The sequence below is a fragment of the Pantanalinema rosaneae CENA516 genome (genome assembly GCF_050753385.1).
Lineage (GTDB): Bacteria > Cyanobacteriota > Cyanobacteriia > Leptolyngbyales > Leptolyngbyaceae > Pantanalinema > Pantanalinema rosaneae.
The window spans coordinates 1-56,581 of sequence record NZ_JBLZFZ010000020.1; the positions used below are offsets into that span (position 1 = coordinate 1).

Consider the following 56,581-nt stretch of genomic DNA (forward strand, 5'->3'; position numbering starts at 1 on the left):
AGATGTGTATAAGAGACAGGGTAGGTAGGGGGGTGACGGGAGCAATGGTGGTGGGTGACGCAACGGGGGACTGTGGGGCAACGGGTTGAGGTGACGGAGATTGCGTCGGATCGGGGGGAGCGGTGGAGTCGGGAGCGATCGTGGCAGAGGGACTGGGGGTTGGGGTTGCCTGACGGACTTTAGTGGGGCGGTTTAAGGTTGCCAAACTAAAGACGATCGCCATGCCCAAACAAAACAACACTACTTGTAGGATGATTCTGGCGGAGGGGCTGGGGGTGTCGAAGGGGTGGACGGGAGGCAGTTCCAGATGGGATAGTTCTGCATTGCCGGAGGCTGGAGGGGCGACCGCTCGAGGGGGTGGGGATTTCGGAACGGCGATCGCGGTGGTTTTGGGGACGATCGTTGTTTTGGGGGCGATCGTGACGGTGGGGGTAGCCGTGGTACAGGCAGTCAGCGCTTGTAGTGCCGCATTGGCGGATGGATAGCGTTGCCGGAAATCATACCGCACCATTCTTTCCAGAATTTCCGCGAACTGGGAACTGACCTGAGCCATATCCCGCCATAATAGTTCCCCGGTTTGGGCATCTTCCTTCAGTTGACTGATGCTTAAGCCCGTCAAAGCCTGAATGCCGATGATGCCGACGGCATAGATATCACTACTCAGTCGCGGTTTACCTGCCAGTTGTTCATTGGGCATGTAGCCCTGTGAGCCAATCATCACGGTGTAGCTGGTGTGTCCCTGGGCATCAACGGTTTGTACCCGTAACTGCTTTACAGCACCAAAATCGATCAGGAAAAGTTTTTGATCGGCTTTACGTCGGATTAGATTTTCGGGTTTGATGTCGCGGTGGATAACATTATGTTGATGGACAAACACCAGGATTTCCAGGAGCTCTCGCAATAGATCGATCACCTGTGGCTCGCTCCAGCGTTTGCCCGACGTAATCTCATGGCTAAGATCATCGCCATCAATATAGTCCTGAACTAAATAAAATTCTTGATTTTCCTCAAAGTGTGCCAGCAGTTCAGGAATTTGGTCGTGAGTGCCTAGTTTATAGAGAACTTCAGCTTCCTGGTCAAAGAACCGCCGCGCCATCTCTAAACTGACTCGATCGCTTTCCTTCGGTTTAAGCTGCTTGACGACACAGAGCGGCTTACCGGGTAAATGTAAATCTTCTGCAACATACGTCTGCCCAAATCCCCCACGACTCAGGTGACGCAAGATGTGATAGCGATCGATTAGAGTTGCACCCAGCATCAGATTGTTTTTGTTTGGTGGGAGCGATGATTTGCCCTCAATTCTGACATAGCCCGATCGCGGCTTGCTAGTGTATGTCATACCACTTTGCGAAATGTTGGTTTCAGATACTTCTGAGATACATTCGGGCACATTGAGGGTACTCACGATCGTACTGTTGCCATGAAAGTATTGCTGGGTTGGGAACTGGGAGCCGGACAGGGGCATATTCAACGATTAACCGCGATCGCCCAGTCCCTTCAGAGTTATGGGTGTGTACCGATCTTTGCCCTCAAGTCCTATGCCCTGAAAGGAATGGAATTTTCCTGGCAACGGTTACTAGCGCCCCGACTGCCCTTTTCCGGTCGGACGGAGTCTTACACCTTTGCGGATATTCTGGCAACCTTCGGGTTTGACCAGCTCACCTTACTCCGTCAGCATTTAGCGGCATGGCAGGAGATTCTGACTACCGTACAACCCGATTTGATTATTACGGATCATGCACCGGGGTTAGTGTTGGCGGCTAGAGGTCGAGTTCAGACGATCGTCATCGGGAGTCACTTTGCCGTACCACCGCCTGTGGAAGAGTTTCCCCAGTTTCGGTTTCCAGCCCCATTGGAGTCGGCACAACGACAGGCACAGGTGAGTGAAACAGTGCGAGCGGTGACAGGGTTGGATGTGCCGTTAGGACAAGCATTGAATGGCGATCGCAGTTTTATCTTTAGTCTGCCGCAATTGGATTGTTACTATGCTTGGCGCACCAATCCCCAGTATGTCAGTGTGCATATTGCCCCGTTGCCACCTGGAAATACAGCGGCTAAGTCTGGAACATGGGCGTATTTAGAACAAAAATACTCTGCCTATACTTTGATTCGCGAAACGTTGCACCCCCGATGTGAGTTCAAGCCCCTGGAGGAGATGTTGCCGCAAACGAACTGGGCAATTCATCATGGGGGATTAACGACGACGATCGCCTGTTTACTGTCAGGCGTACCGCAATTGATTTTGCCGCGCCATGTGGAACAACAGTTGACTGGATATGCGTTGGCATCGTTGGGAGTGGCGCACATCATGACTAAGCCAACCTGGGAAAATCTGCTGCTGGCACAAGCGCAACAACCCCATCTGGCACACGCAGCGACTCAATTAGCTCAAGATCTATCACCCTGGAATCAGAATTTCATTGAAAAATTGGTCAAATCTCTGATTGATTGAAGAGATTTTGCTGAGCGGCTACTTTAAACTGCCAATTTTATTGGGATTCGGGCAACTTCATCTAAAGGTAAAGAATATTACATGGCTATTCTTAAACCTGAGGGTAGGAGTGCTATAAAGGATGATGCTAGATCGTCGTTTCATTCACCTTGTGATTCATTGAGAACAAAGAAAATTGCTGCCGAATAAAAATATTCGTACACCGAACTCGATTTAGCCTCAATTAGGAACTGCCCTATGCGACGGGATGTTTATATTGTTAATGATGCTGGAAGTTGGAGTGTGGTGGCGGCTGAGGCTGTAGACCAGATTATTCAGGACGATCGCACCCAAGACGACCAATTTGTTCAAAACTTTTCCGTTTGCTTAATTGGCATAGAAGGTGATGACTATAGTGTGATCCGGATTGTTGCGAATGAATCCTTAACGGAGACTGAAGCGGCTGAATGGGTGGGTAGAATTCAGTGGCGGATTAACACCACGGATGGCAGAATTCTGATTAGTGGTGGCTTTGATCCAGACTGTTTAGCGGCATGGCAGGATCAGGGGGAAACGGAATATGTTAAGGAAATTACTGTACCTCCCGGTAGTTATCAGGTAAGTTTCTACACCTATTTGCATAGTATGAATGGGGCAGTCTGGCTGAGCGATTTCTGTAAAGATCTGTCCGTCCCCAAACTGTTGTCCTGGTTCCAGCAAGATCACCCTGGGGAACCACTACCCACATGGATAGTCACGAGGCTAGAGGATGAAGATGTTCCTGATGCGCCTTCGATCGCGGCGGCAATCAAGTCTGGGCAACTCTCGATTCACCATCAGCCTGTGCATTGGATTGGTTACTTAATTCATCTAGTGCCCTTTGAACCCGGCATGACATTAGATACTCCAGAGTCGGGTTGGTTTGAGTCAAGGAGGGGAGTGAGAGTTCCAGGTCAGTGTCCTCGCGGGATTGTGACTGATTGTACTGACGATCGCCAAGTGCAACGCGATTTAGAATTTCTACTTCAATCAGCGATCGATTAAATTCAATATCTAAAAAGGGGATGGTAGTGTGCTGCAAAAATTGAAACTCGGAGTTAAATTTACATTAATCATCAGTGTCATTTTTATTGCTGGCATGTTAGCAAGTGGCTTTGTTTTATCTCATACCGCGCAGCAACAAGCAGAGAAATTGGTTGCCGACCAGGCAAAACTGATGCTGGAAACCATGAATGCCGTCCGTTTTTACACCAGCAATAATGTGCAACCTCAACTGGACACTCTCCAAGAGTCACAGCCAGAGTTTATTGCAGAGACAGTGCCAGCGTATTCGGCGCGGGTAGTGTTCGAGGATATGCGGAAGCGCGGTAACTATGAGGATTTTCTGTATAAAGAAGCAACCCTAAACCCAACTAATCCGCTCGATCGGGCAGATGAATTTGAGACTAAGGTAGTAAGAAAGTTTCGCCTGGATGCTAAGTTAACGGAGGTTCAGGGATTTCGGGAACGAACCACTGGCGGCGATTTATTTTACTTGGCGCGTCCGTTAGCCGTGACGAATCAAAGCTGTTTAGTCTGTCACAGTGTGCCCAGCGCGGCTCCCCCAAGTCTGATTAAAACCTACGGGGCTGAAAATGGCTTTGGTTGGAAACTGGGTGAAGTGATTGCCGCCCAGATGATTTATGTCCCTGCCGACATGGTGATGGCAATCTACAGGAGACAACTACTCCTGGGACTGGGAATTTTTAGCGGTATCTTTGCGTTAGTGTTGGTGATCCTCAATCGCTTACTCCAAAAAACGGTCGTCCAGCCAATTTATCCAATGGCACAGTTAGCCCAGCGCATTATCCAGCAAGATATTACGCCGGAAGAAGCAGAGCGGGAAGCGGGAAGACGTTTGGATAAAGTGGCGAAGGGAGAGAACGAGTTGAGTCAATTAGCTCGGGTATTTCAAATGATGGTGCGGGCAGTTGTTACCCGTGAACAAGCCTTAACCCAACAAATCGAATCATTAACTAATTTGTTAGATCGATCGCGGCGACTCCGCCAAGATGATTAGACGGTACGATCGCATGAAAAAACCTGGCATGGCTACCAGGTATGCTGGGATTAAGTTGGGAGACTGATGATTACGATCGCACTTGCAGGGTTAGAATCACTTGACCGGAAAGCGATCGCGGTACTACCCAGGTCAGCAACGATCGCTTGATCGCCTGAATCACATCAACATCCTGTAGTGTAGAGGCTTGCTCATCTACAACTAACTTCAGTACCCGTCCTTGTTTGACCGTGAATTCAAACACGATTAAGCCACTGAAACCAGGCTCAAATCGCAGGCTTTGGAGATGTTGAGTGAGATTTGCGATCTCGGCTTCATCTAGACCCTCAGCCCTGATTACCTGGATGATTAACGAATCGGGGCTACTCATACAGTCTGTATCCATTGCCAGCATCAACTCTGCTAAATCTGCTGCATCGGGAGCCGAGGCAGGGAAATAGGGAGAATAGACTGCCTGCCGATGACTGGCTGCGGGAGGAGATGCGGGAGCTTGGGATCGTTTGCGAGCCGGGGACATAGATATTTGCCTGACTGCCTTTGGTGCTGCCCCGGCGATCGCTCCAGATCCAAATACTCCTTCGTAACTCACGCCTTCTGGCATTTCTACGGGTACGGATACCGTGATCGATGGTGCATTCGGATCAACGCGCACATCATCACTCACCGCAACAAATGCCGTATATTGCGAGAGCAATTGATAAGTTAATGCCGTTTCTGTAACCTCTGTCACTCCTTGTTTGGTTTCCATTTGAAACATTTGATTCATCAATTCTTTAATCCGCGATCGCCCCCAGAGTTGCGCCACTGCTGGATGACCTGCCGTGTCAAAGGTGAGATCAAATTGTTGTTGATAAATGTCTCCTCCTGCGGTTGTCCCGGTAATTTGTAGGGTTCCCGGTTGGCGATCGAGCTTTCGTCCAAACAAAACTAGGGGTTGGGCGGCAAACAAATCTGGTGGATTGGCTGGATAAATTACCGGAGCATCACCATTGCCTATCCAGGTGGCTTGAATATTAGTTAGTACAGGATTGTTGATCTGTTGGAAGAATTTCTCTGCAACGGCTTTAGTGGGTTCATCCTGACGCACAACTCGACAGATGCCACGACCAACTTCCGCTAACCGTTCCAGTAAAAAGCGATTGACCGAACTACCCACACCAAAGCTATAGAAGCGGTTCCCAGTTGGTAAATCCTGCTGCACTTTTGCCAAAATTTCTGTCTCATTGCCAATGTAACCATCGGTCAGAATCACCAAGCTGCGAATTCGTCCGGCAGGAGCGGCAGGGACATTCATCACCGCTTGAATCCCATCCAGCATTTCAGTGCAACCGCAGGCTTGTAGTTGTTCAATGTAACGCAATGCCTTGGATCGGTTAGTGGCGGTATTGGTTAAGGGTATGTGCGATAGATATTCAACCGAATCGGCAAAGTTGATGATAGTAAAAGTGTCATCGGGATTTAAGCCGTTGATGAATCGCCGCATCAGTTCTTTGGATTTCGCGATCGGATCACCTGCTTGGGAACCCGATGAGTCCATCAGAAACACTAAGTCTTTCGCCACAATCTGATTTGGTTGATAGTCTACGGCGGGAATCAGGTACAGGGCAAAATGTCCACCCCGATCGTCGGTCTGCTGTAATACCGTCGCCTGGGTATGCTCACCTGCGACTTGATAGCGTAGGATCAGATCTTTATTAGGGATTGTATCTCCACCCGCTAATTGTATTTTTACGACTGAATCACCATATTCAATCTTCAGTTTATGGGAAGTGGATTCTACTGAAGTAATGGGTACTCCGGCATTAATTTCAACCGTAACGCCAATATCATGTCCAGAACGAGTCTCAGGCAGTAATACGGGGGGTGAAATTCGAGAGGCATCTGGGACGCGATCGGTATCCTGGGTGTCTGCGATCGCTGTGCCTGGAATATAACGAGGGCCAACAACCATCGGAAACACAAACTCGTAATTCCCGGCTTCAAACTTGAGGGAGTCGGTGTACCGAATCGTGACATCAATCTGCTCACCTGGACAGATATTGGCTAAAGATTGGGTAAATATATTGTCCCGTTCTTGCTCTAATAATCCCGCCGTCCGTCCTTCCCGTTTGGCTTGTTCGTAAATCTGTTGGGCTTCCTCGCGTTTCTTGATATTGCCTTTAATGGTGCGATCGCCAATTCGGATCTCCATATCATCCACAGCCGCCTGATCCGGTAAGGGAAACACATATACGGCTTCCAATGGTTTGGTAAAGGGATTGGTAAAGGTTTGGGTAACTTCGACCCGCGACAGGTTCCCGGCGATGTTAGCAGCAACTTCGGTATGGGTGAGTGGAAAGGCTTGCGGTTCACCATCGACCTGAACATACAAGCCGCCAACTTGACGGGTCGGTTGTGGGGGTGGCATGGCAGAAGTGCGTGGCATAAGCTGTTCCCAAAGGTGTGTAAGGAATTTCATTGATGAATTACTCGATTCCTGATGCACCTACCCTAACCGGATCACTGATTGGCTATCACCTAACCACGATTAGGAGTTTTGTTAGGATATTGGCTAACCTGACGGACTGAAGCCATGCCACAGACAACTGCCTCCTTTCCCCAAGCCGCCGCCGAATGGCATCTTGATACGCTATATCGGGATCTGGCGATCGCCAAGCACCAACTGACGGGCAAAGCGAAACCCTTAACGCCGCTCGAAATCTCGTGTTTGCAGGGGCTACTGTGTGGTTATGGCCCGAATGAACTGGCGGTTGAGTTGAAGCGAGAACCTCGGGGATTACGAGTCGATTTGTCCCGTGGACTATATCGGTATGTGGAGGTGTTGACTGAGCGATCGCTGAACACTCTGAAGGATTGGCGGGAAGTGGCAGAATGGCTAACTAAAGCGGGCTATCGCATCATGCAACCGACGACGACAGCGATGCCCAACCATTCCCAAATCCGGATTGTGGATGTGGCATTGGAGGGGACCGCCGCCAAACCTATCATCGATCTAAAAGTTCGCAATATCGGCAATCAAGTGGCATTTCTCAAAGCCGCTAACTTCCAGTTTCACCACGTCTGGACATTGAACAGTTGGATTATTCCGGTTTTAGAAGATAGCATGTTCGATGTGGCATTGGCGGCTCCCTGTGCGGCACCAGAAATGGTACGGAGTCGCAGTCGGCAGGTCAACCCCAGTTATAACTATAATGTCTCGTTGCCTTCAGAGGCGCGGTTAAAACCAGGGCTAACCCATACCCCTCAGCACTCCGAAGGGGGACAACCGATCCAGACAGAAACGGTCAAAGTGTCTCAATGTGTGGACTGCAACGATGTCGATCGCTTCACCTTCACCCTGGCAGCACCGTCCGGTCAGCTTTTTGTCAACCACCGCGCTCCGGAACTTATCCTCTATACCGCGTTGGTCTATCACTTTCACCTGGAACTGGTTTACAACGAAGATAACCAACAGATCTGTAGTGATGACATTGTGCTGTTATTAGACCCCAACTGGGCGGAGTCCGATCGCCAATATGTAGCTAATGCCTGGGATGCTGCTGAGTTGCAATCTTTCAGTCGATCGAACGAACAAGCGATCGCGGCAATTAACCAAATTAACGGTATTAAAAGCCCCAATTTACCCTGTCCGGAATCCCTGAAGTAACCTTGTAGTCTCACCAATCATCGTTGTTGTGTTCCAGAGCCGTAAGTATGAACAAGATCATCAAACGCATCGGGTGGATGCTAGCACTGGCTGTCATCGGCACGATCGGGATTCCCTACTACTTCTGGCGGCAAGCAACGGCACTGCCAGACTGGTATCAGCAAGACATGATTAACCCTCTTGTCATTGATCTCCATGATCCGGATGCGATCGCCCAAGCCAGACGCACTGTGGCGGATAAGATGGCGGCGGTTCAGTCCTATGCAGATGGTACGCAGGAGATTTACTTGACCGAACAGGATGTGAATGCTCTAGCGGCGGTAGAAGTCGATCGCTTGGCTAACTATACTCGTCTGACTGAAGCGATTCGTTCAGTTAACACTACCATTCGCAATGGACAGATTAAGAGTGGTGCAGTGATTAACCTGGCAAACATTCCCACGGAAGCCTTAGATTCTAACGAACAGAATCTCGTTGCTACCCTGCTCAAAACCTTTCCTGTGTTGGCTCAACGACAAGTATATGTGGGGATTGAAGGAACGCCTGCCGTAGTAGATGGACAACTGCAATTTGATCATAGTTTGCGAATCCAGGTGGGCAACTTGAGCTTGAGCGTCGCCGATATCGCTCAACAACTTGGCATTTCCGAGGCAACCCTGTGGCAGGAAATCAACCGAGAACTGGAGACATTACAGTTGAGGGAAGCGGAAATCTCCGGGAATCAAGTGCGCCTGCGTGGGGTGATCTAAAGACCGCGATCGCTGCTTCTCTGCGGTAACTCCAGATCCCTTTTCCCAACTTGGGGCTACTGTGTACACACATCTCCTCAACGACCTTAAGCTTCTGCATTCTGCCCCCCTAGCCCCCCAATTCTGGGGGGAACTCGGTGTTCAAAGTCCCCCAGAATTGGGGGATTTAGGGGGCGTAGAGAATTTAAACGAAGTCAGACTCGACTTGTGTGTACACAGTAACAGCTTGGGGAGAGGGATTTTGCTATTGCGCCATTCTTCAGAGTTGGAAATCAGGTATACAAAGGCTGAGCGATCGCCTGAAATTACGGATGAAATTGCAATCGAGCGATATTTACTACTCGTATCTACACCACTACAAGCGAATAATTCCATTAAAAAGGAATATTTGGGTATCGATCTTTACCTCAGACCGATTGTGAATTCAGCCTGCAAGCGATAGCATAGTCCTAGCGGTATTGCCAGCCGATACCGATGTTGAATTCTGCAAATTTCATGGACACCAGTCCATTACCCCACAGTACCATCCTCCCCTAGCTTGGTGAGCCTTAACCTCCCAGCGCGGGGGAGATTGAGGAGAAACAAGATGCTAACCCAGGAAGGACGTACTTCACTGTCGGCGATCGCTGACTTGAATCGGCTGAAGTTTGAACTGAGCCATTTACCGGCGGTAGACGTAGGTGACTATATTGTAGATTTGCCACCGGAACGGCGGGCGATCGCGTTTCGGCTATTAAATAAAGATCATGCGACAGATGTGTTTGAGTACCTGCCACCGGAGGTGCGGGAAGAACTGATTGGGGCTCTACACGATAGTCAGATCTGTCAGATTATTGAGTCGATGCGACCGGACGATCGCGCCGAGTTGTTTGATGAACTCCCAGCCGGAGTCGTGCGGCGATTAATTCAGGGATTAAGTCCGGTAGAACGGCAGGCAACTTCCACCATCCTGGGATATGCCGAAGGTACGGCTGGTCGGGTGATGACCACCGAGTATGTGCGGCTGCAACAGGGTTTAACGGTGGCCGAAGCCCTGAGCAAAATTCGGTTAAATGACGAAGACAAGGAAACGATTTACTACGCCTATGTCACTGACAATAATCGCAAGCTGAAGCAGGTTGTATCCTTGCGGCAATTGCTGTTTTCGTTGCCAGAAGCTTTGATTGGCGATATTGCCAGCGATCGCGTCCTCAAGGTGTACACCGAAACCCCCCAGGAAGAAGTGGCGCAATTAATGAAGCGCTATGACTTGTTGGCAGTGCCCGTGGTCGATCGTGAAGATCGGCTGGTGGGCATTGTCACGATTGATGATGTGGTGGACATTTTGGAAGAAGAAGCCACCGAGGATATCCAAAGAATTGCCGGGGTATCGGGTGGCGATGAGTCGTCGTTGTCGCATCCACTCACCAAGCTGCGGAATCGGTTGCCCTGGTTACTGGGGATTATGGCGTTGTATATTGGCGCTTCCAGTGCGATCGCGCCGTTCCAAAAAACGATCGCGATGGTGCCCGTATTAGCGGTGATCATGCCGTTGTTTTCTAACACGGGGGGAACCGTTGGGATTCAATCGCTCACGGTGACTATCCGATCTCTAGGCGTTGGTGAAGTGACTTCCCAAGATACCTTAAAGATCTTGAAAAAAGAGGTGCTGGCAGGAATGGGAACGGCACTGGCATTAGGTACGACAATGGTCGTCTTGTCCTTAATTTGGACTAAGCCGGAAGAACGTTGGGTATCTTTGATCGCTGGCGCTGTCATGGCAACCAATACCTTAGTCGCGGTGACACTGGGAACCCTGTTACCCATGGGGTTAAAGCGGCTGAAACTCGATCCAGCTTTAGTCAGTGGGCCCTTAGTGACTACAATGCTAGATACGATCGGTTTTATTCTGTTCCTGTCTCTGATTACGCTCAGCTTAAATCTGCTGAACCTACCGACCTGATCTACTTAGGAATTGTACGGGCGCGGCATTCGGCAGAGGTTTCTGGGTTAATAGTAAGGACTTGTGACCGAATGCCACGCCCCTACGCAAAATTACACCTGAATAAATCTGCAATCCTTACTGTATGACCTTTACCTGGACACGCCGCCATATTCTGTCTCTGGCTGATTTCGTTCCTGCCGAGTACGATGCGATTCTGCAAACTGCTAATAGTTTTCGGGAAGTGTTGTCTCGGCGGACGAAGAAAGTGCCTACGTTACAGGGTCAGGTGGTGACCAATCTGTTTTTTGAATCATCCACCCGCACCCGCAGTAGCTTTGAACTGGCGGCAAAACGTCTATCTGCCGATATTCTTAACTTTGCGCCAGGAACCTCTTCCCTCACCAAGGGAGAAACGATTCTGGACACCGCTAAAACCTACCTGGCTATGGGCACAGACATGATGGTGATCCGGCATCGGGAGGCGGGTGTGCCCCAAGCGATCGCGGAAGAAATGGATCGCCTGGGGGTGAAGGTCGGCGTTCTGAATGCCGGAGATGGACAACATGAACATCCCTCGCAAGCGCTGCTGGATTTATTTACGATCTGCACTCTGATTGATCCCGAACAACCCCGGTTGTCGCTACTGCAAGGGAAGAAGATCGCGATCGTTGGGGATATTCTGCATTCGCGGGTGGCGCGTTCTAATATCTGGAGTTTGACCACCAGTGGCGCTGAAGTGCATCTAGCCGCACCGCCGACGTTGTTGCCGAAGTTGTTTGAGGCGTATGTAAAGGCGGGTGAAGGAGATGGGGGAGGTCAGGCAGATGGGGAGGTTAGGAAATTAACCCGCAAGTTGTTTTTGCATTGGCAATTAGAGCCTGCCTTGCAGGATGCGGATTTTGTCATGACGTTGCGGCTACAGCGAGAACGGATGACGAACCATCTGTTGCCAAGTTTGCGGGAATATCATCAACAATTTGGTATTACTCGCGATCGCTTGAAGTTATGCAAACCGGATGTGAAGGTATTACATCCGGGTCCCGTCAATCGCGGTGTCGAAATTAGTTCGGATTTAATGGACGATCCGCAGTTCAGCTTGATTTCACAACAAGTGACAAGCGGGGTAGCGGTACGAATGGCGCTGTTGTTTCTGATGGGTGGCGGCAAGAGTTAACTCGCGATCGTCCTGATCTGGCTCTATCACTGATTCAGACGGCTTGATTACCCGCAATTCGTAGGGATAGCGAGGACGCGGATCATGGGTTAACCAGATCGGCGGCACCATCATCGGATCGTAGGCGGCGATCGTGTCACACTCCCCCGGTTGCGAGTTGAGTTCGACGATCGTTCCGGGTCGATAAGTGTAGGCTTCTTCCCAATCTAGATCAGTATCAATCGGCATGAGCAAAACCGTAGCTCTTGATACCAATTGTAGATAACCCTGCGGAAAGGAAATAGAATTTGTAACTTTAGATACATTTTTTAACTTCTCTAGAGCGCGATCGCCCCTAGACTCACCATAAATACCATCGCTGGCAGGTAATTACCCCATTATATTCTGATGGATAACACCCCGAAAGCCTGGACTTAACCGACAAAGTTTCTCTAAGGTGATCAGTCAATTAATCGAGGTAGTCATTAGAAATTTTTTCACTAAGAATCTCTAGAATGTAGTTAGGTTGTGAGTTACAAGAGTATGATAATGAAAAGTATAGTTGCAGTTCTCATTACCTTCTTAATGTTAGGTTGCAGACCGTTATATGAAACTAACAACAAATCGGACAATCTAGATGGATCATTCTTGGGACTAGAAATCAAATTGGAAAAAATAGTTTATAGAAGGGGCGAATCTGTTAGAGGATACTACGTAAACAATTCAGGAAACCCCTTATATACGACCGCTAATTGTGTTGGCAACTTTGAAGTGAAGCGTGGTGGTGAGTGGCAACCAACTAGATATTTAACATTTATCACAAAGCGTAAGGTATTTGTTACACCTTCAAAGGAAAAGGTGAATTGTACGCCCTGCAAAAATGATGGTGGATTTGCTCCTATAGAAGCAGGTGAATTTAAGCCCCTCCGTCTGTCAGATTCAGAAATAACAGGTGGTGTAGATGATGGTGACATAACAAAGCAGACATATAGAATTGTTGCATTTGTTGCACCTCGAGAAAGTTGTGATGCTGTTACAAAAGTAGTTTCTAATGAAATTCGTTTCACTCCGTAGTGTTGGTCAAGGAGAAATATCGTTCCTCTTAAGCGGGAAATGGTTTTGTCCTAGAATCTTATGAAGATGGATAAATCAGAAATGGAAGATGATTTACGGACAGAGTATGACTTGACAAGCCTCCGAGTCAGAAGGTTAGGTCCTGGAAGGAAAAGTTTTGGTGGAGCCACAGTACGGTTAGAACCTGATGTCGCAGAGATATTTCCTAGTGCTGATGCTGTTAATGAGGCACTACGATTCTTGATTAGAGTGATGCGAAATAATCAGGAAATCGTTCCAACGGCACAGGCTAACAATTCAAATGTAGCGGACGATTGATAGCCATTGATCGGGGCTAAGCTCAAAGTTGTCTGCCACTGCTGATTTGAATCGTATATAGCTTTGGCTATTAGTGGGATGTAAACTAAAGTTCCTTTGGGCTGGTCAATGAAACTATCCTAAAGTGAAGATTCCCGATCGATGGTCGAACCAATTAATTTTTCGATCGCGGTATTGCATGGTCAATCAAGCACACAGACAAGACATCTTGATTCATGTTGCTAACAGAGCCAACGAATACAGTGTTAGGTTAATTCTCAAAGTTGACAAGCCATAACTCGGTATCGTTGCTGCGAAAATGCCTGGTGGCGGCATCACGTATCCGTAGATCCTGAAAATTAATTGAATCAATGCAGTGGCGAATGGCATCGTTTCTATTTTTGACTGCGTCGTTTCTATCTTTAAATGCATCGACTCTATGGTTGACTGCATTGATAGTATCGAAAACCGAATCGGTGGGATGGTTTAAAGCATCCTTTTAACTAGAATCCTGATGGATTGCCGACTCAATCAAGCTTTGCGGGTAAATAAATAGACTTCATCCTGCTGATAGGTTGCTTGGAAGGTAGAATCTTGGGTTAACCGATCGACAATTTGTGTGATTGTGGCACGATCGCTTGCCCAACCGGGATGTCGAGCATTCAGTAATACATAATCGAATTCGGCTAAATCACGGGATTGTGACCCGGTAACGGCTAGTTTGACGATCGGGCGATGGGTTAGATGGGGAGCAATTTGGGAGACAGTGAGCACCCTGCCCTGGGCGGGAATTTGGCTTAACGCGGTGCGGGTCGCTTGCCAGGTATCTAAGCCTCTTAAGTAAAGGGTGCCAAAGTAACTATATTTCGCTAACGCCAAAAATCCTACCAGGGCACAGAGGATAATGCCCCGTCGTTGTTGCACCCAGCCTTGCTGATGGGCTAGAGCTGCCACGATCGCTATAAACAAAAACGGCAGGATTGGTAAGGAATATTGTGTGGTCAGGTTTTTAGCCGCAAACATTGTACTGAGGAGGTTCAATGCTAGAGCAGGGAGAGCGGCAATCAGAGGAGTCAGATATCGAAACGATAAGCCCCACAGCACCGGGATAAACAGTAATGCCAGGTATTCTAAATTCGCCAGGGTAAACAAGTGACTCAGCACTAAGCCCGGTTGCAGCACCAGATTTTTGGCAATTTCTGTCACCGAACTGCCCAGGTATTGATAATGCGCGATCGCGGAAACCTGGGAACCCTTATCTGCCCGAAAGTAGGGAATGATTACCTGGGTTGCCAACAGAAACCAACTGATGCCAGTTACCAGGGCGATCGCTCCCATGATCCGCGTCCGCGATCGAATGGGAGCCTCAGCCGATCTGGTTTCAAATAGCCATAGCCAAATACCTAACCCCACGATCGTTAGTGACAATACGGCTTTGCATCCTAGAACGACTCCGATCGCCGCACAAAACCAGCCGATTTTGCCCGATCGAGCGGCTAAAACAGCACTGAATAAAGCGGGGACTGCCAACACTTCGGGGTGGAAGTCGAATGAGTTGATATTGAAAACTAAGGGATACAGGAGATAGGCGGTCGTGATCGCGGTGGCAACAGTCGGTTTCAGTCCGGCTTGTCGTGCCAGATGCCAGAGGGGAATTGCGGCGAGGGATAAGGCGATCGCTTGGACAGCGAGTAACCAATGCACCGCCGGATAAATTTTATACAGTAGCGCCAGAGGATAGAGCATCCAGGCGGCATGGTCGCCCAAAACATGAAAGCCACCGAAGGAGACGATCGGGACTTGTCCCTGGCTGATCAGATACACCGCTTGATCAAACCAGCCCAGATCTAAGGCATTGGATTGAAATAGGGCATGTTTGAGGCTGCTACAGACAAATAGGATCAGGGTGTAGACCGCGATCGTCCAGCCTAATGTGCCGAGCCGCAAAGATTTGGGGATTAAGTGATTCACTCCAAGCCTGCCAAAGATTCGTACAGGGTGACTAGCGAAATATAGTCTAATTCGCCGTTGCCCTGAGCTAACAACGCATCCATTAACGCCGGAACCTGGCTAGTCCCAAATAACGGTAATTGCAGCTCTCGCAGGGTTTGCAGCACAATATTGATGTCTTTGCGGAATAGATTTAACTTAAATCCGGGCTGGAAATTCCCATCCAACATCCGTTGTCCATGCACATCCAGCACCCGACTTTGGGCAAATCCTCCCAGTAATGCTTCCCGTACCTTGGCGGGATCAACGCCAGATTTCTTGGCTAAGGTCAGGGCTTCAGCCACCGCCTGAACAGTTAACGCCACCACAATTTGGTTACAGGCTTTCGTCACCTGTCCGGCTCCCGCCTCACCCACATGCACAATATTTTTGCCCATCGTTTGCAGAATCGGGAGCGCTCGTTGAAAGGCTGAGGCATCCCCTCCGACCATAATCGACAAGGTTCCCTGTTGGGCACCGATATCCCCCCCAGAGACGGGAGCATCGAGGGCAGCGACTCCTTTAGCTTGTAAGGCGGTATAGACCTGACGCGAGGTAGCCGGGGCGATCGTGGACATGTCGATATACAACATGCCCGATCGCACTCCTTCGATCAAGCCATTGCTTCCCAGCACCACGGCTTCCACATCCGGAGAATCAGAAACACAGGTGATTACCACATCGGTCTGTTCAGCAACAGCTTTGGGGGACTCTGCCAACGTGGCTCCGGCGGCTCCTAACGCCTCCATTGCCGGACGACTGCGGTTATATACCACCAGGGGATAGCCTGCCTGCATGATGTTCCGCGCCATCGGCTGTCCCATGATCCCCAGTCCAATAAATCCAATCCGTTCCATACCCGATCGCCTGCCTGCCTTAAAGGAGTTGGTTGTTGGTGATCTTACCTTCAGAACTGGGGTGAAGAATGTTTAAGTCTGCGGCATGATGAGAGGGGACACGGAGCCAGTATTCTGGAGAAATGTCCGTGAACCTTTGGCAGTAAATATTTCTGTTCTATGGCTGCAACCTATTCCTTTGATATTGTCAGCGACTTCGATCGCCAGGAACTTGTGAACGCGATCGATCAAACCAAGCGGGAGATCCAGGCACGCTATGACCTCAAGGACACTAAAACCGAGGTTGATCTGGGTGATGAAGTAATTACGATTAGTACCGATAGCGAGTTCACCCTGGATGCCATTCATGGAGTGTTACAAACCAAAGCGGTCAAACGTAATTTATCGCTGAAGATCTTTGATTACGGCAAAATTGAGTCCGCCAGTGGCAATCGGGTGCGGCAGGAAATTACTCTGCGAAAAGGAATTAGTCAGGAGATCGCCAAGCAGATTTCCAAGCTGATTCGGGATGAATTTAAAAAAATTCAAGCGTCGATTCAAGGCGATGCGGTGCGGGTGAGTGCCAAGTCGAAAGACGAGCTACAGACTGTGATCCAACGCCTGAAGCAGGAAGATTACCCCGTGCCACTGCAATTTACCAATTATCGTTGATCTGTTACAAAACTTTTGACTTTGGGGTACAGAGGACAAGGTAGGCTCTTGATTGTACGGCGAAGGCTGCTGTTGAACGATGCATGCTTTTCTTTGCGTCCCCAGAGTCGTTAAACTATCACTGATACCCTGAGATACCGCATTAAATATGAGCGTAGTTAGCCAAGTCATTCTTCAAGCCGACGATGAGCTTCGCTATCCCAGTATTGGCGAACTGAAGTCGATGGCAGACTTCTTTAAGACCGGTGAACAGCGGACTCGCATCGCTGCCACACTTTCAGAAAATGAGAAAAAGATCGTTCAGGAAGCCAGCAAGCAACTGTGGCGCAAGCGTCCCGACTTTATCTCTCCGGGTGGTAATGCCTACGGAGACAAGCAACGGGCGCTGTGTCTGCGGGACTACGGCTGGTATTTACGCCTGGTGACCTATGGCATTCTGGCGGGTGATAAGGAGCCGATCGAAAGCATCGGTGTTATTGGTGCCCGGGAAATGTACAACGCTCTGGGGGTTCCGGTTCCAGGGATGGCAGAAGCCATCCGGTGCTTGAAGGCAGCTTCCTTGGAACTGCTGAGCGAATCGGATGCGGCGGAAGCCTCTCCTTACTTTGACTACATCATCCAAGCGATGTCCTAGTCAGCCTCAGTGGTCAAGCTGTCAGGGTTCTGGAGGTACGCCCCCGATCGCTGACACTGCATCACTCACTTTCCCCATCGTCGGTTGGGATACCTGGTAGGATACAGCCAGCGTTTCAGCCAGCAGTGGGGAAATTTTTATGTCGCAAGTGGAAGAAATTCTCAAGTTTTGGTTTGATGATCCTGATGAGATCGCCACTGGAGGCTATCGTAAGGTCTGGTTTAGCAAAGATCCGGACTTCGATCGCACCATCCAAACCCAATTTCTCACCGATTACCAGCAAGCGGCAAGTGGGCAACTGGATCACTGGCAATCTACGCCGGAAGGTTGTTTAGCCTTGATTCTGTTGCTGGATCAGTTCCCCCGGAATCTGTTTCGCGGACAACCGCAATCCTTCGCCACCGATACCACAGCTTTAACGATCGCTGACCAGGCGATCGCCCAGGGATTTGATCAGGCTTTACCGTTGATTCAACGCTGGTTTGTCTATCTGCCCTTCATGCACAGTGAAGAGTTAGCAATGCAGCAGCGATCGGTGCAACTGTTTATCCCATTTCAAGACAACCCCGTGACTCAAAGTGCTTATACCTATGCCCTTAAGCATTTAGAGGTGATTGAGCGCTTCGGACGCTTTCCCCATCGCAATGTGATTCTGGGACGAGAGACAACTCCTGAGGAAGCCGAATTTTTGACCCAACCTGGCTCATCCTTTTAACGGTGATGGGTCGATCGCGGCGGTGGTGGGCAAGTCCCTGGCAAAGAAGCGTCCCCGTAAGCCGTAGGCAACAATGCCAAAATACTCCCGAAACACCAGGGATGCCCGTTGGGGAGATTCTAATGGGGGGAGAGGGCTGGCATGGGGAATCACTTTAAAGCCCAAGCTCCGGAAGGTCAGGGTCGATCGCAGCAGATGGGGCGGATCGGTCACTAAAACAATTTGGTGAACTTGCCGTGGCTTTAAAGCTGCCGCTGTCAATAACGCATTCTCTTCGGTAGTCGCGGAACATGATTCTCCGGTGATCGCCGTAGTTGGGACTCCTTGCTTTGCCACCATCTGTGCGATCGGTGGGGCATCATACCGACCACTGATAAAGACTAACGGGGCGCGATGATCCTGCCAGAGTTGCGCGGCGACATTAGCGCGGGATTGTCGGAGTCCACCTCCCCGACCTAACACGACAATGGCATCGGTGGGTTGCCCAGAATCGGCGGGTACAAAGCTCAAGAGCAGACGATTACTGATCGCTACGGCAGGGGGAGATAGGATCAGCAGGTAAACCAGCACTAGCCCTGTGGCAATGCGAGTTAACCAGCGGCGGTGACGCGGGATCAGGAGCCAGAGTGTGCCAAACAGCACCAGTATCGAAAGAACCACCGCAACAGGATTGAATAACCAACTTGCAAGCCAGATCACACTTGTGATCCACTGCTCAACTGGGGCTTGACTAGGGCACAAGGTTTCCTCAAGCATGGCGGCTGATAAATATGAGATCGGCAGGCAATTTAAGTTGTAGCAGGAGAGAATGTCACCCCAATGACAGCCACACTACAGTTGAGTGACTGACACTATTTCAGAATGCACAATTTTCGATTAGAATCCTACACTCCGATCGCAGCCCACTCCTGGCAGCCGCTCGATCGGGCACAATAGAGAGGCATCCCTTACTGGCATCACCTGACTATGACGGTTGGCATCAACGCCCCAATCTTAACGACCAGTCAACCCCATCCAGAGGATCATTTCGCGATTACGTTTGCTCCCTTGTCCCTGGCAGAGGTCTACACCTTAGCCGATGACCCTGCCAATGGTGCCGTAGTCGTGATGAGTGGCATGGTACGGAACAATACCGAAGGGCGATCGGTGGTGGCATTGGAGTATCAAGCCTATGAACCGATGGCGATCCGCGTCTTTCAACAGATTGCCAGGGAAATTCGCCAGACCTGGACTGATGTTACCCATGTGGTGATTCATCATCGGACGGGCAAGTTACAAATTGGCGAAATTAGTGTCTTAGTCGCTGTTGGCTGTCCCCATCGCACCGAAGCGTTTGCAGCTTGTAAGTATGCGATCGATACTCTGAAACACCAAGCCCCAATCTGGAAAAAAGAGATCTGGCAGGATGGCTCTACCAGTTGGGTCAGTATTGGTGCGTGTGAGCAACTAGGGGAGAATTGTTAGGAGGCGATCGCTGCTAAGGGATAAAATCCACGACTGTCAATTCCTGAATCGTCTTTAACTGTTTATCAGCAGTTATCAATCTGGCATTGACCTGAATCGCTGTAGCGGCAATGACAACATCGGGCAAGGGCAGCCGATATGTTTGTCGTAGTTGAATGATTAGATCGATCAGATCAGTTTGCTCAGACTGCAATCCAACTACCTCTACTTGCTGAAGAAACTGGTTAAATAGCTGGCGATCGCTTTCGGTTAAGCCTGTAAATGCCATGAACTCAAGCTGACTGATGATCGAAATCCCAATCCAATCAGGATTTTGGAGCAGTTGCAATACTTGCTGATTGCCCTGAAGTAAGGCGATTACAGCATTGGTATCGAGGAGATAACGATTACCACTCATTCCTTAATGCCCGCTGGGTGTCAACTGCATCTCCTTGCCATTGCAGCTTACCAACCAAGTTAGAGAAGTCGTATTTGGCAGATGAGGTAGTTTGGGGTGCAGCTGGATTAATCACCAAAACTAACTCAACTTCACCTGGAGGTAACGCCGTGGGTACATCTAGCCGCAGATGACCATTGGTGTCGATCTGTCCGATCAGGGTTAGGGTTTGCATCATGATGTCTGGGGTGAGTGTGACGGGCGATCGTGCTTCAGTTGTCCTTATTCTATGCGTTGTCCCGATTGACTGAGTAAGAGGCGATAGCAGAAGCAAAGAAACCTGGGTAAGCGACGATCGCTATACTTAAAACAGGCTGCCTTACTACTTCCCACTATGAGTCTGCGGATCTCCGATGAATTAGTTCAAGCTTCACTGGTGTTGCGATCGTCGGCAATTTGCAGACCGCGATCGATCACCCCTTGTAAATCAATGCCTGGGAAATAGCGGCTTTGAGTTTGCAGGCTGTAGGTCGATGCCTATTTAGGTGATAAATCTGAGTCAGAGGGGAATTGGGTCATTGCCCCCGAATATCCGCCAGATTACAGTTTGGTCACAGGCAACTTCAGCCACTGGCTTAATTCCTGCCCTAACCATTCCAGTTCCCTCACACTACTGGTGGGAATGATAAATTTTTGTTGATGAGCAACCAGGATGACTTGTTGGGGAAGGGTTTGGCAGGCTAACTGCTTGATCTCTTTGCGATCGGCTGTCATCGTGCTACCCAGAAATAGAAATTTACGGGTTAGGGATAATTTTGAAGCATTAATATATAGACGGCGCTGTCTGGGTAGACACAACAGTAAGGGAACCATAAACATGCCTCCGATGAATAGGGGAATCAACGAAAATAGGCAGATGATGACGATTCCACTGATGATGCTTTCCAGATTGAGGCTCAGTAGACCGAAGAACAGAGTAAAGAGACCGGTCAGAAGCGTCAGCACTCCTATGAGGAGTGGGATTGCGCCTATCAGGCAACCAACAGTGGCAACCAGGGGCATGAAGCTGAGCGAATCCGAGAGTGAGTAGGTCGCAATGATTTCCAGGGCGGTTGGATGGCTTCGCAGGACTACTTTGCTGTCTTTGGGTTTGGCGATCGCATCTCCCATTTTTCTTCCTGGGATCGGAAGGTCGGGTTGATTGAAAGCCTGAAGTGCTTGTTCTGCGGAATGTGGGCGTTTTTTTAAGTCTGGGTCAGTCAGCCATTTCAACCAGTCGATCAGTTGAGGATTGAGGTTAACGAACGGCTCAAACTGAATCTGGAAATTCTCCTGGGGCAGGTCTGCCGGATGTTTGCCAGTGGCGATGTAAATCAGGGTTGCGCCCAAACTATACAAGTCAGAGGCGGGAGATGCCTGTCCACCAAACTGCTCGGGGGGCATATAGCCATAGGTGCCGACCACCGTCATCGTACTGCCGACTTTGGCTTCGGTATGCACCTGCACAGAGTCGAAATCCACCAAATAAACGTTGCCAACACAGTTACCAGAGCGATCGCCCAACAGAATATTGCTGGGCTTGATATCGCGGTGAATAATGGCAGGCTGGCGGCTGTGCAGATAAATCAGGATGCTTAACAACTCTCTCGCAATTTGCTGAATGTCCGATTCGCTGAAGCTGCGTCCATCCTTCAGATGTTCTTCTAGAGATTTGGCAGGAATGTAGCTCTGCACCTGGGCAAACCCCTGAGCCTTCTGCAACGTCACATCAAAATAGTCCAGGTACTTGGGAAGGCTAGGGTGGGAGAGGGATTTTAAGGTTCCTGCGCCCCGTTCAAACAGCTTGTGGTCTTCCCACTGAAACGCCGCGTCAAACATCAGCAGTTTAATGACAACGGCATCACCCGTCGTCAGATCCTGTGCGAGTAGTGTCTGTCGTGCCCCTTTTTTGCTCAGTCTTCTCTGAAGTTTGTAGCGATCGTTTAGGATGCGGGCTTCCATGCAAAGTCTCCCAGCAGGCTTTAAGCGGTAATACCCATTCTGACAGGACGATTCCGGAGCATACCCATTTCAAGGGATGTTTTTTAGATGTTTTTTAGAAGGAGCGATCGCTGGTTGCACCACGAGTGACTCGATTATTTTGCCGCTCAGAACCGGACAATTTGACCTCTAAGGGCGATCGTTGCAGTTCAGAACATGAATCATGCCGTTCGGAACACGACCATTTGACCTTTGAGGGCGATCATTTGAGTTCGGAACCCCACTCTTCCAGTTCAGAACTCAAATCATGTCGTTCGGAACACGACAATTGGACTTCTGAGGTTGACCCGTTGAGTTCACCACTCAAATCATGCTGTTCAGAACATGACCGTTGCAAATCTAGGGTGAAAGGTTGCCGATCCTGAGAGCAGGTTTTGTATGCTCATTTTTTTATGCACCATCGTTGTTGCGTAACTGCTGCCTCAAGTCACGTATAGCCGCACTGGTGTTGCGATCGTAGGCAATTTGCAGACCGCGATCGATCACCCCTTGGAGATCAATGTCTGGAAAGTATCGACTTTGAGTATAAAGGTTGTAGGTATTTCCTTGAAGCTGATAGACGCGAAGCTGCTCTCGCTTAAATAGCCAAATCTCTGGCACTCGATAGGGTAGATAATCATTGACATCCGAATAGCTGGTAACGTCAATTTCTAATGCTAGATCAGGTGGCAGATCGGTACGCCAATTGATCCGCCTTTTACCTAATACCGCTTCCCAATTGTCGATATAGAAACAATAGTCTGGTTCGATACCACCTTCCTCCGGTAGCTCCATCGTAATCGGGGTAAAGGAGTCATACTCCCGATCGGCATGATCAAGTAAGGTTTTGATCACATCAGCAATTAGGCTGGCATCTTTGCCATGTTGCGGCAATGGAGACATTAACAGTAGCTCTCCGTGGCGATATTTGAGGCGCGGAATAGAACTGTCGCCGCGTTGCTGGTTCACAGCCTGGTACTCTTCCCAGGTGGCAGGTAAACGTACCACTGAGCCAGGTGGAAGATGGGTTTTTTCAGCAGAGACGAGGGCAAACATGGCACTGAGATGGCTACAGCAAGTTCCTAAGCTCATCATACGTCAGCAGCCATAGGATGTTGTTCATTCAGATTTTGTAGACGAGGACTAAGCTAAGAATAACCAGGTAGTAGCATAGAAGTAGTTCCTGGAGGCGCAGCAGATGAGCCAGAGTGCGATCGATAGAGTTCGGTGGACAGCGGCAGATCTGGAATTGTTTCCCGATAATGGCAACCGCTACGAAATCGTTAACGGAGAGTTGCTTGTGACCAGAGCACCCGACTGGCGACACCAAAGAGCCAGCACCCGCATTTGTACTGCCCTGGATACCTGGTCTTTTTCAACGGGGTTGGGTGAAGCGGTACAGGCTCCCGGTGTGATCTTTACGGATGCCGACAATGTGATTCCTGATGTGGTTTGGGTCAGCCAAGAGCGGTTAGCTGTGCTACTCGATGCTGCCGGACATTTGACGGGCGCTCCAGAACTGATAGTGGAAGTGCTTTCTTTAGGAGACGAAAATCAGCGACGCGATCGAGAACTGAAACTAAAGCTTTATTCGGAACGGGGAGTGCAGGAATATTGGATGATTGACTGGCAAAAACAACAGATGGAAGTGTATCGCCGAGCGCAAGCGTTGTTACGGTTAGTCAATACTCTGTTTCCTCCTGATCAAGTGACCAGTCCCCTGTTACCTGGCTTCTCATACCCAATCTCTCAACTGTTTCAGTAAACCTGAGTTTGATCACTATCGTTGAGATTCCTACGATCGCCGCACATACTGTCCCTGGGGTGAGCCGATGATTTGTCCGCGATCGTAAATCAAATTGCCCCGGAGGAAGGTGTGCTTGACCCGTCCGGTTAATTCCATGCCTTCAAAGGGGGTGTAGCCTTGTTGCGAAAGGGATGCGGCGGCACGAACGACGAAGGTTTCATTGGGATCGAGGAGTACCAGATCCGCATCATAGCCCACAGCAATGTCACCTTTTTGCCATAGACCGAACCGTTGAGCCGGATTCCAAGATAGTAGCCTTGCCATCTGGTTGTAGGACATACCCCGTTTGCTGCCTTCGCTGACTACGCCTGAGAGCAAATATTCCGTACCGCCAAAGCCTGATTTAGCTAACCAAATATTGTCTGGATCGCTGCGGCTGGCTTTTTGCTCGGCAGCACAACAGGCGTGATCACTGACAATCCAATCAATCTGGTTTTGCAATACGGCATTCCATAAATACTCCACATCGGCGCGGGGTCGAATGGGGGGATTGACTTTTGCCCATTTGCCCGTAGGAGCTTCCACATCCAGCAGCAGATGACCGACAGTAACTTCCCGCTTGAAGTTGATGTGAGGAAAGGTGGCTTGCATCATCAACGCCGCTTCGACCGCTTTGCGGGAACTGAGATGGAGCAAATTAATATTGCCACAGTTCGTCTCATGCGCCAGGTAGGAGGCAATACAAATCGCTAAGCCTTCGGAGTGGGGTGGACGAGCGGCACTGTAGGCATTCAAACCTGTAAGACTCGTGTCTTGCTGCACGATTTTGGTGTAGGCATTGAGAATATCAGCGATTTCACAGTGCAGACTGAGGCTAATTGAGTCTTGGGCGGCGGGATACCGTTCTCTCAACTGCGACAGACTCCGCATGATGAATTCAAAATGGGCAAAATCATAGCGATCGTCCGGGTTGATCATCAGAAAGAGATTCTGTTGATTAGACAACCCATGCAGCCCATATCCCCCGTAGAACATAAAGATTTTGAACGAAGCGACTCCATGTTCCTCATACAACCATTGCATTTCATCGATGTGTTGAGGGGCGATCGGGGCAATGTGATAGCCATAATCCACATAAAAGTTGCCGTTGGATAATGCCAACACCTCTGGGAAGAACTCTCGGTAAGAGCCGCCTTTATTCAGGTAATACTGCCCGGTGCGGATATAGTTCAGACTGGTAGTGACTCCTCCCATTGCCGCCGCTTGACTTTCCGCGATCGCGTCCTGGGCTAACGGTTGATAAATGCCAATGTGCATGTGGGCATCCACAATCCCCGGAAACCCCAGGAGATTCTCAGCATCAATCACCTCTTTTGCCTGATCAGGACTGATTTCGGGGGCAATTTGGCTGAATTTACCATCCTTAATCCCAATATCCAGGCGATCGACGGAGGCTTGGTGAGGGCGCACCACCCGCACATTTTTGATTAATCTATCCAGAGTCGGGGTTTCAGACACAGTACCTCTTGCCAGAATGAGTTAGAGTTTTTTTACTAAGCTGTCTAAAATAAAACTTTTAGAATGAATTATAGCCGTTGGCATCCCAGCCGATTCAGGAGAACAGGACATGGAAACCTTTAATGAGTACCACTTAGATCCCCAGCAATTTCCGTTCTTGCATATTCTGCAACAGAACTGGCAAGCCATTCGAGATGAATTTACCACGTTTAAAAATAACGCCTCTGAGGCAGAGTTGCAGTTTGCCGATGCTGTGATGGGACCTAAAAGTAAAACCGTGAAGACAAAAGGCAATGCTAAATACAGTGCTTTTGGTGTGCTATTTCAAGGACTGCTGATTGAAAACTATATTCAAACGCATCACATTCAGTATCCCCAATATGCAGAGCAAAATGTTCCAGAACAAGCCCTGAGATTAAGAGTAAAATACTTTCCCACGTTATCTGAAGCGATCGAGTCCACCAATTTAAGAAACAAACATATCCTCAGAAATGTCTACTTTGGTACATTTCATCCCGGATTAGATATCAAACTTCATGTCAATTACAATCCCCACATGAATCGGGGTTATTTAGGACTCATTGTGCCGCCGGGAGATGTGGCAATGAAAATTTGCCATGACAGACTCTATTGGCATGAAGGGAAATTTTTAGTGTTAGATCACAGCTATCCTCATTGCCCCCATAATTACACAGAGTACGAACGCACTGTGCTAGTAGTCGATTTCTTCAAACCAGATCAACCCAGATCTGAAATGCTGCGAATGGAGCAAGCGTTCGTCGAGGAGCGAATGCGAGAAAATCCTTATAGTTTGGGTGTGTTTGGGAAGAGTGACAAAGCCCAAGTCGAAGATTTTATTAAGTATGGTCTAAGTCACCAATTGGAATGGGATAAAGCGTTAGACGCATAACGTTATTCCAAACAACTTAACCAAAGCGTCATCAACTCCAAATATGTGACCTGCTGGTCAATAATGTTTTGTTTTTTGTTCTATAGGATGTTGTACTGGCTCAAACAGGAAAAACCAGACCTCAAGATGTTGAAGTGTCAGGTGTTTGGACGGGCTGGATTGGATCTTTTGGCAGAACGGTTGATTTTAACCAGTTAAGTCGAAAGACTTGGAAGGTCGCCAAGGGCTATTTTTCGCATCATCTTGAGTGTTGTTCAGAGCTTAATTCCCTATCCAATTGCTTGGGAAGACCTTAGATTGAGTAGCGGCAAATTAACCATAGCTCTTCGAGGTCAGTAGCATTCGGCTTTGACAAAGTGAATTCATCTCCCAAAGTGATTAGAGTAGAAACTCCTTTGTGTAGATCGTTAAGGCTGGGATCGCGGTTAAGACTAAAGGTGACACTGTTCAGGTTCATTGAGAAGCTTGGGGAGTTACCTTTTATGCGAGCCACCCAGATTGTTTCGGTAATTGTAGGGTTATAACCTTGAACATAGAAAGGTAGACGTTCCTTAGTAAGGTTGATCAGAACGCTATTAGACTGTTTCAATTTATGCCATTCACTAGGCAGATCGTGCTTGAGGTTAAGGGCAACATATAGCCCTGTTCTACTAGCTGTCAGGAGCATTTCCTGTAGTAGAGCAGTTAGGGTACTTTCCACCAAAGCTCTAAAGCTACTCCCACCATCACGGGCAGTATATTTCAGATGGAAAATAACATCTGAAATTGTATTAAAATCAAATTGCTTGAATGCAGTAGGTATTTCTAATTGCCAGGTACTGATAGCACCTGTTCCTTCAAAAGGTAAGTATCGCTCGTCACGGAAGTTGAGTTCAAACACACCGCTGTCATTTTGTGCTGTGCTTGTGGCAATGGATTGAATGCTGCCAATGTTGTAAACGAAACGATCGGCTAACAGGGCAATCGGGCGATGGCATTCGATATCGACCAGAATGGTGCCGTATTGCTGACCTTTGCGCCAGGCAAAGTCATCTACTCCCAGGAGTTTAGGTACCTCAAATTCAGGTAGAGGGATTTTTTCAAGCACATTCAACAGTGTGCTGCCACAGACAGCTGTACTGACGTGACGAGACAACCGCGCACCCGCCGCCCCTCCTAACGCTAGACCAATCGCTTCGAGTTGCTGCACCAATCGAACGGTTTTCCTCGCCCAGGGTGCTGCAATTGCAGGAATTCGCTCTGTAAAAATACGCCGAATACAACCTGGAGTATCACAGAAAAATTTACTGACTTGCAACATTAGAGTCAACTTGAAATTGACACAAGGCAAATCAGCCAGGGTGCGCTGATAATGGCTGTGAGTCCGGGCAGACGGGGTGCCACACACTGGACATTTTGCTGAATGTTGGGTTGAAAGCACACTCAAGGTAAGCTGCTGCTGCTCAGTATCGAGTTCACAGTGCTCCAGGTAAAGTTGGCTGGAATTAGGCAGTAACTGCTGAAAAAACTGTCGGGTCTGAGTCGTGATTAAGTTGAAGATAGGCAGATCCTCCGGACTTCCCTTCCATTGTATCTTTTCACCAAAAGCTCGGAGGAACCCAGGTTAATTGTCGCTCAATAATTCCAATACATCCCAAGCATTACCAGAGACTTGTAGATATTGTTGTCGCAATGTCACAACAAACTGTAAAACCTGTTGTTGTAAATCATTTGGTAAATGATTCATCTCTTCAATAACTTTGGTAATAGTTGGGCTATTCATGGGTGTTTCTCGTTAGTTTTATGTTTTGGGGGGAACAACTTTCTCAAGTTCTTCGATTAATGTAGGTAAACTGTTGATTACTGTATTCCAAACAACATCAAGTCAACTTCATCATATTCATGAACAAGGCGGTTTCTCATACCATTGATTGCAGCCCAGGGTATTGTTGGTAAAGTCTGGCGTGTTGTTTCTGAGACTCGCCTTGAGGCTTCACCAATAATCAGAAGTCTGCGAACGATGGCATCTTGAAGTTGCAAATCAGTTTCTAAGTCATTTCGCGATCGTCCTGCTAGATAGTTAGTTGCGATTTGAGCGGATTGGAGAATATCAAGGAGAGATTGGAGATCGCGTTCCATAGATGACCTAAGTGGCTGAAAGGATAGCTTGACGACGGAGATAGTTGCGACTAGATTCAATGCCTTTACGAGTCACCAGATCAACCTCTCGCTGAAAAATCGTTTTTAGCTCATCCTCCATGTTCGATAAATCAAAAAAGGTTGGATGAGCATTGGCATCAAATTGCACCATCACATCAATGTCACTATCAGGGCGAAAATCATCTCGCAGAACAGAGCCAAATAAGGCGAACTCGATGATCTGCCAGCGATCGCAAAATTGTTGAATCTGTTCGATCGGTAAATCAATCGTTTTAAGGTTCATGCTGATCCCTCTGCATCATAGTAAACCTCTGCCTCTGCCAGGATGCGATCGCGAATGCAATGATTGAGTGATTTCGGTGCCACCAGACCGATTTTTCAAAAAGCTTGAAAGTTCTTCTTGAATCTGGTGCAGTTTGAGGAATTCGGGAATATGTCGAGGGTGAAACTTGACTAAGACATTAACATCACTTTCTGAACAAAAGTCATCCCGCAGAACGGAACCAAACAGGAAAAGTTTATTAACATGCCAGTGCTGGCAGAAGCAAGCTATTTCCTCTTTAGGAACATCAATATTTTGGATTCTCATGACCTGCTCTCTCAATTATTCATAGATAAGCCAGTCTTGTCAGAGATATAGCTATGCCATGTGTGATAAAAGTCTGGATAACTCATAGAATCTGCATAGTGCCATAATTCATGGGCTCGATATATAGACTCTTCATAGATTTCTACCGCATCTGGACAATAATCTTCTATTATCTCCCACTTACGCGGCGTATTTAGATATTCACTTAAATCTTCCCCATTAGAATTTTCATCACTCTTCTCAAAATAAGATTTTTCATACTCACAAACTGTATCAAGCAAAGAGCTTTCGCCCTTAATTAGCGAAATTGTATAGTGTACATAATCTTCTGAGATATTTTCTTCTTGTTGCATGGAAATAAAATCATTTAACTTTTTATCAACTAAATCTCGATTTAACCCCTGAATAACTTGAATAGATCTAAAACGTTCACAATTATTACCAATTATGCCTGTAATACCAATATCAAAACCTTTAAATACCAATTCGATAAGCCTTTCATAAATATTATTGGAAATCTTGACTGAGCAGTTTGAAAATTCCGAGAGACATTTACCTGCTACAAATAAAGCTCGATATTCATACCAATGGCTTAAAGGTAGACCATCTTTAAATTGAAGCAATTTTAATAAGAATTGTTCAGCTTGTTCCAAAGTATCTTTACTAGTTGAGTTTTTAATACCGACCCAAAATACAACTACCTCAATCCATACTGGATTAAATACAAAATACTTTACTCCCTTAATGGGCTGGGGAGCACTATTATTATGTTTATAAGGTAAAAAATAATCCCAATTCTCGATCGCTAATGCCGCAAAGTATTCCTGAAACGAAGCATGAAAGAAAGCATATACCGATTCATATGGCTTCTCTGCTGTAGTACCAATATAATTAAGCCAGCCTAACTGAACAGCTTTATCAAATAAAGAACCTTTCGCATTTTTTTTGCCCATGATTGATATAGACTCAATCAAGCTTTTTCTTAATCTGAATCGTGAATCATTGCTATCAAGGGCATTTTTAGCAACTTCTCCCAGCGCCAGGTTTAAAGCATCGCGTTCAGTCCGATCAATGCTTATCTCTGGGTATTTCAATTCTTGTAGATCGTAATAATAATCAACAAAGAGTCGATAAAGTTCTGCCCTTGTATCAGGTAATTCTCCAATACCTGACTCCCATATATAGCACAGTAAGGATAACCGCAAAGGATTTTTTACCGAATCTCGAATTCTCTCCTTACCTGGTGTGTGAAGTTGCTGAATCAGACCAGTCGCTAACTGCGGGTCAATTTCCTCTTTTTCAAAAAATTGATGAATATAAGCTTCAATCTGGTTTCGATACCCTTTAGCAGGGGTTCGATAGTCAAACTCAAGTATGCGAAAAACCGTAAATTTAGGTAGTGCATGGGTATCCCAGGCATTCAGACGACAGGTTAAAATAACCCTGACTTGCTGTGACCATGCTTCTTGCAGTTGCGATCCAATTACCTGTAGCGGATTGCCATTTGTTGTCAGTTCATCTGCTCCATCTAATAAAAGCCAGACTTTTCCAGTTTGCAGTAAGGCTCTGATGCTTGCCTCCCAATCTGCTGAGCCATAATCTTTAAATCGGGCATCTTCTTTAAGAACATTACTCAGAAATTCATAGGTCGGCGGAACCCCACGTTTCCCCAACGAAATCCAAACTGGGAACATTCCTGCTTCATAAAGGCGATCGCCGATTTTCTGCAACAGTGTGGTCTTGCCTGCTCCTGGCTCCCCAGTAATGACGAAACGAGCATTGTTAGAGATATTTGGATTACAAATGACTTGATTAAAGAAATCCTCTTCTTGATCGAATCGCCGAACAATCTCTTCCTCAGTGGGTTGCAATAGCTGTGAAGCCTGCTCAGCAGAACCAACATCCGATCGCCGATACTGTTTTTGCTTACGCTCTATCAAGCCAATCGGGACAAACAACTTAGCCAGATCGATGCGAACTCCGTCCTTTGCCATCAAATCGTTAAGCGTCGGGAATTGAATCTGGCGATCGAGCATTGCTCGACAAACTTGCTGCCATTTATCGTTTTGTTTTTGCTTTTGGGGATGACCTTCACTTAGATCAATCCCAACTACCTGATTGAAATCCACTCCTAAAGCTTGACAAATTGCTCGTGCAGTCGCTTCATCTGTCCGCTGTTTACGGTTCAAAAAACGACTAACTGTTTTAGCATCTACGCCTGCTTCATTAGCAATTTCTTGCAATGTCCAAGCTCTACCCTCATAGTTCCGCTTGGCAGCTTTAGCATTTTTCAGAATTTGAATGCCTTCCTCGGTTGCCAAAACACTGCCACGATCGCGAATTTCAGCCATTGCCCACATAGACAGTAGAAGTTACTGCTAGCCTAGCTCAACTTTTCGTTCTTCTCAGCAGAAGCAGGACAGTTAAGGGAACTTTTTATCTACCCCAAAATTTCCTTAACTGTCTTAGACGGTTGATTTAGCTTGGTTTCATCAGCAATCCACCCTTAATCAAGGAGCCTACTGATGAATAGCTCTCTCTCAACTTCCAATTCCCCCGTACCCAAAGCTCAACCTGTGCAATATGTAGTTACGCATCCCGGATCAATTGAATCTCCTTCTACCTGGATGCAGTATGGCACCAGTCCAACCGAAATTATTTTGGCAACAGCAGTGGTAATTGGAGCGATCGCTGGTGTCATTGGTTCATTAGCATTACTGTTACAGGTTCTCGTACCTGTCATGCAAGGGAACTCAACACCAAAAAGAAAATAGTACGGTTTTGGTAAAGCTGGAATCTCTTGAATCGGCTGCTCGCGAGATTCCAGTCCTAAAACAAGGTTTGCCTTTCAAGCGTCGAACTCACAAACTGACCTTTGAGCCTGAACCTCCGACTCCAAACTCGGAACCCCAACCTTTGAACCCAAACCTCCGACTCCCCAAGTTAAAGTGCCGACCTCAGAACACGAAACTTTAACCTTTTTACTCCAAAAACCAAGCTCAGAACCTGGAACATCGAGTAAATGACTCAGTTATCCAAATGATGTACCCAATAATATTTGTGCTGTCCTTACTTACGCTCAAGTTGTCGTTACTTACATTCAAGCTGTCCTTACTTACGCTCAAGCCGTCCTTATTTACGTTCAAGTGGAAGTAAGAAACGATGAAGCTGTAGTTACTTACGTTAAAGCTGTAGTTACTTACGTTAAAGCTCCAGTAAAGATCATCACTCAATTCAGCACCAATGATTGCCTGAAAGCACTGATGTCAAAGGTCTACTCACGATCGCCCAAGTTTTTCCTTCGCTATCCGTACCTACCGTCAGCACAACTACGACCAGAGATAAAAATCTTCGCGGAAGAAATATCAATCATTGCGGGGTTTGCTGAACCGAAACTCACCAGTCATTAGCCATGCTGGTTTAGTTAACTTATCTTGTGGCATCTACCATGACTCGCAAAAAACGCACCTCTCGCCCTCTCGAAAAAGCGGAACTTCGAGCTGCTGGACTGAAAGCTGTTGATCCGCAACTAGACTTTGGTGACACCCGCAATTTGATCTATCTCACAGCCCAAATTGACCGACTCCGGAGCCGACTCAACGACTACAATACCGCCCTCGCTGTGATTGATTCCTCCAAATCCGAGATTGAAGAATTAGAGAAAACTCTGGGTGATTTAACCGACAAAATGTTGATCGGTGTCGCCTTCAAGTATGGCAAAGATAGCCGCGAATACGAAATGGCAGGCGGTGTGCGTAAAAGCGAACGCATTCGCCGTAGTAGTGTCAGCCGCTTAAAATCTAGTTCCGAAGATTCAATTACCAGTCAAACCCAAACCGCTTGACCATCCTTTAAAACCAGCGATCGCTCCTACCTGAGAACACTTGACTGGGTAGCCGCGATCGCTATCAATTCATATTCAGGCTCGTCAAGCCGATCGCACCATCTCCCCAACGGTCATCACACAGTCAGGAAATGCTAGTGGAGCGATCGTCAACGCTTCCGACAAAATCGTTTCACTTTGATACCCATCGGCATTGGGCAAGCGATAGACATGCAACTTGTAATCGTTGACATCAACCACCCAATACTCAGAGATCCCCGATCGCCCGTAAGCTGTCGCCTTCACCCCACAATCAAACTTTAGCGTCGTATCAGACACCTCGATCAGCCAAAACACCTCCGAGGGCAGAGGATGATGGTCGGCATAAAACGAAGGATGAGAATGCACAACGGCAATATCCGGTTCTGGCTCAGAGTAATCATTGAGTCGAATGGGGTCTTGAAACCGCAGTAAAACCCGATCGCCCAACTGAGATCGCAACAGCCGCTCAATCCGACTAACTGCTGAACTATGAGCCGTCCCCTTCGCCACCATTTGGATGATTTGTCCTTCTAGCAATTCAATACGTTCATCGGGTTGCAGAATCCCAGCCTCTGCCATCCGGTGATAATCTTGCACCGATAATCGACGAACAATACTAAAAGTATCCATGAGCCACTCAGTAATTTATTCCACAGTGACCGATTTCGCTAAGTTTCTGGGCTGGTCTACGTCCAAGCCTCTACGAGCGGCAATGTGATACGCCAACAGTTGCAACGGAATCACCGTCACGATCGGCGACAGCATTTCATCCACATGGGGCACTGGAACTAGCGTATCAAAAGTATCTTCTGCCTCCTGTTCATCCATCGGCGTAATGCCAATTAATTGCGCATCTCTAGCTCTCGCTTCCTGGGCATTCGATAGCACCTTTTCAAACACCGTTCCTGGCATCGCGATCGTCACTACGGGCACTTTCGCATCCAGTAGCGCGATCGGACCATGCTTCATTTCGCCCGCCGGATAGCCTTCGGCATGGATATAGCTAATCTCCTTCAGTTTCAGTGCCCCTTCCAGCGCGATCGGGAAGTTAATCCCCCGACCCAAGAAGATGAAATCCTGAGTTTCCGCGAAGTTATGGGCAAACTCTTCAATGTAGCGTTCCTGGCTTTCCAGCACTGTTTCGATTTGTGCCGGGAGTTGCCGCAGTCCCGTGATCAAATCATAAAGTTGACCCGCCCCGATCGTTTGGCGACGGTGGGCTAAATCTAATGCCAGGGCATAAAACGCCATCAACTGGGCAACAAAGGTTTTGGTCGCGGCGACACCGATCTCAATTCCGGCATGGGTATCAATAATGTGGGACACCAGATCTCCCAACGAACTCTCTGGTCGATTGGTAATCCCCAATAGTCGGGCTTGAAACTCCTCCGAGTGCATGGCTCGACGTTGTTTTTCCATCTCCAATGCCGCTAACGTATCCGCCGTTTCCCCCGATTGCGTCACCCCGATCGTCAGGGTATAGGGAGTTAACGGAGTCGGGGCATAGCGAAACTCGGAGGCATACTGCACCTGGGTGGGAATGCCCGCCAGTTGTTCCAGTAAATACTTGCCGACTAACGCCGCGTGCCAACTGGTGCCACAGGCGACAATCTGAATCTGTTGCAGATGACTGTAGTACTCATCCGGCAGATTCAACCGCACTGGCGAATGCAGATGATCGGCAGCCGTCCATTCACTATCAAAATAAGCTTCCAGACAGGCACGGACTACTCCCGGTTGCTCATAAATTTCCTTCAGCATGAAGTGTTTGAAGCCCTGCTTCTCCACCATCACCGGGTTCCAGTTCAGAGTACGAGGCGCTTTCTTCAATCGCTGACCTTCAAAGCTATAGACCTCCACCCCTAACGGAGTCAGCCGCGCCAGCTCACCATTCTCCAACGGCAACACCGCTCGGGTGTAAGGCACCAATGCCGGAGTATCCGAAGCACAGTAAAACTCACCCTGCCCAAAGCCCAACACCAGCGGAGCCTGTTGCCGCGCCACAATCAATTCATCCGGATAATCCGCCGAAATCACCGCGATCGCAAAGGCCCCATGCAATTTATTCACCGCCTGCCGCACCCCTTCCAACAACGAGGGTTCTGCCCCCTGTTGTTTCATCTCTTCCGCAATTAAATGGGGAATCACTTCGGTATCGGTATCCGAGCGAAACTCATGCCCCAGCGCCTTCAATTCCTCCCGTAATTCCCGGTAGTTTTCAATAATGCCATTCTGCACCACCGCAATTCGCCGCTTCGTATCCATGTGAGGATGGGCATTATATTCTTCCGGTTTGCCATGGGTTGCCCAACGCGTATGTCCAATGCCTAATTGAGCCGGATTCACCTCTCCCGCCAGCTTATCTTCCAGGTTATGCAGCTTGCCCTTGGCACGGACACAATGAATCTCCCCTTCCAGCACCGTTGCAATTCCCGCAGAATCGTAGCCGCGATATTCCAGTTTCTTTAGCCCTTCTAACAGAATATTGCTCGCAACCTGGGTGCCAATATAGCCTACAATTCCACACATAATTGCCTTCGCTCCTACTTCATCACTGCCCTATGAATCTGCCGTCGTTACCGATCAGAGGTCATTGTTCGCTGAGGCTAACTGCCCGTTATTGCCCCCAACTTAGCAGACGACACGACGAAAGAACCAGGTTCGCCTAGACAAGCCCCTGTTCTCGCCAGCCGGGTTGTATTTAGACCCGTACTATACCTGATTTGCTGACTTTCAGCAGAAACTTGTGTGCAGAATTAAGGCAACTAAACAAAAATTTCGCAGAAGTAGAGAACTTTATCATTGAACCTAAACAATCCCCCTAGGACAGTGGCCAATGCGGCTCTACTTCTACGAAACCTGAGATGTGCTAGTTGGCTAAAAGTGCATCCCCAGGAATTACAGTAATCGACTGGCAGGAGAGCGCCTTCCTCCGATCTGCTCATCCGATCGGGGGAAGCCAGGTTGAAGCTGTCTTCCATCCACTAGCACAGACTTTAACACTGATATCGTCCAGGCAAGTTTGCATAAATCTTGAGCCACCAACCTATAGATAAGCAAGCCCCCCTGTAAGGACGACCTCCGATGAAATCTGCTCCTATGGCTCTTTCTGCTCTCTCTTCTCTTGGATCAGTCGCGGTAGCTGCCCTACTATTGCTACTCGCTATCCAAAGTTTTGATCCCTGGAAACCTCAACAAACAGTGCAATCCAGCATTACCGGGTTAGATCTACACCAGTTAACCGCCAACACTCCATCTACCAATAGCGCTCCAGGTGGTCGAGAAGCTGCTGGACGGCGCTAACGTTCTTTCATCCTGCCATGCCCCTTGTTCACTGAAAATTGCCATGTTTAGTTCACTTCCCAGTCACGAAACGCCCATTAAAGTTGATGGGGTACTTTTACAAGGTATTCTGGAAGGCTTGATTGATGGCGTATTAATTGTTACTAGTAATGGTGAGTGGGTTTATGGTAACTTCCATGCTTACCGGATTTGCCAACGCCTCAACCCCAGCCTGCCCCTGAGAAAATCACTACCACCGTCAATTTGGCAGGTTTGTCAACCGTTGCTCGATACTCAAGAAGCGATCGCCGATCGCCCTACCACCGTTGAAACCAATATTACATCGAGCAAGTCGGAAACCTTCCGGGTACGGGTACGCTGGCTAGAACTCAGTGAAGTCAAACGTCCTTACCTGATGATCACCTTAGAGGATTGCTATCAATCGGCTCAAAATCAGGCGATCGCCGAAATTCAGCAATATGACCTTACCCCCCGACAAGCGGAAGTTTGGCGGTTACGACGTGCCGGATATAGCTACCGAGAAATTGCCAACCAGTTATATGTCGGAGTTGATACCGTAAAACGTCACCTGAAGGATATTTATGCCAAACAGCGAGAATATACAGGCTGTTACAGCGCCTGATCCCAACCACCAATAATCACGGCTTCAAGCTTCACTTAACTCAATCACGTTGCCATCGGGATCTTGAGTAAACAACGCGGTGCGTCCGGAAGCACTCATTTGTACCGGACAGTGATGGGCTAATAGTCGTTCTTTAGCCACTTCTAAATTCGTCACAGAAAACGCAATATGACGATTCCGCCCCCACTTTTCTGCATCTTGCAGATCAGCCCCCGGAAACGGATTAGTCATCAAGTGGATTTGAAAACCATCAACCTCATACCAAATTCCCGGAAATTTCAGCGATCGCTCGACTTTGGGTAACCCCAACACCATGCCATAAAAACAGTCTGCCCGTTCCAAATCAGAAACGAGAATGGCAGCATGGAGACAGCGTGTAACTTGCATACCAACCCCCTGAACCGCGAGTGGATTCTTCCACTATATGGGTTTGACTCTCTCCGAGCTAAAGCAACGGAGATTCTACAAGGATGCTACGCGGTAGGCTGTTGGCGAAGCCTGTCCGAAGGACATAGCCGTACCGCTTCGCGTGTCCCTGCCAATTGCCAGAGAAAGACTCTCTGTGGGGAGGTCAAAGTCCCCCTACCAACTCCACTTAGGTCTAGACCAAGTGTTGTCGCTACTTTACGGATGATGTTTGCAGCGCCATTAGCATCTGCATTGACGTACCAGTTCATCGCAGTCCGGTACAGACCACGCTGTACCCGCTTCCCTGACGCTTTCCACCCTTCGGGTTTCTCACCGAATTTAGGCAGAGAATCACCGTCTAGAAACGATGCCGCTGACGTATTGGCTTCTTCCGTTTCAACGAACTCAATCCCGTATTGCTCAAACAACTGAGCTAATCGAGTCTTGAGCCTTGCGGTTGGGATTTGCACAAACTCTTGGGTTTTGCGTCCCAATCTTGCGCCTTGCTTAATACCCTGACCCCATCCAAAAACGACTCGTCCGATTTGATGCTCAAGGCAGTGATTGAGAATGATTTTTGCTGCCTTGTTGATGGCATCCCTCATTTGACGGTTACGAGTTTCAGTAAGTTGAGCTAATCTCTTAGACCAGAAGCCTTGCGGCTGACCTTCTTTGAGTCTTGCAACTTCTTTGTTGTACCACTGGTTTAAGCTCTTAAGATGCCGTCCATCAATGATGAAGCTGGTTTCTACGTTGGTCACGCAGGTTAGCCAGTTGTTGATGCCGTGGTCAATCCCCATCACTCGATTAGGGTCAACCATTGCCTTAGCTGACTTCAATCGGTAGACAAATTCAGCGTAGAAACAGCCATTGCGAGGAAGGATTCGCACCTCCCTGATGTCCTCAAACTTCAGATTGGAAGGCATTGGAACAGTGAAGGAATCTAACCCAAACCAGGCTTTTACCTGCTGACCCAATGGCAAGCGCACCATACCATCAAACAGTTTGATTGCTTGCTTCGGGTAGGTGACTGTTGCCAACCCTCCTTTCGTTCTGTAATTGGGTAGTTTTGGTTTATCTTCTAATTCGCCCTTTTTCCACAGTTTGAGTAGTTCACGATAGGACTTAAACGACTCGTAGACGCTCCCTAAGACCTGTTGTGATGCCTGCGCCGCCAATGCTGCAAAGTGTCGATTGGTTTTGCAGTGGTAGTTGAGGTCAAACTTGCTAACGTATTTCCCGGTCTTGAAAAACCATTGCCTTGCGTAGTAGATGCCGCAATTAACTAGCTTGTTCGCCTCCTCACAAACAAACTCCAGAATCGGGCTTGATTCAATCAATACAGGCTGACATCCAAACAAACGTACCACCTCCTTATTTGTTGTTATGGCAGCATGGAGCAACAGGATTAAGTATAAATCTATGGCTAAACTTTCAGCGAAAGACCACGAATATCGGCACGAAAGTAATGCCGTCTCACTGATTAACTTCCACTTCGTTTTTGTCCCTAAGCGCCGTAAGCCAGTGCTAATTAATGGACTGGTTGACCGAGCGCAAGAAATTATGTTTGAGGTTGCCGTTCAGAATCAATGGAGAATTCTTTCTCTGGGAATTCAGCCCGACCACATTCACTTATTGGTCAATGTCACAGTTAACGACTCAGCGGCTAAAGTGGCTCACAGGTTCAAAGGTAGGCTGTCCCACGATTTGAGGCAAGAGTTTGTTTGGCTCAAGAAACTTCCTTCTACTTGGACACCTAGTTACTTCGTTTGTTCGGTCGGAAATGTTTCAACTGCCATCGTTAAGCAGTACATTGAATCCCAGACAGGTAAGTGAGTACGGGCAGGTTAAAACCTGCAACTGCGTTTCATCCCCGGCTTAAAAGACCGGGGTTCTCACGCGAGTTTTCTATAGCGCGTCAGTGTTGCTGTACAGTCCCCTTCGCAAGGTGACAGCAGGGACTGATTTATCTACCATCCCCAACTCAGGGCAGCTTCGACGGATTGTGGCAGGAATGGCGATCGCAAAAGTAGCGAATTCCCCCCAAGCTCGTCACTAAAACCAGAGTTTGCACAAACCACGGTGCCCAAGCAAAGCTCAGGAGCAAACTGATTGCCATGACAATAATCGAGAAGATTTTCACAATCTCTTCCCGGCTTTGATAGGCAACAAATGCCGCAATCACCGCGATCACAAACGGAATTAGGAAAGACAGCATCATATTTCAGTCAACCCATTTAATTGCTTTACAACTATAAAAGCATATATTCCTTAAGAAGGATCAGGAAGGATCGGCTCAATTTGTGTGTGTATACTAACCTATGTTGCCACTAATTCTGCCATCAGTTCCGCCACTGGCAGGATGCGATCGGCACGTCCCGCATTACTCCCAGAAAACACCAAACCATTATCAACATCGCCCCGCGCTGCTTTATCTAACACTTGCACAATGCAGAAGTATTGCTGTTCATCCCGACATTTACAGGCATGGAGACAGTTGAGCAAACAACGCTTGTCTAAATCTGGCGAACCCGCGATCGCCTTTTCGACGAAAGCATTCCGCAGTGCCCGTCCCGGCATACCCACCGGGCTGGCAACAATCACCACATCTTCGGGTTTGGCATGGAGGTGAAATTCTTTGTAGCGACTATCCGCGTCACATTCGTCGGTGGTGATGAAGCGAGTGCCAATCTGTACGCCGCTGGCTCCTAACGCCAACATGCGATCGATATCCGCCCGATCCCATACACCCCCCGCCGCAATCACCGGAATCGCTTGCCCAACCTCCTGGTGCAAATAGGCAACCAATTCTGGAATTACCTGTTCTGCTTCCAACGTGCGATCGCCCAGTTCTTCCAATTTTGCGCCTAAATGCCCCCCGGCTGAATTGGGATTTTCCACCACAAACGCATCCGGTAATCGCCCATACTGCCGTTCCCATTTGCGGCAAATAATCCGCGCTGCCCGAGTGGTAGACACGATCGGCACTAATGCCACCTCTGGATAGTCGGCGGTATATTCCGGCAATTGCAAGGGTAAGCCCGCCCCTGAAATAATCAGATTCACTCCTTGGGCGGCAGCGGTGCGAACCAGGGTAGCGTAGTCCTGCGCCGCAACCATCGCATTAATCCCCAGAATGCCTTCAGGGCTGAGCGATCGGGCTGTTTGAATCTCATCAATCAGGGCTAGCCGATTCGCCTCAAAAAACTGTTCCCGCCGCTTACGACCATTAGGTTGAGTGATATCAAAATACGGCGAGTTTAGCCCCAGGGCAACGGCAGAAATAATCCCAATTCCACCCGCATTGGCAACGGCAGCCGCAAGATGCGCCCCCGAGATGCGAATGCCCATGCCACCTTGAATAATCGGATAGCGAGCAGTATGTTGACCAATTTGGAGCGGGGGTAATGGTGGCATAAATTTCACACTCGTAAAATGCCGAATCTGTTTCTAGATTGGCTTGGTGGCTCAATTCGGGAAAAAGCATACATCTAAAATATAACTACAACACTATAAAACGATTAATAAATTAGATCGAACAATTACTCTTTTATTTAAGAAACCGCCTCAATCCCCTCTCGTTAATAGCGTAGTAGCAAATCGGTTCTACATCCAGAAGCGTCTCGCCTTTGCTAACAGGTGATAGCCCCAACAATTTTATACTTTAAAGTTAAAAAGTTATATAGTTATACAATAAGCAAAATAGTTACCGCTTTAGCAGGATATGTATGGCTCTTGTGAAGATTGCGGACACCTGTACCAGTTGTGGTGTTTGCGCCTCTTTGACCTTGGGATCATACGGCTGTGTTAACTTGGTCAGGATTTCGATACTTAGGCGCGATCTGTTTCACCTGCCAGCCATTCTCCTGGCTCAGTTGTATGACTTACATGCCTACCGGACGGCAAACTTCCTGCATCGTTTGTAAGGTTGGTGTTTCTGTGCGCCCTTCCAGGGTCGAAGCCAAGCTCGATCGCCTCTGCTCTAACGGTTCGCTTTAGCTAATTCTGCCACATTGATCATCGCCCAAGCCGACTGAAACATTGAAATAGCCATGCCTATGACAAATTAAGCAACTACAATGAAACTAATTAAACCGCTACAAATAGACTCTAGTTCATTCTGATTCAGCCTCAATAAAACATCATTGCTTCACATCATAGAGTCACTATTACTCTAATAACCAAAGCATCAGATATTTGGGATCAAACATTGGCGATCGCACAGACGCTTTAGCCTATTCCAGATAATCTTCATTACTTCGTAACTCACTCCTGAAAATTATCATAGCTAGATACCAATCAAGCTATGAATTAGCTTTTTCACGTACACCAAGCCATCAAAATTGATGTAACAACCTATTTGAATTGATTTGAGGACAGAAATCAGGAATTATACCCATGAGAAGTTGCCCAGCATCAGCCGCGATCGCTACCCGATGATAAGAACTATCCCACCCCCAGGAAAACGCCAAACAACACCAGGCATAGTCCTCAGTTACATCACTCTGATTTTATGATTTACAGATAAAATTCCTGGTGGGAGATTCGCGAAACGTTACGGGAGCCAACATGAGACAAACCGAGTTCAGACAGGTACCCTGAACCCACTACCCAATCTACCGACCACAACCCCTGTAATCTGTAGATTAACCGCTAAAAATGGAGCTGACGGGAGTCGAACCCGTGTCCGCCCTGGGTATTAGTACACCGCTCATTCACAGGCTTAGCTGATCTGATCCTCACAGCGGGAACCGTCCCTTATCCCGGACGGTGGGATGCTCTGGTAAAGTCTTAGCTAGCTACTGACCAGAGGCGATTAGCTAGAGCATCCGTTGGGGGTTGGTCTATCATCCTTAACGGAGTCAAATGACAGACGCTCGAACCAGTTAGAGGTTGTTAGGCAACTGCAACAGCAGATTGCTTACGAGCAAAAGGTACGATGTTGTTCGCATGTACGTTGTTTGAGCCATGGATTTATGAGAGTTAGCTCGCTCTCAGCCTGCATCACAGGGTAGCGTTCGCCAAAACGTCGAAACCGTTACAGCCCCGTGTTCTTCTATTATACTGGTGATGTTGGGCGATGTGTGGTAAATCACAACAATTTGACCTTACTACATCCCACCGCTAAAGATAATACAGGATCTTACCAGCGTGTTCTATACAAATTTTGGTGATTGGCAATTTGAGTTGGGCGATCGCCTGCCGTAATTTCCAGTGTTGGTCATCTACTCGCCATACCGTTGATAAGGTTTGACAATTGATTACCAAAACCTCTGCTGTCGCAAACACATAAATAATGCCATCTTCAGTTAAACCGCTGCTTGTCAACACTGACCGACCAAGTACCTGAGCCTGGGTGACTTGATCCAACAACTGCTCTACCTTCGTTGTCATTCTGCTACGCTCCCAATGAGATTTATGCTCTTGCAACAAGAGTTTATTAAAGAACAATTTTGGGTATGGGCACACAGCCATACACCCTCTACAGACCAATACCCTGTAGAAATGACTTAATCCGCTGTCCTTAGCAATTCGCTAAAAGCAAGCTCTAGAGACAACTGATATGTCTGGTAGTGCCACCCTGCACAGTAGTTAATGGCGCAAGATCGGATCAACCAACCTGCTAGCCAGCTTAATCGTTTGAGCGAAGTAGACCACCCTAATCAAAAAATACCCTTCTACAATGTGAAACTAGCACCAAGACTGTGCCTTTTAACACATTGGAACCTGATGAATTAATTTATGAAGAACTGCACCCCTATCCTGTCACCCAGGAATAGCCTGTTTGAGCAGTTTTTACCACCTTACTGAGGAAATTACTGAAATGTAATCCGCCCTACGGGAGAGTTGACAGGTAGAGCGGCTTCTAGCAATAGGCGTTGCGGAATGCAAGTATGATTTCCCCCCTAGCCCCCTTTTTACGATGCCGTCAGGCTATATTCTGGGGGAACCCATCCTTCAAAGCCCTCCAGAACTGAGGGATTTAGGGGGTTGTGTAGGGTTCTAGATGCCTAGGATTCATATCTGTATTCAGCAACGCCTAAGAACTAAGGGAGCCACCACTTGGGCAGCCATTGGTCTGTCCAGGTTCTCACTGTTTGGTTGACCTGCCGCGCCAGTTGGATATGGGGTTCATCCGGTTCAATGGGAAAAATCCGGGCAGGAGTCCCTCGACCAAACTGGGCAATCACCCGGTTAGCGGCTTCCAAGCCCGTCACGTAAGCCTTTTCCTGCGACCAGGAACCATGTTGGGTGACAATCCAATCACCACTCATCCAGAGGTTGGCGATCGAGGTGGTTCCCGATAGCATAAAGGGGTAACTCCCTGGCGAGAAGTGAGTTACGGCTTTGGGCAATCGCACTACACTGCTATCGATCACATGGGCAGACCCAAAGGTAGGAATACAGGTCGTCAAATCCCGTTGGACTTTTGCCACGATCGCCCGATCGTCCATCGGCAACAATTGATTGGCATGGTAAAAATCGGCTTCAATCACACTGCCTGGAGCATCCCGCCATTCATCGTGTAAGGCATTCAGGTCAAAAAATGTCCAGCCTGTCGTAGCATCAAAGCCAAAGCAGGCATTGGAGGGTAGGGGAACCGTAATCTTGCGATCGAACCATAGCCGCGTCGCTACCCCATCGATCGTGCTTAAGTTCATCACATTACAGAACTCAGGCAACTGGCGCAGACGATCGCTGGCACTGACAATCTTCTGCATACCCGTAATCCCCACGGCAAAGATCACGGCATCGGCTTCAAAGAGTTCATCCCCACAAACAACTTCTGTGACTTGGAGAGTCTGCTCCTGCCCTGCCAGCCGCAAATCAGTGACTCGCCGTTGGGTTAACACCCGTCCCCCCACCTGTTCAATCCGTTCTACCCAGGGACGGAAAATCATCTCACCCACCGTACCGCGACACCAGACCACATCAAAGTTCGGTTGATGCGCCAAAATGAAGTAATACAGCATCCCTAATGCTGCCGCCGCCGAACATTGTTCCCCCGGAGCAAATAGTCCTACCAGTAACATTGGCTCAAAGGCATCCCGGTAGAGACGGGCAGACACTCCAAATTGCTTAAACAGTTCCCGCGCGGTGACTGGATCGTAGCGTCGCCAAGCCTGATCGGAATGATCAAAGTCAATTAAGGCATACAGCAGTGGCAGAGCCGACAGGCGATCGCTCAGGGGTAATCGCTGAAATTTCGTGTAAAGAAAGGTTCCTAGCGGAGTCGGGAGCCAGGGTTGGCGCTGAAAAATTGGTGACTCTACCTCCAATCCGGCCGGGGAGTATTGCGAGGAGCGAGTCCAATCCGTAAACGGGCGTAAGCCGAGCTGATCCACCAGGGAGAAAATATTGCGGTAGGGATACCAGAAGCCATGAATTCCGGCTTCGATCGCCCGTCCCTGAGCCGTTTTCCATCCGGCAACCAACCCCCCTGGATAGGCACCTGCCTCCAGTAACGTGACATCATAGCCCTGTTGCGCTAAATGATAGGTTGCCCCCAAACCTGCCCACCCGGCACCAATCACGACTACACGAGGACGCTGTGAATCCTGGGACATAAAATTTCTGCTACCGTCTGCTGCACTCTTGATCTAGCTTAAGGTGCTTTAGACCTTCAGTGCCTTAACCACTATTGTCATTACCAGCCTTAAATCAGTATGTCTAGAAAAGCTGTTGTTTTGCTCTCTGGCGGACTTGACTCTGCCACGGCGGCGGCTCAAGCGATCGCGGATGGCTATGAACTAATCGCCCTGTCCTTTAATTATGGGCAGCGGCATTATCGTGAACTAGAAGCGGCTAAACAAGTGGCTCACCACCTGGGCATTAGGGAGCATGTCATCGTCGATCTGAATCTGGCGCAATGGGGCGGTTCCGCCTTAACCGATGCCACGATCGCCATTCCTCAAACTGGAGTTCAACCGGATGTAATTCCCTCAACCTATGTCCCAGGACGCAACACCATTTTTATTGCGATCGCGCTTTCCCTGGCAGAAGCGAAGGCAGCAGAAGCGATTTATCTAGGGATTAATGCGATCGACTACTCTGGCTATCCCGATTGTCGTCCCGAGTACCTGGCGGCCTTTCAGCAATTGGCTAACCTCTCCTCAAAAGCTGGAATTGAAGGGCATCCACCCCGCTTAGTTGCTCCCTTAGTCCACGCCTCTAAACTAGACATCGTGCAACGAGCCTTACAGTTAGGAGTCGCGATCGACCTCACCTGGTCCTGTTACCAAGGAGATACCGCACCCTGTGGGTTGTGTGATTCCTGCCGTCTACGCGATCGGGCGTTAATTGCCGCCGGTCGTCCGGATCTGGAAACCCCCGTAGGCAGATCATTAGACAGATCACTGCCACCCACGGCAGAACGTTAATCTCAACAGATCGTGACTTTCCTTCCAGTTTGCAATTCTTATCGTTGCCAGGAGTTTTCCCCAAGCATTCCACAGCTTTTCCACAAGTTTTCCACAGGTTTACAGAGGTTTTCCACAAGCAGAAACGAAGTTACTGGGTTCTATGGATTTCGCAGATGGTGGCGGACTATCGCCGATCGCCCCCGACTCCACACAAAAGTACAAACAAATGTAACGGGGATCTGCCTTTGAGCCTGATCCTACGTGCTTTTTTTCTTTCCTGAGTAAATTGAGGGCTGATCACAATGTTGACAATATCGCCCTGAGATGGACAGAATGAAGCGTCTTAGTTTGCCACAGAAACGCCCTGAACCCGGCGCTGTCAGCCGTTAATTGTTGGGCAACTGGGGGTGGATACGATCGGTAAGCCGGAGTGCGACAGCCGATCACTTTCGCCTGTATTCAGTGCTTGCTTGTCCAGGGTGCAAAACGGAACCTCCATATACATTGACATTTCACCTGTCCTAACCACTCTTCGAGGATTTCATGAACACTACCGTTAGTATCCTGGCAGAAATTCCGGAAGCCCTGCATGAGTCATTCACTTGCTACATCGAAAGTCATCCGGATTGGGATCAAGATCGGCTGTTTGCTGCTGCCTTGTCCCTGTTTTTATTGCAGAATGGAGATTGCGATCGCCGAGCGGCACAGGTTTACCTAGATACCCTGTTCCAGCATCCGGTTTAGCAATTTTCCAAAGAGGTTTAACATGGCATATCAGTGGTTTAAGGCGTTTCACATTGTTGGCATTGTGTGCTGGTTTGCAGGGATGTTCTACCTGCCACGGCTGTTTGTATATCATGCGGAAGCCAACGAGCAACCAGAACCCGCTCGCAGCATTCTCAAGAACCAGTATCAAATTATGGAGAAACGCCTTTACAGCATTATCATGACTCCGGCAATGCTGTTGACCATTGCGATGGCGATCGGATTGTTAACGGTTGAACCCGATGTGCTGAAACAACCCTGGATGCATGTGAAACTCGCCTGTGTCCTGCTATTGGTGGGGTATCACCACTATTGCAAACGGTTAATGAAAAAGTTGGCAACCGATGAATGCCAGATGACCGGACAGCAATTTCGCTGGTTTAATGAATTTCCCACCGTATTTTTTGTCATTGTCGTGATGTTGGCGGTGTTCAAGAACAATCTGCCCACCAGTGCTACGGCTTGGGGCATCTTTGGCATGGTGATCGCCATGGGTGCAGCAATCCAGCTTTATGCCCGGAAGCGGCGGTTAGCCCGAGAACAGATGGCAACCGAAGCGAATGCCGTAGCCATGACATCTGAAGGATCTGTATAGATACAGAACAACGAGTCGTTTAGTTACCTTAACGTTCCAGGGGGGTCACAACCATGACTCCCCTGATTTTTTAGCAACCATAGACAACTGCAAACTAAATGCAATTGTCCAATGATATACCGATTTAACTGGTAGATGCTGCACCTCAAATTCCTGTAAGAGCAAACGGCGGTTTACCCGTACCCGACCTATGGCAATGAAGATTTAATTCGGGATAAAAGCTTAGCCAGAGCTTAATTTTTACTGATATCAACGCAGAAATATTGACTCTAATCTCAATAGACGATAAAAATTTATTGAGATAATTTTGCATTTATGTGAAAGTCGAACCCCAGGCAGTGAGCAGTTTGCACACTGATCAGACCTACCAGATCCTTGCCTACCGAACCGGGGGGAGGGGATAGGCAAGGACACCCAGAGCCACGTATTGTTACCTAGGATCTGGTGACAGTATGCAAGAATGATATTCATTCTCGCTTAATTCCTAACAAGCTACTTTATGTCATTTGTGAGGAGTGTTTTGATGTCAAACCAAGTAAGGAAACTCTGGATTAGCGGTAGTTCATCGGTTTTGCTCGGGTTATCACTGGCGACTACGGCTCAGGCAGAAGCGATCGATCCAATGGCGGAGGTCAATTCCGTCTCACAATTAACGGTAGAACAGTCTGTGCCATCACTGGGAATGGAGCAGGTTACATCGGTCTCGCAACTGACTGATGTTCGCCCCACGGACTGGGCATTTCAAGCATTGCAATCGCTGGTAGAACGATACGGTTGTATTGTGGGGTATCCCGATCGCACCTACCGGGGCAACCGCGCCATGACTCGCTATGAGTTTGCGGCAGGTCTGAATGCCTGTATGGACAAGATTCAAGAACTGATTGCGGCGGCAACAGGCGACTTAGTGAGAAAAGAAGATTTACTCACCCTGCAACGCTTACAGGAAGAATTTGCCGCAGAAGTAGCCACCCTGCGGGGTCGGGTCGATGCCCTAGATGTGCGGACTGCCACCCTGGAGAAGCAACAGTTCTCAACCACAACCCGGTTAGGGGGTGAAGTAGTCATGGCGGTGGTAGGAGCCGCGACCGGCGATAATGCGGCGGGTAATCGAGTCACCCGGAATCCCTTTTTAGGCACTCGCACCCGCCTGGACTTTGACACCAGCTTTACTGGAGAAGATTTACTACGCACCCGCTTACAAGCCATTGGCTTTACCGATTTATCGAATGAAACCCTGACTCCCGAAGGAACCCTCCGGTTTAGCTCCGGCTTCTTGGGCAGTGAGTCCAACAATGTTGGCATTGATGCGCTGTTGTACCAGTTCCCGCTAGGCGAAAGAACCACCGTCGTCATTGAAGCCAATGCTGGAGCCGTCGATGATTTTGTAGATACCATCAATCCTTTCTTCGATGGTGATGGTGGCAGTGGCGCACTAACCAACTTTGGCACCCGCAACTCCATCTACTATTTGCTGGATGGTACAGGATTGGGAGTCCGTCATGCCTTCAGTGACCAACTGGAATTCAGTGCGGGATATCTCGCTAGTGATGCCGCCAATCCCAGCCCAGGAGCCGGATTATTTAATGGACCCTATGGCGCGATCGCCCAACTTACCTTTAAACCCACCGAAGCGATCGCCGTCGGTTTGACCTATGTTCATGCCTACAACAATGACTTCACAGCCAACGGAGCCACCGGCAGCAATCGCGCCAACCTCCGGAGTTTCCTGGCTTCCGAACTCAGTGGCATCGAAGCCGATGTACCTGTCTCCAGCAACGCCTATGGGCTGACCGCCTCCTGGCAACTTAATCCCAACATTGTTTTAAATGGTTCCGTCGGCTACACCACCACCCGCACTCTCGCCTCCTTAAATGGCTTAGTTCCCAGAGGCGATCTGTCCATCTGGAACTGGTCCGTTGGATTAGCCTTCCCGGATCTGGGGAAACGAGGCAACCTGGGTGGTCTGATTGTTGGGATGGAGCCCAAAGTCACTCGGGTTCAGGGCCCACTCAGAAATGCGATCGGGGAAGACCGAGACACCTCCCTGCATATCGAAGGCTTTTACCAATACCAGCTTTCCGACAATATTGCCATTACCCCTGGCATCATCTGGCTCACAGCCCCCGATCACGACAACCGGAATAAAGACCTGGTGATTGGAACCGTTCGGGCAACGTTTACGTTCTAGTTCAGTTGGTGAGGAGGATGAGGGAGGTGAGGAAGGTCAAGAGGCGAAAAAGCAACAAAAGCCTTTACATCTTTATTCATCTCCCTTACCTCCCCATCTCCCTTACCTCCCCATCTCCCCCCTAATCCCGAATATCCAGCGTAAACAGATAACTACCTAACAACTCCTCCTCTGCCCATAGTTCATATTCCAGCATCAGGAAACGAGGCAGGGAATTGCCTTTCAGGTGCAGGAACCGGGTAAAATTGCGCAGGCAGAATTGTTCAGTTGGTTGACTATCAGCAGCAGCTAACCAATAGCGACTGGAACCAAACATATTCAGTTGAAACAAATGGCGATAGCAAAACCGACCATTGCCTTGCATGGTTAGCGTGGCGCGATAGGGAGAAAATTCTAGCCACAGGAGCCGTGGGGTAGTCACCGTCGAGACAGGAGACGGCAGGGGCTGAACGGGCTGAAGAAATTGATCAGTGAGAATGGGATCACGATCGAGTACCAACGGCTCCGTTAGCACCAGATGAAAGCGATCGTGGTCTTGTTGGTAAAGCGTCGCAACGGTTTCTAGTTCTGAGCAGATCGGCAAATCCGCTGAGGTTAAAGAGACACAAACGGATTTGCGGTGTTGAGTCAACATAAAACTAGCCAGGACTAACAGCTAATCACTAATTACTAAACGCGAATTAAACGGTAGGATTACTAACGCAGTTTCAAATTAAGCCTACTCGATCCCCATGCCAGTTCTGAATGTGATTTCACTGGATCGTTCCCCGAGTCAGCAGACGTTGACGATCGTTCCCCCGACTTCGGGGTTAGCCCTCCAGGGACGCATTCAAGTACCCGGAGATAAATCGATTTCCCATCGAGCCTTAATGTTAGGCGCACTTGCTGAAGGTGAAACGATCATTCGGGGGCTATTGTTGGGCGAAGATCCCCGCAGTACAGCCAGTTGCTTTCAGGCTATGGGAGTCACCATATCGGAATTAAACTCGCAGGAGGTCAGAGTTCAGGGGATTGGACTAGGAAATTTATTAGAACCGATCGATGTGTTGAATGCTGGCAATTCTGGCACCACCTTACGACTCATGCTGGGAATTCTGGCTTCCCATCCCGATCGCTTTTTTACAGTGACAGGAGATGATTCACTGCGATCGCGTCCCATGTCACGAGTCGTCAAGCCGTTGCAGCAAATGGGCGCACAAATCTGGGGTCGCAAAGATGGAGCGTTAGCTCCGTTAGCTATTCGAGGGCAATCCCTCCGCCCAATTCACTACCAATCTCCCGTCGCGTCGGCACAGGTAAAATCCTGTATTTTACTCGCCGGACTGATGACCGAAGGAAAAACGACTGTCACAGAACCCGCCCTATCTCGCGATCACAGTGAACGGATGCTACGGGCGTTCGGGGCGAACATCAGCGTTGATCCAGATACTTGTAGTGTGACAGTGACCGGAGGAGCCAAGTTACAGGGGCAAACGGTTGTCGTCCCTGGTGACATTAGTTCGGCTGCCTTCTGGCTAGTTGCCGGAGCGATCGTCCCTGGTTCCGATATCACGATCGAGAATGTGGGGATCAATCCCACCCGGACAGGAGTTTTGGAAATCCTAGCGGCGATGGGCGCGAATATTACCCAGGAGAATCCCCGTGAAGTGGCGGGAGAACCCGTTGCCGATTTACGAGTCCGGTATGCCGGAACGAGCGATCGCGCTCCCCTGCAAGCCTGTACGATCGCCGGAGATGTGATCCCCCGGTTGATTGACGAAATTCCGATTCTGGCGGTTGCCGCCACCTTTGCCGCAGGCACCACAGTGATCCGGGATGCGGCGGAATTACGGGTGAAGGAGAGCGATCGCATCGCGGTGATGGCAAACCAACTCAACCAGATGGGTGCCCGTGTCACCGAATTGCCGGATGGTATGGAAATTGTCGGTGGCACACCGCTCAAAGGAATGGAAGTCGATAGCTATACCGATCACCGCATTGCCATGAGTTTAGCGATCGCGGCATTGGCAACCAGTGGTAGCACCGTGATTCAACGGGCGGAAGCCGCGTCAATTTCCTATCCAGAGTTCGTCGCTACCTTGCAAACGGTGTGTGGAGAGGGTTAGGGAGATGAGGAGGATAGGGGAGATGGAGAAGTGGCTGGGTTAGGGGTGATAGGCGAGGGTTTCCTGGGCACAGGTTTCCACAGTGGCAGGTTGGATTGTGACGGTGACTTCTTTATGACCAGCGGTATTTAATAGTTGGGAGACGACCAGTTTGGCGCGATCGCTGGCTTGATTCAGAATCCCACCCTGGCAAGCGGCTTGGGTAATTTGCTTCAACGCCTCTTTTTGTGCCTGAGTTTGCAATTCAGGTCCCACGTCTGGGCCTAACCCCAACCAACCGCGATCGTAGTCGTAGACCTGAGAGCGAGTGACATCGATTTTGCTATCCAGCAGTCGGGGGGCAGGCAGTTGAATCGCGAGGCGATCGCCGTTGACTTGCACATTCGCGGCGGTCAGTTGGCTTAAATCCACACCAGCCTGCACTTCTCCCTGAGCGATGTAAAGTAGCCTGGTTTTGAAGGACAGCGCACTAAAGGAAACCTCTTGCTCGGAGGGCACAACGGCTTGCATAGTAAAAACGGCTGTGGTCAGTTCACTGGCATCCCGTACCTGCTGCACCACCAGCGATGCCACATCAACTTTCGGCGCGGCTTGAGAAATACTAAACCAGGAGGTTAACCCACCCAACCAGCGATCGCCCGTTTTCAACACTTCATAGGTCAAGAGCGAGCCAGCCAGTACCGTCCCCCCCAGCAATATCAATGTGAGATCCCGAATCCGATTGCCTTTTGCCCGTTGCTCAGGATTCTGATCGATCATGCCGCTAACCCGCCTTTTCACGCGTAGGGTATTAGACAGTATTTTTGTACTATATCAATAGTGCGACCATACTGCCACACTTTACTGTAGCAAGAACTATTTGGAATGCACCGCCCTCCCGTTCACCACGCTTAACAACACAGCTTTGGTAGGAAGTAATCTTGCTAGAATCCTGATCATGACCCTGTCTCAAATATCTTATGCAAGCCTTTGAAGTGACTGGAACGATCAATTCAGTTGGACAGTTGACATTGGATCAACCACTACACATTGACTATCCCGGACAGGTTAAGGTAATTGTGTTGCTGCCTGAATCAAATCAGGAAAGTTCCGAAGCGAATCCTCAGGCAGAACTCGCTTCAACCGCTCGTCCGATTTGGGAACGGGTAGACCAGATTTCTGCTCAAGTACCGATCAAGGATTGGTCAACCCTTCCTCAAGATCTGTCTAAAAATTTAGACCACTACTTGTACGGCTCACCCAAAACTGAGCTATGAGAACAGTCTTTGCTGATGCAGCATACTGGATTGCCTTGATTTATCCAGGTGACGATTTACACGATCGAGCCAAAGTCGTTTCTGCTACGCTTGCACCGTTACATATTGTCACCAGCGACATGGTTAACAGAACTCTTAAACTCTCTGTCAAACAAGGGAGGAAATTTACGGAGGGCAGGGGTAGCACTGATTCAAGACATCTACTCTGATCCAACTATTACAGTAGTAGCTCAAACGCGAGAACTTTTTGCTCATGCCCTTGAGCTTTATCAGAATCGGCTTGATCAAGCATGGAGCCATACGGACTGCGCTTCCTTCTGCATCATGCAACAACAGAAGCTGCTCGAAGCTTTAACGTATGATAGGCATTTTGAGCAGGCTGGCTTTATCGCTCTATTGCGTTAGATCTCATTAGCCCTGAAGCTGTACCGGAAAGGCTATCCTGGTTGCTGGTTCTACGTCAGGAAGGTTGAAAGAGTATACTGAAAGCTCAACCATACTGTATTTCATAACTAAACCCACTATTCAAACATGCAGCCCACAGACCCGAATAAGTTTACTGATAAAGCCTGGGAAGCCGTTGTCCAGTCGCAGGATGTTGCTCGTCGGTTTGTGCATCAGCAGCTAGAAGTCGAACACCTGATTATCGCGTTGTTAGAGCAACAGGATGGTTTGACAGCAAAGGTGTTGACGCGGGCTGGGGTCGATGTCCCACGGATCTCGCAACAAATTGAAGATTTTGCCAAACGGCAACCCAAAGTCCCCAATAGTGATCAGCTATATTTAGGACGTAATTTGGATGTCCTGCTCGATCGCGCCGATAAAGCGAGGCAAACCTGGCAGGATGAATTCATTTCCGTCGAACATTTTTTGATGGGATTTGTCTCTGATCCCCGACTAGGCTTGCGATTGTTGCGGACATTCAACATCGATCCCGATCGCTTGGAAGCCGTAATTCGGGAGGTGCGGGGCAGTCAGAAAGTCACCGATCAGAATCCGGAGTCCCGCTATGGAGCGTTAGAGAAGTATGGACGGGATCTGACTGAAGCCGCGAGATCGGGCAAAATTGACCCGGTAATTGGGCGGGATGAAGAAATCCGGCGGGTGGTGCAGGTACTTTCACGTCGGACGAAGAATAATCCCGTGTTGATTGGGGAGCCGGGAGTCGGGAAAACGGCGATCGCGGAAGGACTGGCTCAACGGATTGTCAATGGCGATGTACCGGAATCCCTAAAGAATCGGTTGTTGATTGCCCTGGATATGGGGTCGCTGATTGCTGGAGCCAAATATCGCGGCGACTTTGAAGATCGGCTGCGATCGGTTCTCAAGGAAGTGATTAACTCCGATGGTCAGATTGTCCTGTTCATTGATGAGTTGCATACTGTGATCGGTACCGGATCCACCCAGGGGGCAATGGATGCCGGAAACTTGCTGAAACCGATGCTGGCGCGGGGTGAACTCCGTTGCATTGGCGCTACGACCCTGGATGAATATCGCAAATATATCGAGAAGGATGCCGCTCTCGAACGGCGCTTCCAGCAGGTGTATGTTGATCAGCCCAGTGTGGAAGACACGATCTCGATTCTGCGGGGGCTGAAGGAACGCTACGAAGTCCATCATGGGGTGAAGATTACTGACTCCGCACTGGTGGCTGCTGCCATGCTGTCCGATCGCTACATTTCCGATCGCTTCCTGCCCGATAAGGCGATCGATCTGGTGGATGAAGCCGCCGCCAAGTTAAAGATGGAAATCACCTCGAAGCCGACGGAACTGGAAGTGATCGATCGGCGGGTGATGCAACTGGAGATGGAAAAACTGTCGCTCAAGGGTGAAGATACCTTAGCTTTTGCCGCCAATCGGGGTTCCAAAGATCGGCTCGATCGCATCGAACAGGAAATTGCCGACCTATCGAAGCGGCAGACCGAACTGGATTCCCAGTGGCAGGGCGAAAAGCAACTGCTGGAGCAAATCAAAAGCCTGAAGGAAGAAGAAGATAAACTGCGGGTGCAGATTGAACAGGCGGAACGAGCCTATGACCTGAATACGGCGGCTCAACTCAAGTACGGACGCTTAGAAGCGGTGCAGCGCGATCGGGAAGAGAAGGAAGCTGAATTATTGGAACTGCAATCCCGAGGGTCTGCCTTGCTGCGGGAACAGGTGACGGAATCCGATATTGCCGAAATCGTAGCGCGATGGACGGGCATTCCCGTGAATCGGTTGCTGGAGTCGGAACGGCAAAAGCTATTGAACCTGGAAAAACACCTGCATCAACGGGTGATCGGTCAATCGGAAGCGGTGGAAGCGGTAGCGGCAGCCATTCGACGGGCAAGGGCTGGCATGAAGGATTTAGCCCGACCGATCGGTTCCTTCCTGTTTATGGGACCTACGGGAGTCGGCAAAACCGAACTGGCACGAGCACTGGCACAATTCCTATTTGACTCCGATGATGCCCTGGTACGGATTGATATGTCCGAATATATGGAGAAGCATTCCGTCGCCCGATTGGTGGGTGCGCCTCCGGGGTATGTCGGCTATGAGGAAGGGGGACAACTATCGGAAGCCGTCCGGCGACATCCCTACTCGGTAGTGCTATTTGATGAAGTGGAAAAAGCCCATCCCGATGTGTTCAATATTCTGCTGCAAGTGCTGGATGACGGACGGATTACCGATTCCCAGGGTCGCACCGTGGACTTCCGTAATACGGTGATTGTCATGACCAGTAACATCGGGAGCGATCACATCCTGGATGTGTCTGGGGACGATTCCCGCTACGAGGAAATGCGATCGCGGGTGATGGATGCCCTGCGGAAACACTTCCGTCCGGAGTTTCTCAATCGCGTGGATGACTTGATTTTGTTCCATACCCTTGATCGCGGCGAACTCAGTCAAATCGTCGGACTGCAAATCAAGCGGATTCAAGCCATGCTGGCAGACCAGAAGATCCAATTGGAGATTACTCAGACTGCCAAGGATCATATTGCTGATGCCGGGTACGATCCGGTTTATGGTGCCCGTCCCCTGAAACGTGCCATTCAACGCCAGTTACAAAATCCGATCGCCACCAAGATTTTGGAGAATGCTTTTGCAGAAGGCGACACGATCATGATTGATGTGGTAGATGGCAAATTAGAGTTCACCAAGAAAGCTGCCGTTGCTGTGAGTAACCAGCCTGCCTTAGCGTGAGCTGGGTTAACGGTTTACCGCAACAAATCCGGCAACTTTATCGTCAGAAGTAGTACGATCGGGGACGCTAGGATGGGTTGGCAAATCCTGTGATCCCCCTACCTCTCTTAAAAAGCTACCGTGTCCGCAGAAGGTATCTGTTTAAAAGTTGACACTGTCTAGCCCCCTAAATCCCCTAATACTGGGGGACTTTGAGGTTCTAATTCCCCCCAGAATTGGGGGGTAGGGGGCTAAATGCAGGAACTTGAGGTCTGTTCAGGAAATGTGTGTACACGGTAGCTAAAAAAGAGGGAACCAAGCAGTTCAAAGTCCCTCTTTCTTTATTAAGGGGGATTTAGGGGGGATCAACACAGGCAAAGCAACGAAACACTGCCTAGCACTTACTTGCCTCAAATAGGATAGGTAGAGTAGCAAAATCACCATGCAAAGGAGTTACTGCCGTTGATCCTCGTTATCGATAACTACGACAGCTTTACCTATAATCTGGTGCAATATCTGGGCGAGTTGGGCGCTGAATTCCCGATCGCGGCGGAGGTGCAGGTCTACCGCAATGATCAGATTTCGTTAGACCAAATTCGGCAGTTGCGCCCGGATGGGATCGTGATTTCCCCCGGCCCCGGTCGTCCCGAAGATGCCGGAGTGTCACCGCAGATTATTCAAGAATTGGGCCCCGAGTTTCCCTTGTTAGGTGTATGCCTGGGACATCAAGGCATCGGTTTAGTATTTGGGGGCAAGGTGGTCGCGGCTCCGGTGCTAATGCATGGCAAAGTCTCTCCAGTCCATCACACCAATACGGGGGTTTTCCAGGGGTTAGAGAATCCGTTGACAGCAACCCGGTATCATAGTTTGGTGATTGAGCGGGAAAGCCTGCCAGATGTGTTGGAAGTCACGGCATGGGTAGACGATGGCACGATCATGGGAGTCCGGCATCGCCACTATCCCCATGTTCAAGGAGTCCAGTTTCATCCCGAAAGTGTGCTAACCATG

Annotated in this window: 56 protein-coding genes and 1 other RNA gene (1 of these 57 cut by a window edge); 28 read left to right on the top strand and 29 right to left on the bottom strand. The window is 48.8% G+C overall.

Annotated features, from left to right (window positions below):
• A partial coding sequence (locus ACN4EK_RS13495) for a protein kinase domain-containing protein (RefSeq protein WP_431658429.1) occupies positions 1–1,339 on the bottom strand: 1,339 nt, incomplete at its 3' end.
• Between the two features lie 81 nt (positions 1,340–1,420).
• On the opposite strand from ACN4EK_RS13495, the gene ACN4EK_RS13500 reads away from it, so the two are divergent.
• The 3 genes from ACN4EK_RS13500 to ACN4EK_RS13510 all read left to right on the top strand — a co-directional run bounded on the left by ACN4EK_RS13500 (position 1,421) and on the right by ACN4EK_RS13510 (position 4,490).
• Positions 1,421–2,452 carry a glycosyltransferase gene (locus ACN4EK_RS13500; protein ID WP_431658430.1) on the top strand — a complete coding sequence of 344 codons (1,032 nt, stop codon included), beginning with the start codon at positions 1,421–1,423 and terminating at the stop codon, positions 2,450–2,452.
• Between the two features lie 237 nt (positions 2,453–2,689).
• A complete protein-coding gene (locus tag ACN4EK_RS13505; protein ID WP_431658432.1) occupies positions 2,690–3,475 on the top strand; it encodes a hypothetical protein in 786 nt (261 codons plus the stop codon).
• A gap of 28 nt (positions 3,476–3,503) precedes the next feature.
• Complete coding sequence (locus tag ACN4EK_RS13510; protein WP_431658433.1) at positions 3,504–4,490, top strand: Tll0287-like domain-containing protein; 987 nt, start codon at positions 3,504–3,506, stop codon at positions 4,488–4,490.
• Between the two features lie 70 nt (positions 4,491–4,560).
• On the opposite strand, the gene ACN4EK_RS13515 is transcribed toward ACN4EK_RS13510, so the two are convergent.
• Positions 4,561–6,915: a VIT domain-containing protein gene (locus tag ACN4EK_RS13515; RefSeq protein WP_431658434.1), complete on the bottom strand. Its 2,355-nt coding sequence runs from the start codon at positions 6,913–6,915 to the stop codon at positions 4,561–4,563.
• 147 nt (positions 6,916–7,062) lie between these two features.
• Here ACN4EK_RS13515 and ACN4EK_RS13520 point away from each other — a divergent pair, with 147 nt between their 5' ends.
• The 4 genes from ACN4EK_RS13520 to ACN4EK_RS13535 all read left to right on the top strand — a co-directional run bounded on the left by ACN4EK_RS13520 (position 7,063) and on the right by ACN4EK_RS13535 (position 11,983).
• Positions 7,063–8,136 carry a hypothetical protein gene (locus ACN4EK_RS13520; RefSeq protein WP_431658435.1) on the top strand — a complete coding sequence of 358 codons (1,074 nt, stop codon included), beginning with the start codon at positions 7,063–7,065 and terminating at the stop codon, positions 8,134–8,136.
• 47 nt (positions 8,137–8,183) lie between these two features.
• Positions 8,184–8,885 (top strand): hypothetical protein, encoded by a 702-nt coding sequence (locus ACN4EK_RS13525; protein ID WP_431658436.1) that lies wholly within the window; start codon positions 8,184–8,186, stop codon positions 8,883–8,885.
• 586 nt (positions 8,886–9,471) lie between these two features.
• A complete protein-coding gene (gene mgtE, locus ACN4EK_RS13530) occupies positions 9,472–10,827 on the top strand; it encodes a magnesium transporter (protein ID WP_431658437.1) in 1,356 nt (451 codons plus the stop codon).
• Positions 10,828–10,951: 124 nt separating this feature from the next.
• Entirely contained in the window at positions 10,952–11,983 is a 1,032-nt protein-coding gene (locus ACN4EK_RS13535) for an aspartate carbamoyltransferase catalytic subunit (RefSeq protein WP_431658438.1), read from the top strand.
• On the opposite strand, the gene ACN4EK_RS13540 is transcribed toward ACN4EK_RS13535, so the two are convergent.
• On the bottom strand, positions 11,912–12,211 hold the full coding sequence (locus tag ACN4EK_RS13540; RefSeq protein WP_431658440.1) for a hypothetical protein: 300 nt from the start codon (positions 12,209–12,211) through the stop codon (positions 11,912–11,914). The two genes, ACN4EK_RS13535 and ACN4EK_RS13540, sit on opposite strands and share 72 nt — an antisense overlap.
• A gap of 300 nt (positions 12,212–12,511) precedes the next feature.
• Between ACN4EK_RS13540 and ACN4EK_RS13545 the strand changes: the two genes are divergently transcribed.
• Positions 12,512–13,036 (top strand): hypothetical protein, encoded by a 525-nt coding sequence (locus ACN4EK_RS13545; RefSeq protein ID WP_431658441.1) that lies wholly within the window; start codon positions 12,512–12,514, stop codon positions 13,034–13,036.
• Between the two features lie 828 nt (positions 13,037–13,864).
• On the opposite strand, the gene ACN4EK_RS13550 is transcribed toward ACN4EK_RS13545, so the two are convergent.
• Complete coding sequence (locus ACN4EK_RS13550) at positions 13,865–15,304, bottom strand: DUF2079 domain-containing protein (RefSeq protein WP_431658442.1); 1,440 nt, start codon at positions 15,302–15,304, stop codon at positions 13,865–13,867.
• The gene (locus ACN4EK_RS13555) at positions 15,301–16,233 is read right to left on the bottom strand and encodes a 2-hydroxy-3-oxopropionate reductase (RefSeq protein ID WP_431658552.1); all 933 of its coding nucleotides are present in this window, start codon (positions 16,231–16,233) and stop codon (positions 15,301–15,303) included. The genes ACN4EK_RS13550 and ACN4EK_RS13555 overlap by 4 nt, the downstream gene beginning before the upstream one ends.
• Positions 16,234–16,338: 105 nt before the next feature.
• Between ACN4EK_RS13555 and ACN4EK_RS13560 the strand changes: the two genes are divergently transcribed.
• The 3 genes from ACN4EK_RS13560 (at position 16,339) to ACN4EK_RS13570 (ending at position 18,179) form a co-directional block, all read left to right on the top strand.
• Complete coding sequence (locus ACN4EK_RS13560) at positions 16,339–16,830, top strand: YajQ family cyclic di-GMP-binding protein (protein WP_431658443.1); 492 nt, start codon at positions 16,339–16,341, stop codon at positions 16,828–16,830.
• 148 nt (positions 16,831–16,978) lie between these two features.
• A complete protein-coding gene (apcD, locus tag ACN4EK_RS13565; RefSeq protein ID WP_431658444.1) occupies positions 16,979–17,464 on the top strand; it encodes an allophycocyanin subunit alpha-B in 486 nt (161 codons plus the stop codon).
• A gap of 139 nt (positions 17,465–17,603) precedes the next feature.
• Positions 17,604–18,179 carry a DUF924 family protein gene (locus ACN4EK_RS13570; RefSeq protein ID WP_431658445.1) on the top strand — a complete coding sequence of 192 codons (576 nt, stop codon included), beginning with the start codon at positions 17,604–17,606 and terminating at the stop codon, positions 18,177–18,179.
• Here ACN4EK_RS13570 and ACN4EK_RS13575 read toward each other — a convergent pair.
• Positions 18,168–18,839: a YdcF family protein gene (locus ACN4EK_RS13575; RefSeq protein ID WP_431658446.1), complete on the bottom strand. Its 672-nt coding sequence runs from the start codon at positions 18,837–18,839 to the stop codon at positions 18,168–18,170. The two genes, ACN4EK_RS13570 and ACN4EK_RS13575, sit on opposite strands and share 12 nt — an antisense overlap.
• Positions 18,840–19,145: 306 nt before the next feature.
• Between ACN4EK_RS13575 and ACN4EK_RS13580 the strand changes: the two genes are divergently transcribed.
• A complete protein-coding gene (locus ACN4EK_RS13580) occupies positions 19,146–19,643 on the top strand; it encodes a molybdenum cofactor biosynthesis protein MoaE (RefSeq protein ID WP_431658447.1) in 498 nt (165 codons plus the stop codon).
• Positions 19,644–19,656: 13 nt separating this feature from the next.
• On the opposite strand, the gene ACN4EK_RS13585 is transcribed toward ACN4EK_RS13580, so the two are convergent.
• The 4 genes from ACN4EK_RS13585 to ACN4EK_RS13600 all read right to left on the bottom strand — a co-directional run bounded on the left by ACN4EK_RS13585 (position 19,657) and on the right by ACN4EK_RS13600 (position 23,133).
• Positions 19,657–20,040, bottom strand: a complete 384-nt coding sequence (locus ACN4EK_RS13585; protein WP_431658448.1) for a type II toxin-antitoxin system VapC family toxin — start codon at positions 20,038–20,040, stop codon at positions 19,657–19,659.
• On the bottom strand, positions 20,030–20,257 hold the full coding sequence (locus ACN4EK_RS13590; RefSeq protein WP_431658449.1) for a hypothetical protein: 228 nt from the start codon (positions 20,255–20,257) through the stop codon (positions 20,030–20,032). The genes ACN4EK_RS13585 and ACN4EK_RS13590 overlap by 11 nt, the downstream gene beginning before the upstream one ends.
• Positions 20,258–20,619: 362 nt before the next feature.
• Complete coding sequence (locus ACN4EK_RS13595) at positions 20,620–22,020, bottom strand: serine/threonine protein kinase (RefSeq protein WP_431658450.1); 1,401 nt, start codon at positions 22,018–22,020, stop codon at positions 20,620–20,622.
• Positions 22,021–22,449: 429 nt separating this feature from the next.
• Positions 22,450–23,133 (bottom strand): Uma2 family endonuclease, encoded by a 684-nt coding sequence (locus tag ACN4EK_RS13600; RefSeq protein WP_431658451.1) that lies wholly within the window; start codon positions 23,131–23,133, stop codon positions 22,450–22,452.
• A 103-nt stretch (positions 23,134–23,236) separates the two neighbouring features.
• Between ACN4EK_RS13600 and ACN4EK_RS13605 the strand changes: the two genes are divergently transcribed.
• Positions 23,237–23,803 (top strand): Uma2 family endonuclease, encoded by a 567-nt coding sequence (locus ACN4EK_RS13605; RefSeq protein ID WP_431658453.1) that lies wholly within the window; start codon positions 23,237–23,239, stop codon positions 23,801–23,803.
• 30 nt (positions 23,804–23,833) lie between these two features.
• On the opposite strand, the gene ACN4EK_RS13610 is transcribed toward ACN4EK_RS13605, so the two are convergent.
• Positions 23,834–25,303 (bottom strand): dihydroorotase, encoded by a 1,470-nt coding sequence (locus tag ACN4EK_RS13610; RefSeq protein ID WP_431658454.1) that lies wholly within the window; start codon positions 25,301–25,303, stop codon positions 23,834–23,836.
• Positions 25,304–25,412: 109 nt separating this feature from the next.
• On the opposite strand from ACN4EK_RS13610, the gene ACN4EK_RS13615 reads away from it, so the two are divergent.
• Entirely contained in the window at positions 25,413–26,213 is an 801-nt protein-coding gene (locus ACN4EK_RS13615) for an aspartyl/asparaginyl beta-hydroxylase domain-containing protein (RefSeq protein ID WP_431658456.1), read from the top strand.
• 292 nt (positions 26,214–26,505) lie between these two features.
• On the opposite strand, the gene ACN4EK_RS13620 is transcribed toward ACN4EK_RS13615, so the two are convergent.
• From ACN4EK_RS13620 to ACN4EK_RS13645, 6 genes are all read right to left on the bottom strand, one after another.
• Positions 26,506–27,633: a Tc toxin subunit A-related protein gene (locus tag ACN4EK_RS13620; protein ID WP_431658553.1), complete on the bottom strand. Its 1,128-nt coding sequence runs from the start codon at positions 27,631–27,633 to the stop codon at positions 26,506–26,508.
• A gap of 183 nt (positions 27,634–27,816) precedes the next feature.
• On the bottom strand, positions 27,817–27,975 hold the full coding sequence (locus ACN4EK_RS13625; protein WP_431658458.1) for a hypothetical protein: 159 nt from the start codon (positions 27,973–27,975) through the stop codon (positions 27,817–27,819).
• A 77-nt stretch (positions 27,976–28,052) separates the two neighbouring features.
• Positions 28,053–28,331 carry a HepT-like ribonuclease domain-containing protein gene (locus ACN4EK_RS13630; protein ID WP_431658460.1) on the bottom strand — a complete coding sequence of 93 codons (279 nt, stop codon included), beginning with the start codon at positions 28,329–28,331 and terminating at the stop codon, positions 28,053–28,055.
• Between the two features lie 7 nt (positions 28,332–28,338).
• Positions 28,339–28,635, bottom strand: coding sequence for a nucleotidyltransferase family protein (locus ACN4EK_RS13635; protein ID WP_431658461.1), 297 nt, complete (start codon positions 28,633–28,635; stop codon positions 28,339–28,341).
• Positions 28,636–28,650: 15 nt separating this feature from the next.
• Entirely contained in the window at positions 28,651–28,941 is a 291-nt protein-coding gene (locus tag ACN4EK_RS13640; protein ID WP_431658463.1) for a nucleotidyltransferase family protein, read from the bottom strand.
• Positions 28,942–28,952: 11 nt separating this feature from the next.
• A complete protein-coding gene (locus ACN4EK_RS13645) occupies positions 28,953–31,292 on the bottom strand; it encodes an NACHT domain-containing protein (protein ID WP_431658465.1) in 2,340 nt (779 codons plus the stop codon).
• 174 nt (positions 31,293–31,466) lie between these two features.
• On the opposite strand from ACN4EK_RS13645, the gene ACN4EK_RS13650 reads away from it, so the two are divergent.
• Positions 31,467–31,715: a hypothetical protein gene (locus ACN4EK_RS13650; protein ID WP_431658467.1), complete on the top strand. Its 249-nt coding sequence runs from the start codon at positions 31,467–31,469 to the stop codon at positions 31,713–31,715.
• A 662-nt stretch (positions 31,716–32,377) separates the two neighbouring features.
• Positions 32,378–32,785 (top strand): hypothetical protein, encoded by a 408-nt coding sequence (locus tag ACN4EK_RS13655; RefSeq protein ID WP_431658468.1) that lies wholly within the window; start codon positions 32,378–32,380, stop codon positions 32,783–32,785.
• 84 nt (positions 32,786–32,869) lie between these two features.
• Here ACN4EK_RS13655 and ACN4EK_RS13660 read toward each other — a convergent pair whose 3' ends face one another.
• Entirely contained in the window at positions 32,870–33,436 is a 567-nt protein-coding gene (locus ACN4EK_RS13660) for a Uma2 family endonuclease (protein ID WP_431658471.1), read from the bottom strand.
• Between the two features lie 15 nt (positions 33,437–33,451).
• Positions 33,452–35,335, bottom strand: coding sequence for a glutamine--fructose-6-phosphate transaminase (isomerizing) (gene glmS / locus ACN4EK_RS13665; protein WP_431658472.1), 1,884 nt, complete (start codon positions 35,333–35,335; stop codon positions 33,452–33,454).
• Positions 35,336–35,890: 555 nt separating this feature from the next.
• Between glmS and ACN4EK_RS13670 the strand changes: the two genes are divergently transcribed.
• Both ACN4EK_RS13670 and ACN4EK_RS13675 read left to right on the top strand, forming a co-directional pair.
• Complete coding sequence (locus ACN4EK_RS13670) at positions 35,891–36,109, top strand: hypothetical protein (RefSeq protein WP_431658474.1); 219 nt, start codon at positions 35,891–35,893, stop codon at positions 36,107–36,109.
• A gap of 43 nt (positions 36,110–36,152) precedes the next feature.
• A complete protein-coding gene (locus ACN4EK_RS13675; protein WP_431658476.1) occupies positions 36,153–36,731 on the top strand; it encodes a helix-turn-helix transcriptional regulator in 579 nt (192 codons plus the stop codon).
• A gap of 24 nt (positions 36,732–36,755) precedes the next feature.
• On the opposite strand, the gene ACN4EK_RS13680 is transcribed toward ACN4EK_RS13675, so the two are convergent.
• Both ACN4EK_RS13680 and ACN4EK_RS13685 read right to left on the bottom strand, forming a co-directional pair.
• Complete coding sequence (locus ACN4EK_RS13680) at positions 36,756–37,118, bottom strand: VOC family protein (protein ID WP_431658477.1); 363 nt, start codon at positions 37,116–37,118, stop codon at positions 36,756–36,758.
• 86 nt (positions 37,119–37,204) lie between these two features.
• Positions 37,205–38,542: an RNA-guided endonuclease InsQ/TnpB family protein gene (locus ACN4EK_RS13685; RefSeq protein ID WP_431658478.1), complete on the bottom strand. Its 1,338-nt coding sequence runs from the start codon at positions 38,540–38,542 to the stop codon at positions 37,205–37,207.
• Between the two features lie 19 nt (positions 38,543–38,561).
• On the opposite strand from ACN4EK_RS13685, the gene tnpA reads away from it, so the two are divergent.
• Positions 38,562–38,975, top strand: coding sequence for an IS200/IS605 family transposase (gene tnpA / locus ACN4EK_RS13690; RefSeq protein ID WP_431658480.1), 414 nt, complete (start codon positions 38,562–38,564; stop codon positions 38,973–38,975).
• Between the two features lie 148 nt (positions 38,976–39,123).
• On the opposite strand, the gene ACN4EK_RS13695 is transcribed toward tnpA, so the two are convergent.
• Both ACN4EK_RS13695 and ACN4EK_RS13700 read right to left on the bottom strand, forming a co-directional pair.
• A complete protein-coding gene (locus ACN4EK_RS13695) occupies positions 39,124–39,357 on the bottom strand; it encodes a hypothetical protein (protein ID WP_431658482.1) in 234 nt (77 codons plus the stop codon).
• 101 nt (positions 39,358–39,458) lie between these two features.
• Positions 39,459–40,556: an NAD(P)H-dependent flavin oxidoreductase gene (locus ACN4EK_RS13700; RefSeq protein WP_431658483.1), complete on the bottom strand. Its 1,098-nt coding sequence runs from the start codon at positions 40,554–40,556 to the stop codon at positions 39,459–39,461.
• 311 nt (positions 40,557–40,867) lie between these two features.
• On the opposite strand from ACN4EK_RS13700, the gene ACN4EK_RS13705 reads away from it, so the two are divergent.
• The gene (locus tag ACN4EK_RS13705; RefSeq protein WP_431658484.1) at positions 40,868–41,065 is read left to right on the top strand and encodes a hypothetical protein; all 198 of its coding nucleotides are present in this window, start codon (positions 40,868–40,870) and stop codon (positions 41,063–41,065) included.
• Positions 41,066–41,796: 731 nt separating this feature from the next.
• Here ACN4EK_RS13705 and ssrA read toward each other — a convergent pair.
• The 3 genes from ssrA to ACN4EK_RS13720 form a co-directional block, all read right to left on the bottom strand.
• Positions 41,797–42,187, bottom strand: a transfer-messenger RNA (tmRNA) gene (gene ssrA, locus ACN4EK_RS13710).
• Positions 42,188–42,263: 76 nt separating this feature from the next.
• Positions 42,264–42,533, bottom strand: a complete 270-nt coding sequence (locus ACN4EK_RS13715) for a hypothetical protein (RefSeq protein WP_431658485.1) — start codon at positions 42,531–42,533, stop codon at positions 42,264–42,266.
• 653 nt (positions 42,534–43,186) lie between these two features.
• Positions 43,187–44,707, bottom strand: a complete 1,521-nt coding sequence (locus tag ACN4EK_RS13720) for a hydroxysqualene dehydroxylase (protein ID WP_431658486.1) — start codon at positions 44,705–44,707, stop codon at positions 43,187–43,189.
• A 99-nt stretch (positions 44,708–44,806) separates the two neighbouring features.
• On the opposite strand from ACN4EK_RS13720, the gene queC reads away from it, so the two are divergent.
• On the top strand, positions 44,807–45,520 hold the full coding sequence (gene queC / locus ACN4EK_RS13725; protein WP_431658488.1) for a 7-cyano-7-deazaguanine synthase QueC: 714 nt from the start codon (positions 44,807–44,809) through the stop codon (positions 45,518–45,520).
• Positions 45,521–45,881: 361 nt separating this feature from the next.
• Here queC and ACN4EK_RS13730 read toward each other — a convergent pair whose 3' ends face one another.
• Entirely contained in the window at positions 45,882–46,007 is a 126-nt protein-coding gene (locus tag ACN4EK_RS13730; RefSeq protein WP_431658490.1) for a hypothetical protein, read from the bottom strand.
• A gap of 38 nt (positions 46,008–46,045) precedes the next feature.
• Here ACN4EK_RS13730 and ACN4EK_RS13735 point away from each other — a divergent pair, with 38 nt between their 5' ends.
• The 3 genes from ACN4EK_RS13735 to ACN4EK_RS13745 all read left to right on the top strand — a co-directional run bounded on the left by ACN4EK_RS13735 (position 46,046) and on the right by ACN4EK_RS13745 (position 49,050).
• Complete coding sequence (locus ACN4EK_RS13735) at positions 46,046–46,246, top strand: DUF2811 domain-containing protein (protein ID WP_431658492.1); 201 nt, start codon at positions 46,046–46,048, stop codon at positions 46,244–46,246.
• A 22-nt stretch (positions 46,247–46,268) separates the two neighbouring features.
• Positions 46,269–46,862, top strand: coding sequence for a protoporphyrinogen oxidase HemJ (hemJ, locus tag ACN4EK_RS13740; RefSeq protein WP_431658494.1), 594 nt, complete (start codon positions 46,269–46,271; stop codon positions 46,860–46,862).
• A gap of 523 nt (positions 46,863–47,385) precedes the next feature.
• Entirely contained in the window at positions 47,386–49,050 is a 1,665-nt protein-coding gene (locus ACN4EK_RS13745) for an iron uptake porin (RefSeq protein ID WP_431658496.1), read from the top strand.
• Positions 49,051–49,171: 121 nt separating this feature from the next.
• Here ACN4EK_RS13745 and ACN4EK_RS13750 read toward each other — a convergent pair whose 3' ends face one another.
• Positions 49,172–49,684, bottom strand: coding sequence for a hypothetical protein (locus ACN4EK_RS13750; RefSeq protein WP_431658498.1), 513 nt, complete (start codon positions 49,682–49,684; stop codon positions 49,172–49,174).
• Between the two features lie 97 nt (positions 49,685–49,781).
• On the opposite strand from ACN4EK_RS13750, the gene aroA reads away from it, so the two are divergent.
• Complete coding sequence (aroA, locus tag ACN4EK_RS13755; RefSeq protein WP_431658499.1) at positions 49,782–51,155, top strand: 3-phosphoshikimate 1-carboxyvinyltransferase; 1,374 nt, start codon at positions 49,782–49,784, stop codon at positions 51,153–51,155.
• Between the two features lie 39 nt (positions 51,156–51,194).
• Here the strand turns inward: aroA and ACN4EK_RS13760 are convergent, their stop codons facing one another.
• Positions 51,195–51,914: a DUF4230 domain-containing protein gene (locus ACN4EK_RS13760; RefSeq protein ID WP_431658500.1), complete on the bottom strand. Its 720-nt coding sequence runs from the start codon at positions 51,912–51,914 to the stop codon at positions 51,195–51,197.
• A gap of 200 nt (positions 51,915–52,114) precedes the next feature.
• Here ACN4EK_RS13760 and ACN4EK_RS13765 point away from each other — a divergent pair, with 200 nt between their 5' ends.
• The 3 genes from ACN4EK_RS13765 to ACN4EK_RS13775 form a co-directional block, all read left to right on the top strand.
• Positions 52,115–52,411 carry a hypothetical protein gene (locus tag ACN4EK_RS13765; protein ID WP_431658501.1) on the top strand — a complete coding sequence of 99 codons (297 nt, stop codon included), beginning with the start codon at positions 52,115–52,117 and terminating at the stop codon, positions 52,409–52,411.
• Between the two features lie 531 nt (positions 52,412–52,942).
• Entirely contained in the window at positions 52,943–55,594 is a 2,652-nt protein-coding gene (gene clpB / locus ACN4EK_RS13770) for an ATP-dependent chaperone ClpB (RefSeq protein WP_431658502.1), read from the top strand.
• 441 nt (positions 55,595–56,035) lie between these two features.
• A protein-coding gene (locus tag ACN4EK_RS13775) for an anthranilate synthase component II (RefSeq protein ID WP_431658505.1) crosses the window boundary here: on the top strand, positions 56,036–56,581 show its 5' portion. Its footprint extends 51 nt past the window's final position; 546 of the gene's 597 nt are visible here — the first part of the coding sequence; the start codon lies at positions 56,036–56,038; the stop codon falls past the right edge of the window.

What these genes read in the sequence shown, in the direction of transcription:
- ACN4EK_RS13500 (WP_431658430.1), top strand. Translation starts at nt 1,421, where the DNA reads ATGAAAGTATTGCTGGGTTGGGAACTGGGAGCCGGACAGGGGCATATT.
- ACN4EK_RS13505 (WP_431658432.1), top strand. Translation starts at nt 2,690, where the DNA reads ATGCGACGGGATGTTTATATTGTTAATGATGCTGGAAGTTGGAGTGTG.
- ACN4EK_RS13515 (WP_431658434.1), bottom strand. Translation starts at nt 6,915, where the DNA reads ATGCCACGCACTTCTGCCATGCCACCCCCACAACCGACCCGTCAAGTT.
- ACN4EK_RS13520 (WP_431658435.1), top strand. Translation starts at nt 7,063, where the DNA reads ATGCCACAGACAACTGCCTCCTTTCCCCAAGCCGCCGCCGAATGGCAT.
- ACN4EK_RS13525 (WP_431658436.1), top strand. Translation starts at nt 8,184, where the DNA reads ATGAACAAGATCATCAAACGCATCGGGTGGATGCTAGCACTGGCTGTC.
- mgtE (WP_431658437.1), top strand. Translation starts at nt 9,472, where the DNA reads ATGCTAACCCAGGAAGGACGTACTTCACTGTCGGCGATCGCTGACTTG.
- ACN4EK_RS13535 (WP_431658438.1), top strand. Translation starts at nt 10,952, where the DNA reads ATGACCTTTACCTGGACACGCCGCCATATTCTGTCTCTGGCTGATTTC.
- ACN4EK_RS13540 (WP_431658440.1), bottom strand. Translation starts at nt 12,211, where the DNA reads ATGCCGATTGATACTGATCTAGATTGGGAAGAAGCCTACACTTATCGA.
- ACN4EK_RS13545 (WP_431658441.1), top strand. Translation starts at nt 12,512, where the DNA reads ATGAAAAGTATAGTTGCAGTTCTCATTACCTTCTTAATGTTAGGTTGC.
- ACN4EK_RS13560 (WP_431658443.1), top strand. Translation starts at nt 16,339, where the DNA reads ATGGCTGCAACCTATTCCTTTGATATTGTCAGCGACTTCGATCGCCAG.
- apcD (WP_431658444.1), top strand. Translation starts at nt 16,979, where the DNA reads ATGAGCGTAGTTAGCCAAGTCATTCTTCAAGCCGACGATGAGCTTCGC.
- ACN4EK_RS13570 (WP_431658445.1), top strand. Translation starts at nt 17,604, where the DNA reads ATGTCGCAAGTGGAAGAAATTCTCAAGTTTTGGTTTGATGATCCTGAT.
- ACN4EK_RS13580 (WP_431658447.1), top strand. Translation starts at nt 19,146, where the DNA reads ATGACGGTTGGCATCAACGCCCCAATCTTAACGACCAGTCAACCCCAT.
- ACN4EK_RS13585 (WP_431658448.1), bottom strand. Translation starts at nt 20,040, where the DNA reads ATGAGTGGTAATCGTTATCTCCTCGATACCAATGCTGTAATCGCCTTA.
- ACN4EK_RS13590 (WP_431658449.1), bottom strand. Translation starts at nt 20,257, where the DNA reads ATGATGCAAACCCTAACCCTGATCGGACAGATCGACACCAATGGTCAT.
- ACN4EK_RS13595 (WP_431658450.1), bottom strand. Translation starts at nt 22,020, where the DNA reads ATGGAAGCCCGCATCCTAAACGATCGCTACAAACTTCAGAGAAGACTG.
- ACN4EK_RS13600 (WP_431658451.1), bottom strand. Translation starts at nt 23,133, where the DNA reads ATGATGAGCTTAGGAACTTGCTGTAGCCATCTCAGTGCCATGTTTGCC.
- ACN4EK_RS13605 (WP_431658453.1), top strand. Translation starts at nt 23,237, where the DNA reads ATGAGCCAGAGTGCGATCGATAGAGTTCGGTGGACAGCGGCAGATCTG.
- ACN4EK_RS13615 (WP_431658456.1), top strand. Translation starts at nt 25,413, where the DNA reads ATGGAAACCTTTAATGAGTACCACTTAGATCCCCAGCAATTTCCGTTC.
- ACN4EK_RS13625 (WP_431658458.1), bottom strand. Translation starts at nt 27,975, where the DNA reads ATGAATAGCCCAACTATTACCAAAGTTATTGAAGAGATGAATCATTTA.
- ACN4EK_RS13630 (WP_431658460.1), bottom strand. Translation starts at nt 28,331, where the DNA reads ATGGAACGCGATCTCCAATCTCTCCTTGATATTCTCCAATCCGCTCAA.
- ACN4EK_RS13635 (WP_431658461.1), bottom strand. Translation starts at nt 28,635, where the DNA reads ATGAACCTTAAAACGATTGATTTACCGATCGAACAGATTCAACAATTT.
- ACN4EK_RS13640 (WP_431658463.1), bottom strand. Translation starts at nt 28,941, where the DNA reads ATGAGAATCCAAAATATTGATGTTCCTAAAGAGGAAATAGCTTGCTTC.
- ACN4EK_RS13645 (WP_431658465.1), bottom strand. Translation starts at nt 31,292, where the DNA reads ATGGCTGAAATTCGCGATCGTGGCAGTGTTTTGGCAACCGAGGAAGGC.
- ACN4EK_RS13650 (WP_431658467.1), top strand. Translation starts at nt 31,467, where the DNA reads ATGAATAGCTCTCTCTCAACTTCCAATTCCCCCGTACCCAAAGCTCAA.
- ACN4EK_RS13660 (WP_431658471.1), bottom strand. Translation starts at nt 33,436, where the DNA reads ATGGATACTTTTAGTATTGTTCGTCGATTATCGGTGCAAGATTATCAC.
- glmS (WP_431658472.1), bottom strand. Translation starts at nt 35,335, where the DNA reads ATGTGTGGAATTGTAGGCTATATTGGCACCCAGGTTGCGAGCAATATT.
- ACN4EK_RS13670 (WP_431658474.1), top strand. Translation starts at nt 35,891, where the DNA reads ATGAAATCTGCTCCTATGGCTCTTTCTGCTCTCTCTTCTCTTGGATCA.
- ACN4EK_RS13675 (WP_431658476.1), top strand. Translation starts at nt 36,153, where the DNA reads ATGTTTAGTTCACTTCCCAGTCACGAAACGCCCATTAAAGTTGATGGG.
- ACN4EK_RS13680 (WP_431658477.1), bottom strand. Translation starts at nt 37,118, where the DNA reads ATGCAAGTTACACGCTGTCTCCATGCTGCCATTCTCGTTTCTGATTTG.
- tnpA (WP_431658480.1), top strand. Translation starts at nt 38,562, where the DNA reads ATGGCTAAACTTTCAGCGAAAGACCACGAATATCGGCACGAAAGTAAT.
- ACN4EK_RS13695 (WP_431658482.1), bottom strand. Translation starts at nt 39,357, where the DNA reads ATGCTGTCTTTCCTAATTCCGTTTGTGATCGCGGTGATTGCGGCATTT.
- ACN4EK_RS13700 (WP_431658483.1), bottom strand. Translation starts at nt 40,556, where the DNA reads ATGCCACCATTACCCCCGCTCCAAATTGGTCAACATACTGCTCGCTAT.
- ACN4EK_RS13705 (WP_431658484.1), top strand. Translation starts at nt 40,868, where the DNA reads ATGGCTCTTGTGAAGATTGCGGACACCTGTACCAGTTGTGGTGTTTGC.
- ACN4EK_RS13715 (WP_431658485.1), bottom strand. Translation starts at nt 42,533, where the DNA reads ATGACAACGAAGGTAGAGCAGTTGTTGGATCAAGTCACCCAGGCTCAG.
- ACN4EK_RS13720 (WP_431658486.1), bottom strand. Translation starts at nt 44,707, where the DNA reads ATGTCCCAGGATTCACAGCGTCCTCGTGTAGTCGTGATTGGTGCCGGG.
- queC (WP_431658488.1), top strand. Translation starts at nt 44,807, where the DNA reads ATGTCTAGAAAAGCTGTTGTTTTGCTCTCTGGCGGACTTGACTCTGCC.
- ACN4EK_RS13730 (WP_431658490.1), bottom strand. Translation starts at nt 46,007, where the DNA reads ATGTATATGGAGGTTCCGTTTTGCACCCTGGACAAGCAAGCACTGAAT.
- ACN4EK_RS13735 (WP_431658492.1), top strand. Translation starts at nt 46,046, where the DNA reads ATGAACACTACCGTTAGTATCCTGGCAGAAATTCCGGAAGCCCTGCAT.
- hemJ (WP_431658494.1), top strand. Translation starts at nt 46,269, where the DNA reads ATGGCATATCAGTGGTTTAAGGCGTTTCACATTGTTGGCATTGTGTGC.
- ACN4EK_RS13745 (WP_431658496.1), top strand. Translation starts at nt 47,386, where the DNA reads ATGTCAAACCAAGTAAGGAAACTCTGGATTAGCGGTAGTTCATCGGTT.
- ACN4EK_RS13750 (WP_431658498.1), bottom strand. Translation starts at nt 49,684, where the DNA reads ATGTTGACTCAACACCGCAAATCCGTTTGTGTCTCTTTAACCTCAGCG.
- aroA (WP_431658499.1), top strand. Translation starts at nt 49,782, where the DNA reads ATGCCAGTTCTGAATGTGATTTCACTGGATCGTTCCCCGAGTCAGCAG.
- ACN4EK_RS13760 (WP_431658500.1), bottom strand. Translation starts at nt 51,914, where the DNA reads ATGATCGATCAGAATCCTGAGCAACGGGCAAAAGGCAATCGGATTCGG.
- ACN4EK_RS13765 (WP_431658501.1), top strand. Translation starts at nt 52,115, where the DNA reads ATGCAAGCCTTTGAAGTGACTGGAACGATCAATTCAGTTGGACAGTTG.
- clpB (WP_431658502.1), top strand. Translation starts at nt 52,943, where the DNA reads ATGCAGCCCACAGACCCGAATAAGTTTACTGATAAAGCCTGGGAAGCC.